The organism is Pseudomonas sp. SJZ078 (assembly GCF_007828255.1).
In the GTDB taxonomy this organism is placed as follows: Bacteria; Pseudomonadota; Gammaproteobacteria; order Pseudomonadales; family Pseudomonadaceae; genus Aquipseudomonas.
Window position 1 is genome coordinate 1 of record NZ_VIUG01000007.1, and the last position, 55789, is coordinate 55789.

At 62.0% G+C, this 55789-nt stretch carries 55 protein-coding genes and 1 pseudogene (1 of these 56 cut by a window edge); 24 read left to right on the forward strand and 32 right to left on the reverse strand.

Features of this window, described 5'->3' with window-relative positions:
- Window positions 1-128: 128 nt before the first annotated feature.
- The 5 genes from ilvD to FBY02_RS08750 all read right to left on the reverse strand — a co-directional run bounded on the left by ilvD (window position 129) and on the right by FBY02_RS08750 (window position 7064).
- The gene (gene ilvD, locus FBY02_RS08730) at window positions 129-1970 is read right to left on the reverse strand and encodes a dihydroxy-acid dehydratase (RefSeq protein ID WP_144926103.1); all 1842 of its coding nucleotides are present in this window, start codon (window positions 1968-1970) and stop codon (window positions 129-131) included.
- Between the two features lie 258 nt (window positions 1971-2228).
- Complete coding sequence (locus FBY02_RS08735) at window positions 2229-3431, reverse strand: MFS transporter (RefSeq protein ID WP_144926106.1); 1203 nt, start codon at window positions 3429-3431, stop codon at window positions 2229-2231.
- On the reverse strand, window positions 3424-4377 hold the full coding sequence (locus FBY02_RS08740; RefSeq protein ID WP_144926109.1) for a diiron oxygenase: 954 nt from the start codon (window positions 4375-4377) through the stop codon (window positions 3424-3426). The genes FBY02_RS08735 and FBY02_RS08740 overlap by 8 nt, the downstream gene beginning before the upstream one ends.
- On the reverse strand, window positions 4374-5456 hold the full coding sequence (locus FBY02_RS08745; RefSeq protein ID WP_144926112.1) for a SagB family peptide dehydrogenase: 1083 nt from the start codon (window positions 5454-5456) through the stop codon (window positions 4374-4376). Before FBY02_RS08745 ends, FBY02_RS08740 begins: the two co-directional genes overlap by 4 nt.
- 411 nt (window positions 5457-5867) lie before the next feature.
- Window positions 5868-7064, reverse strand: a complete 1197-nt coding sequence (locus FBY02_RS08750; protein WP_144926115.1) for a class I SAM-dependent rRNA methyltransferase — start codon at window positions 7062-7064, stop codon at window positions 5868-5870.
- Window positions 7065-7291: 227 nt separating this feature from the next.
- On the opposite strand from FBY02_RS08750, the gene FBY02_RS08755 reads away from it, so the two are divergent.
- The 3 genes from FBY02_RS08755 to FBY02_RS08765 are packed head-to-tail and all read left to right on the forward strand — an operon-like array spanning window position 7292 to window position 9380.
- Entirely contained in the window at window positions 7292-8161 is an 870-nt protein-coding gene (locus FBY02_RS08755; RefSeq protein WP_144926118.1) for an HDOD domain-containing protein, read from the forward strand.
- A gap of 29 nt (window positions 8162-8190) precedes the next feature.
- On the forward strand, window positions 8191-9003 hold the full coding sequence (gene mutM, locus FBY02_RS08760; protein ID WP_144926121.1) for a bifunctional DNA-formamidopyrimidine glycosylase/DNA-(apurinic or apyrimidinic site) lyase: 813 nt from the start codon (window positions 8191-8193) through the stop codon (window positions 9001-9003).
- A gap of 56 nt (window positions 9004-9059) precedes the next feature.
- The gene (locus FBY02_RS08765; protein ID WP_047702469.1) at window positions 9060-9380 is read left to right on the forward strand and encodes a hypothetical protein; all 321 of its coding nucleotides are present in this window, start codon (window positions 9060-9062) and stop codon (window positions 9378-9380) included.
- Window positions 9381-9540: 160 nt separating this feature from the next.
- Here FBY02_RS08765 and FBY02_RS08770 read toward each other — a convergent pair whose 3' ends face one another.
- From FBY02_RS08770 to FBY02_RS08790, 5 genes are all read right to left on the reverse strand, one after another.
- On the reverse strand, window positions 9541-9792 hold the full coding sequence (locus FBY02_RS08770; RefSeq protein WP_144926124.1) for a YfhL family 4Fe-4S dicluster ferredoxin: 252 nt from the start codon (window positions 9790-9792) through the stop codon (window positions 9541-9543).
- 136 nt (window positions 9793-9928) lie between these two features.
- Window positions 9929-10408 carry a pantetheine-phosphate adenylyltransferase gene (coaD, locus tag FBY02_RS08775; RefSeq protein ID WP_040071510.1) on the reverse strand — a complete coding sequence of 160 codons (480 nt, stop codon included), beginning with the start codon at window positions 10406-10408 and terminating at the stop codon, window positions 9929-9931.
- A 115-nt stretch (window positions 10409-10523) separates the two neighbouring features.
- A complete protein-coding gene (locus tag FBY02_RS08780) occupies window positions 10524-12119 on the reverse strand; it encodes a GMC family oxidoreductase (RefSeq protein WP_144926127.1) in 1596 nt (531 codons plus the stop codon).
- 69 nt (window positions 12120-12188) lie between these two features.
- Window positions 12189-12734, reverse strand: a complete 546-nt coding sequence (locus FBY02_RS08785; RefSeq protein ID WP_144926130.1) for a twin-arginine translocation pathway signal protein — start codon at window positions 12732-12734, stop codon at window positions 12189-12191.
- Window positions 12735-12762: 28 nt separating this feature from the next.
- A complete protein-coding gene (locus FBY02_RS08790; RefSeq protein WP_144926133.1) occupies window positions 12763-14193 on the reverse strand; it encodes a coniferyl aldehyde dehydrogenase in 1431 nt (476 codons plus the stop codon).
- A gap of 147 nt (window positions 14194-14340) precedes the next feature.
- Between FBY02_RS08790 and FBY02_RS08795 the strand changes: the two genes are divergently transcribed.
- Together FBY02_RS08795 and FBY02_RS08800 are read left to right on the forward strand one after the other, a co-directional pair.
- Entirely contained in the window at window positions 14341-15012 is a 672-nt protein-coding gene (locus FBY02_RS08795; protein ID WP_144926136.1) for a TetR/AcrR family transcriptional regulator, read from the forward strand.
- Window positions 15013-15061: 49 nt separating this feature from the next.
- A complete protein-coding gene (locus tag FBY02_RS08800; RefSeq protein WP_144926139.1) occupies window positions 15062-15916 on the forward strand; it encodes a sulfurtransferase in 855 nt (284 codons plus the stop codon).
- A gap of 114 nt (window positions 15917-16030) precedes the next feature.
- Here the strand turns inward: FBY02_RS08800 and FBY02_RS08805 are convergent, their stop codons facing one another.
- Genes FBY02_RS08805 through FBY02_RS08820 form a run of 4 tightly spaced genes read right to left on the reverse strand, consistent with a single transcriptional unit; the run spans window position 16031 to window position 20509 of the window.
- Window positions 16031-17029 (reverse strand): hydrolase, encoded by a 999-nt coding sequence (locus FBY02_RS08805; protein WP_144926142.1) that lies wholly within the window; start codon window positions 17027-17029, stop codon window positions 16031-16033.
- 30 nt (window positions 17030-17059) lie between these two features.
- Window positions 17060-17671, reverse strand: a complete 612-nt coding sequence (gene rsmD, locus FBY02_RS08810; protein WP_144926145.1) for a 16S rRNA (guanine(966)-N(2))-methyltransferase RsmD — start codon at window positions 17669-17671, stop codon at window positions 17060-17062.
- Window positions 17671-19161, reverse strand: coding sequence for a pitrilysin family protein (locus FBY02_RS08815; protein WP_144926148.1), 1491 nt, complete (start codon window positions 19159-19161; stop codon window positions 17671-17673). Before FBY02_RS08815 ends, rsmD begins: the two co-directional genes overlap by 1 nt.
- Entirely contained in the window at window positions 19154-20509 is a 1356-nt protein-coding gene (locus tag FBY02_RS08820) for a pitrilysin family protein (RefSeq protein ID WP_144926152.1), read from the reverse strand. The genes FBY02_RS08815 and FBY02_RS08820 overlap by 8 nt, the downstream gene beginning before the upstream one ends.
- A gap of 344 nt (window positions 20510-20853) precedes the next feature.
- On the opposite strand from FBY02_RS08820, the gene ftsY reads away from it, so the two are divergent.
- The 4 genes from ftsY to rpoH all read left to right on the forward strand — a co-directional run bounded on the left by ftsY (window position 20854) and on the right by rpoH (window position 24894).
- Window positions 20854-22239: a signal recognition particle-docking protein FtsY gene (ftsY, locus tag FBY02_RS08825; RefSeq protein ID WP_144926155.1), complete on the forward strand. Its 1386-nt coding sequence runs from the start codon at window positions 20854-20856 to the stop codon at window positions 22237-22239.
- Window positions 22236-22907 (forward strand): cell division ATP-binding protein FtsE, encoded by a 672-nt coding sequence (ftsE, locus tag FBY02_RS08830; protein WP_024778908.1) that lies wholly within the window; start codon window positions 22236-22238, stop codon window positions 22905-22907. Before ftsY ends, ftsE begins: the two co-directional genes overlap by 4 nt.
- Window positions 22904-23926, forward strand: a complete 1023-nt coding sequence (gene ftsX / locus FBY02_RS08835; protein ID WP_144926159.1) for a permease-like cell division protein FtsX — start codon at window positions 22904-22906, stop codon at window positions 23924-23926. The genes ftsE and ftsX overlap by 4 nt, the downstream gene beginning before the upstream one ends.
- A gap of 113 nt (window positions 23927-24039) precedes the next feature.
- Window positions 24040-24894, forward strand: coding sequence for an RNA polymerase sigma factor RpoH (gene rpoH / locus FBY02_RS08840; protein WP_024778906.1), 855 nt, complete (start codon window positions 24040-24042; stop codon window positions 24892-24894).
- A 312-nt stretch (window positions 24895-25206) separates the two neighbouring features.
- On the opposite strand, the gene mtgA is transcribed toward rpoH, so the two are convergent.
- The gene (gene mtgA / locus FBY02_RS08845) at window positions 25207-25929 is read right to left on the reverse strand and encodes a monofunctional biosynthetic peptidoglycan transglycosylase (protein ID WP_144926162.1); all 723 of its coding nucleotides are present in this window, start codon (window positions 25927-25929) and stop codon (window positions 25207-25209) included.
- Window positions 25930-26002: 73 nt separating this feature from the next.
- Between mtgA and FBY02_RS08850 the strand changes: the two genes are divergently transcribed.
- From FBY02_RS08850 to trmB, 4 genes are all read left to right on the forward strand, one after another.
- Window positions 26003-26383 carry a DUF423 domain-containing protein gene (locus FBY02_RS08850; RefSeq protein WP_144926165.1) on the forward strand — a complete coding sequence of 127 codons (381 nt, stop codon included), beginning with the start codon at window positions 26003-26005 and terminating at the stop codon, window positions 26381-26383.
- 84 nt (window positions 26384-26467) lie between these two features.
- Window positions 26468-26668: a sulfur carrier protein ThiS gene (thiS, locus tag FBY02_RS08855; protein WP_024778903.1), complete on the forward strand. Its 201-nt coding sequence runs from the start codon at window positions 26468-26470 to the stop codon at window positions 26666-26668.
- Window positions 26669-26877: 209 nt separating this feature from the next.
- Window positions 26878-27672 carry a thiazole synthase gene (locus tag FBY02_RS08860; RefSeq protein ID WP_003177480.1) on the forward strand — a complete coding sequence of 265 codons (795 nt, stop codon included), beginning with the start codon at window positions 26878-26880 and terminating at the stop codon, window positions 27670-27672.
- Between the two features lie 9 nt (window positions 27673-27681).
- The gene (gene trmB / locus FBY02_RS08865; protein ID WP_144926168.1) at window positions 27682-28407 is read left to right on the forward strand and encodes a tRNA (guanosine(46)-N7)-methyltransferase TrmB; all 726 of its coding nucleotides are present in this window, start codon (window positions 27682-27684) and stop codon (window positions 28405-28407) included.
- A gap of 145 nt (window positions 28408-28552) precedes the next feature.
- On the opposite strand, the gene FBY02_RS08870 is transcribed toward trmB, so the two are convergent.
- The 9 genes from FBY02_RS08870 to FBY02_RS08910 all read right to left on the reverse strand — a co-directional run bounded on the left by FBY02_RS08870 (window position 28553) and on the right by FBY02_RS08910 (window position 35201).
- A complete protein-coding gene (locus FBY02_RS08870) occupies window positions 28553-28876 on the reverse strand; it encodes a DUF3392 domain-containing protein (RefSeq protein ID WP_024778900.1) in 324 nt (107 codons plus the stop codon).
- Window positions 28877-28894: 18 nt separating this feature from the next.
- The gene (hemW, locus tag FBY02_RS08875) at window positions 28895-30094 is read right to left on the reverse strand and encodes a radical SAM family heme chaperone HemW (protein WP_144926171.1); all 1200 of its coding nucleotides are present in this window, start codon (window positions 30092-30094) and stop codon (window positions 28895-28897) included.
- A complete protein-coding gene (gene rdgB / locus FBY02_RS08880; RefSeq protein WP_144926174.1) occupies window positions 30091-30687 on the reverse strand; it encodes an RdgB/HAM1 family non-canonical purine NTP pyrophosphatase in 597 nt (198 codons plus the stop codon). The genes hemW and rdgB overlap by 4 nt, the downstream gene beginning before the upstream one ends.
- Entirely contained in the window at window positions 30684-31118 is a 435-nt protein-coding gene (locus FBY02_RS08885) for a DUF4426 domain-containing protein (protein WP_144926177.1), read from the reverse strand. The genes rdgB and FBY02_RS08885 overlap by 4 nt, the downstream gene beginning before the upstream one ends.
- Before the next feature lie 24 nt (window positions 31119-31142).
- Window positions 31143-31763, reverse strand: a complete 621-nt coding sequence (gene metW, locus FBY02_RS08890; protein WP_144926180.1) for a methionine biosynthesis protein MetW — start codon at window positions 31761-31763, stop codon at window positions 31143-31145.
- A 7-nt stretch (window positions 31764-31770) separates the two neighbouring features.
- Window positions 31771-32910: a homoserine O-acetyltransferase gene (locus tag FBY02_RS08895; protein ID WP_144926182.1), complete on the reverse strand. Its 1140-nt coding sequence runs from the start codon at window positions 32908-32910 to the stop codon at window positions 31771-31773.
- A gap of 142 nt (window positions 32911-33052) precedes the next feature.
- Complete coding sequence (locus FBY02_RS08900) at window positions 33053-33643, reverse strand: YggT family protein (protein ID WP_041023978.1); 591 nt, start codon at window positions 33641-33643, stop codon at window positions 33053-33055.
- Between the two features lie 10 nt (window positions 33644-33653).
- The gene (gene proC / locus FBY02_RS08905) at window positions 33654-34472 is read right to left on the reverse strand and encodes a pyrroline-5-carboxylate reductase (protein ID WP_144926184.1); all 819 of its coding nucleotides are present in this window, start codon (window positions 34470-34472) and stop codon (window positions 33654-33656) included.
- A gap of 36 nt (window positions 34473-34508) precedes the next feature.
- The gene (locus FBY02_RS08910; RefSeq protein ID WP_144926187.1) at window positions 34509-35201 is read right to left on the reverse strand and encodes a YggS family pyridoxal phosphate-dependent enzyme; all 693 of its coding nucleotides are present in this window, start codon (window positions 35199-35201) and stop codon (window positions 34509-34511) included.
- 55 nt (window positions 35202-35256) lie between these two features.
- On the opposite strand from FBY02_RS08910, the gene FBY02_RS08915 reads away from it, so the two are divergent.
- The gene (locus tag FBY02_RS08915; RefSeq protein WP_139640879.1) at window positions 35257-36291 is read left to right on the forward strand and encodes a type IV pilus twitching motility protein PilT; all 1035 of its coding nucleotides are present in this window, start codon (window positions 35257-35259) and stop codon (window positions 36289-36291) included.
- A gap of 120 nt (window positions 36292-36411) precedes the next feature.
- On the opposite strand, the gene FBY02_RS08920 is transcribed toward FBY02_RS08915, so the two are convergent.
- Window positions 36412-37023 (reverse strand): C40 family peptidase, encoded by a 612-nt coding sequence (locus FBY02_RS08920; RefSeq protein WP_144926190.1) that lies wholly within the window; start codon window positions 37021-37023, stop codon window positions 36412-36414.
- 250 nt (window positions 37024-37273) lie between these two features.
- Here FBY02_RS08920 and FBY02_RS08925 point away from each other — a divergent pair, with 250 nt between their 5' ends.
- Window positions 37274-37702 (forward strand): TM2 domain-containing protein, encoded by a 429-nt coding sequence (locus FBY02_RS08925; protein WP_144926192.1) that lies wholly within the window; start codon window positions 37274-37276, stop codon window positions 37700-37702.
- Window positions 37703-37824: 122 nt separating this feature from the next.
- Here FBY02_RS08925 and FBY02_RS08930 read toward each other — a convergent pair whose 3' ends face one another.
- The 7 genes from FBY02_RS08930 to gshB form a co-directional block, all read right to left on the reverse strand.
- Window positions 37825-39096, reverse strand: coding sequence for a dihydroorotase (locus FBY02_RS08930; RefSeq protein ID WP_144926195.1), 1272 nt, complete (start codon window positions 39094-39096; stop codon window positions 37825-37827).
- Window positions 39093-40097, reverse strand: coding sequence for an aspartate carbamoyltransferase catalytic subunit (locus FBY02_RS08935; RefSeq protein WP_003177495.1), 1005 nt, complete (start codon window positions 40095-40097; stop codon window positions 39093-39095). Before FBY02_RS08935 ends, FBY02_RS08930 begins: the two co-directional genes overlap by 4 nt.
- Before the next feature lie 24 nt (window positions 40098-40121).
- On the reverse strand, window positions 40122-40628 hold the full coding sequence (gene pyrR / locus FBY02_RS08940) for a bifunctional pyr operon transcriptional regulator/uracil phosphoribosyltransferase PyrR (RefSeq protein ID WP_047702441.1): 507 nt from the start codon (window positions 40626-40628) through the stop codon (window positions 40122-40124).
- 80 nt (window positions 40629-40708) lie between these two features.
- Window positions 40709-41146 carry a Holliday junction resolvase RuvX gene (gene ruvX / locus FBY02_RS08945; RefSeq protein ID WP_041023970.1) on the reverse strand — a complete coding sequence of 146 codons (438 nt, stop codon included), beginning with the start codon at window positions 41144-41146 and terminating at the stop codon, window positions 40709-40711.
- Window positions 41146-41715, reverse strand: a complete 570-nt coding sequence (locus tag FBY02_RS08950; protein WP_024778884.1) for a YqgE/AlgH family protein — start codon at window positions 41713-41715, stop codon at window positions 41146-41148. Before FBY02_RS08950 ends, ruvX begins: the two co-directional genes overlap by 1 nt.
- A gap of 179 nt (window positions 41716-41894) precedes the next feature.
- On the reverse strand, window positions 41895-42791 hold the full coding sequence (locus FBY02_RS08955; protein ID WP_144926198.1) for an energy transducer TonB: 897 nt from the start codon (window positions 42789-42791) through the stop codon (window positions 41895-41897).
- Between the two features lie 94 nt (window positions 42792-42885).
- Window positions 42886-43857, reverse strand: a complete 972-nt coding sequence (gene gshB, locus FBY02_RS08960) for a glutathione synthase (RefSeq protein ID WP_144926201.1) — start codon at window positions 43855-43857, stop codon at window positions 42886-42888.
- Window positions 43858-44081: 224 nt separating this feature from the next.
- On the opposite strand from gshB, the gene FBY02_RS08965 reads away from it, so the two are divergent.
- The 9 genes and pseudogenes from FBY02_RS08965 to mdcA form a co-directional block, all read left to right on the forward strand.
- The gene (locus FBY02_RS08965; protein WP_144926204.1) at window positions 44082-44510 is read left to right on the forward strand and encodes a PleD family two-component system response regulator; all 429 of its coding nucleotides are present in this window, start codon (window positions 44082-44084) and stop codon (window positions 44508-44510) included.
- A gap of 47 nt (window positions 44511-44557) precedes the next feature.
- Window positions 44558-44923, forward strand: coding sequence for a twitching motility response regulator PilH (pilH, locus tag FBY02_RS08970; RefSeq protein WP_144926207.1), 366 nt, complete (start codon window positions 44558-44560; stop codon window positions 44921-44923).
- A 10-nt stretch (window positions 44924-44933) separates the two neighbouring features.
- Window positions 44934-45473 (forward strand): chemotaxis protein CheW, encoded by a 540-nt coding sequence (locus tag FBY02_RS08975; RefSeq protein ID WP_144926210.1) that lies wholly within the window; start codon window positions 44934-44936, stop codon window positions 45471-45473.
- Between the two features lie 77 nt (window positions 45474-45550).
- Entirely contained in the window at window positions 45551-47611 is a 2061-nt protein-coding gene (locus FBY02_RS08980) for a methyl-accepting chemotaxis protein (RefSeq protein WP_144926213.1), read from the forward strand.
- 106 nt (window positions 47612-47717) lie between these two features.
- A complete protein-coding gene (locus FBY02_RS08985) occupies window positions 47718-53648 on the forward strand; it encodes an Hpt domain-containing protein (protein WP_144926216.1) in 5931 nt (1976 codons plus the stop codon).
- Window positions 53641-54114: a chemotaxis protein CheW gene (locus tag FBY02_RS08990; protein ID WP_144926219.1), complete on the forward strand. Its 474-nt coding sequence runs from the start codon at window positions 53641-53643 to the stop codon at window positions 54112-54114. Before FBY02_RS08985 ends, FBY02_RS08990 begins: the two co-directional genes overlap by 8 nt.
- A gap of 15 nt (window positions 54115-54129) precedes the next feature.
- A complete protein-coding gene (locus FBY02_RS08995; protein ID WP_144926222.1) occupies window positions 54130-54720 on the forward strand; it encodes a transcriptional regulator in 591 nt (196 codons plus the stop codon).
- Window positions 54714-54963, forward strand: a pseudogene (locus FBY02_RS09000) (hypothetical protein); the annotation flags it as partial. The gene FBY02_RS08995 and the pseudogene FBY02_RS09000, both read left to right, overlap by 7 nt.
- A 398-nt stretch (window positions 54964-55361) precedes the next feature.
- Window positions 55362-55789, forward strand: the beginning of a protein-coding gene (gene mdcA, locus FBY02_RS09015) for a malonate decarboxylase subunit alpha (protein WP_144926225.1). The gene runs 1243 nt beyond the window's last position; only the first 428 of its 1671 coding nucleotides appear in the window; its start codon is at window positions 55362-55364; the stop codon falls past the right edge of the window.

Below are 55789 nucleotides of genomic sequence, written 5' to 3' on the forward strand. Positions count from 1 at the left end.
TGAATGGGCATAAAAAATCCGATACCAGAGGACTGGTATCGGATTTTCTAGAAAGCCCGGCTTGGACTCAAATGCTTAAGTGAACAGCATTACGCATTTGCGGGGCTTTTTATTGCGGTGCTGGAAGCTTACAGCCCGTCCAGCATCGCTTTGTTACGCACCGCGCCCTTGTCGGCACTGGTAGCGAGCAACGCATAGGCCTTGAGGGCGGTGGTCACTTTACGTGGACGCACTTCCGCCGGCTTCCAACCTTTCTTGTCCTGTTCGACGCGGCGCGCGGCCAGTTCTTCGTCGCTGATCAACAGGTTGATCGAGCGGTTCGGAATGTCGATCAGCACTTTGTCGCCGTCGCGCACCAGGCCGATGGCACCGCCAGAGGCGGCTTCAGGCGAAGCGTGGCCGATGGACAGGCCCGAGGTGCCACCGGAGAAACGGCCGTCGGTCAGCAGGGCGCAGGCTTTGCCCAGGCCCTTGGACTTGAGATAGGAGGTCGGGTAGAGCATTTCCTGCATGCCCGGGCCACCTTTCGGGCCTTCGTAGCGGATGATCACGATATCGCCGGCTTTCACTTCGTCGGCTAGGATCCCGCGCACGGCGCTGTCCTGGCTTTCGAAGATCTTGGCGTTGCCTTCGAACACATGGATCGACTCGTCGACGCCGGCGGTTTTCACCACGCAGCCGTCCAGAGCGATGTTGCCGTAGAGCACCGCCAGGCCGCCTTCCTTGGAGTAAGCGTGCTCGACGCTGCGGATGCAGCCGTTTTCACGATCGTCGTCCAGGGTTTCCCAGCGAGTCGACTGGCTGAACGCGGTTTGCGTCGGAATGCCCGCCGGACCGGCCTTGAAGAAGTGGTGCACGGCTTCGTCGGTGGTCTGGGTGATGTCCCATTTGGCGATGGCGTCGGCCATGGTCCTGCTGTGCACGGTCGGCAGGTCGGTGTGCAACAGGCCGCCACGGGCCAGGGATCCGAGGATACTGATGATCCCGCCGGCACGGTGCACATCTTCCATGTGGTACTTCTGGATGTTCGGTGCAACCTTGCACAACTGTGGCACGTTACGGGACAGGCGGTCGATGTCGCGCAGGTCGAAATCGATCTCGGCTTCCTGGGCGGCGGCCAGCAGGTGCAGGATGGTATTGGTGGAACCGCCCATGGCGATGTCCAGGGTCATGGCGTTTTCGAACGCCTTGAAGTTGGCGATGTTGCGCGGCAACACTGACTCGTCGTTCTCGCCATAGTAGCGTTTGCACAGTTCGACGATGGTGCGGCCGGCCTGCAGGAACAGCTGTTCGCGATCGCTGTGGGTGGCCAGGGTCGAACCGTTGCCCGGCAGAGCCAGGCCCAGGGCTTCGGTCAGGCAGTTCATCGAGTTGGCGGTGAACATGCCGGAGCACGAACCGCAGGTCGGGCAAGCGCTGCGCTCATACTCGGCGACCTTCTCATCGGAGGCGCTGGAGTCGGCAGCGATGACCATGGCGTCCACCAGGTCCAGGCCGTGGCTGGCAAGCTTGGTCTTGCCGGCTTCCATCGGGCCGCCGGACACGAAGATCACCGGGATGTTGAGGCGCAGGGCCGCCATGAGCATGCCGGGGGTGATCTTGTCGCAGTTGGAAATGCACACGATGGCGTCGGCGCAATGGGCGTTGACCATGTATTCGACGGAGTCGGCGATGATCTCCCGGCTCGGCAGCGAATAAAGCATGCCGTCGTGACCCATGGCGATACCGTCATCTACGGCAATGGTGTTGAATTCCTTGGCCACACCGCCGGCGCGTTCGATCTCGCGGGCAACCAGTTGTCCCAGGTCCTTGAGGTGTACGTGACCGGGTACGAACTGGGTGAAGGAGTTGGCAACGGCGATGATCGGCTTCTTGAAGTCGTCATCCTTCATCCCCGTGGCGCGCCACAATGCGCGGGCGCCGGCCATGTTGCGGCCGTGGGTGGATGTTTTCGAGCGGTAATCAGGCATGGAGCACTCCGGGCGGCTAATCAGATATCAAGGGGAAAGTGAGCTTCTGTATGACGTCTGGAGCACTCGGGGTTGGCCGTGTGTCCGGAAGTGGCCGATGACTGTGCAGGATCGCTGCGCGCCTCAGCATGAGCTCATAAACCCGCCGGGGATGAATGGCGATGAATGTCGCGATTCTACACCGCTGGCGCCAGGATGAAATGACGCAAAGCGCTGATCGGATGCCAATGTCGCGCTCGGGATGACGACCGGCGGCGCTCAACCGGTCAAAAGCCCCTGGCGACGGTGCCGGATCAGGCCATTGAGCGCCAATCCCAGGAGACTGAGCAGCACCAGGCACGCCGCCAGGGTGGTTTGCAGATCAAGCGGGGTGAGGCTGATCGCGGCACTGGTCAGCCCGCCGACAATGAAGATCAGCACGCTGCCGGCCGAAGCTGACGTACCGGCTTGCTCAGGGAACAGGTTCATGGCCCGTGTATGGGCCGCCGCCCGGGCGATGGTGGTTCCGGCGGTGCAGACGATCATGGGCAGCAAGACGGTGGAGACCGACAATCCGAAATAGCTGGATAGCCCGAACATCAGGACGCCCGCCAGCAGGATCAGGCTCAGGCCGGTGACGATCTGCGTCTGTGAGTCGATCCGGTTGCTCAGCACCGTCGCCAGCGCGCCGCCGCCGATGTAGGCCAGTCCGTAACCCAGTAGTGCCAGGGAAAAAGCCTCGGGCGAGAGCTGTAGCTGGTCGATGAACACCAGCGGCGAAATGACGATGAATGAAAAGTGGCAGGAAAAGGCCAGTGCCGAGGTCAGCCAGTAGGCCATGAAGCAGAAGTCGCTGCATACCGTGCGATAGGCGCCGATGAAGTCCAGGCGCCTGGGGTTGCTGCCCGCCATGGCGTTGCTCAATAAAACCCGGGCGCTTGCGAATACACCGATTGCCAGGGCAATGAACACCAGGAAGCTGCCGCGCCACCCCATCCAGTGCTGCAGTCCGGTACCGGCCAGGGGCGAAACGGAAATGAAAATGCCACCGCAGGTGACCAGAAAGATGCGCAGCCGCTGCTGTTCCAGACCGGTGAACAGATCCTGGATCAATGCCTGGGACAGCACGAAACAACCGCACCCCAGCGCTTGGACGACGCGGAAGAACAGGAATGCTCCGTAGTCGTCGGTGAGTACGCAGCCCATGGCCCCGACGGCTGAAACGGTGATCCCGATCAACAGCAGGTTCTTTCGTCCCATGGTGTCGGAGAGCGGACCGACCAGCAGTTGCGAAAGGGCGATACCTATCGCGAACAGGCTGACCGACAGGGCGATGTCGGACGAGGAGCGTCCGAAATGTTCGGACAGTGCCGGGAACGAGGGCAGCACGACGTCGATCGGGAACACGCCGAGCAAGGTCATCGTCAGCAACAGGCCGACGGTGGCAGGTTTGCGGCCCGGAAGGTTTTTGGGTTCATCCATCGATAAACCCCGCCTGGGCGAAAAGCCGCCGGTGGTGTTCGTGGTCGAAGAATCCTGCCTTGCGCATGGCCGCGAAGGTCGACACCGCACCCGAGCGTACGCGTCGGCCATGGGCGTCTGGCTGCAGAAGGTCGCCAGTGATCTGGAGGGCCGACCGCTCGTTGAAACCGACGCTGGCCAGGCTGCGCATCAGCCAGGGCAGGTCCGGTTCGAAATAGAGGCCGACGATCCGCAGCAGCATGTTCGCCGCGAGGTTGCGTTGCGTGGGATCCAGGGCGCTCCACAGGTACTGGAACACTTCGCTGAAGTAGCGACTATGGCGTGCCTCGTCCTCGAGATGGCTTCTGAGCATCCGGTATACGGTGCACACCAAAGTGTCGCGGGTAATGGCCAGTAACTCCCTGGCGATGATCGTCTCGGAGACGAACCCCAGCAGGAACCACGCCAAAGGCCGATCCCCGGGGGCGACAGTATCGATCAGGCCCAGCAGGAGCTGGATGCGCTTGGGTGGTTGTCGGTCGCTGATGCCGTAGAGGGCTGCGACCTGTTCGGCCACGTCATTGGAAAAAAGTGCGTGGTAGCCCTCGTCTGTATAGAGCTGCAGGGCCGCGGTTTTCATTGGCTGGGGGATCGGCAAGGCCAGTTCGCCATGGACGATGGTTTCCACGGCGCGATTGACGACCCGATGTTCGAGCAGCGTGGTGTAGTCGAGGAAATGCACCAGGTGGTTGGCCGCAAGACGCTGGGCAATGGAGCGGCCCGCTTCGTGAATCAACGGATGTTCGATATAGGGAATGAAGGCTGGCGGAAACCAGTCTCGACTGCGGAGCTGTTGCTCCAGGTTCTCCGGCAGACGATAGCCACCTTTGCCGACGCGCACGGTGGCTTTGTGTTCCCAGTCACCCAACGTGTAGTGAGGCGTCCGGCTGTAGGCTGGTCCGGTCATGACGGAATCTCCAGCCCTTCGATCAACGCCATCAGCTCCTTGCAGTGCACCTGCCCGTCGCCGTGACCGCAGCCGACAAAAAACAACGGTTGTTCGCAAGCGCCTTCAAGGCCGAGCAAGTGTTCGACTTCACGGTCGGCCAATGCGCCGGTCAGCCAGGTGTCGAGGCCTAGCGCTGTCGCAACCATCAGGAAGGTCTGGGACACGTGACCGGTTTCGACGAAAGCCATCCGGTAGGCGCGAGAGTGTGGGTATTTCCACCAGAGCTTGTCGAAGCGCGAGGTGAGGAACAGCCCGAACGGCAGGGGATTGATGAAGTGTTGACCGCACAACAGGTTGCCCAGAGGTTCGGCGGGCAGGGACTGGATCGGACTCAGGGCATGTGCGTCCGGATGATAGGCGTAGATGCCGGGCGCCAGGCCCGTCACGTTGCGTACATACAGGTAACCCTCACAGGCATTCAGGCCACCCCCCGAAGGGCTGCTGCGCCTGGCCTCCAGTGCATCGGGGCAGGTGGCCTCCCGGGCGCCCCGGCGTTCGTTCAGGTAACCCAGGGTCAGGTACAGGAGCGTGCCGACCTGTTCGATCGAGATGGCTTGCTCGTTGAATGAGCGGGAAGTGTTTCGACCCACCAGGGTCTGGGACAACGAAACGTCCGGCATGTCGATCAGCGTACAGGGAGCCAGGACGATCCGGTCGGCAGGATACGCTCTTGTCCGGGCGAGAGGTGCTGGTGAAGACAGCACATCATTGCAATGTTGCAGGTACTCGGTCGCCCATTCATTCACATCCTTGGGAACTTGTGCACAAGGAATATTCTTTGTACCGATGTGGAATATCCTGGATAACTCATCCCAGTGCCACTCAATGGGGGATTTCGGTTCTTCGATGAGTATGTCCGCTTTCAGGAGGTCGGCATCGATAGAATTATTGATGTCGAATTGCATTGGGTTGGCTATAAGTTGCGCCAGTCGTGTCGAATAATGCAGGTCGAGTTCGAATTGGGTATGGCGCTCATAGTTCCATATAATTTGGTGCGGCGGGCGCGCAAGAACGAAAATGCACGGATTTATATGCATGCAGAAGGATTCCGCTGAGAAAAACGTTCGGATGGGGCTGAGGCGCCGGCACTCCTCAGCCCATCGTTTACTTCAAGCGTTTACTGCCTTAACGGTTCTTTGGAACAATCAGGCCCGCCAGATTTGCGATTTTGTCAGCTTCCAGATTGATTGCTTTCATGATGCAGCTCCTTTGCGTTGAATAAGTGTTGTGTTTTTAATATTTGCCACTTGTGAAGTGACTGTTCAATCATAGTTTTTAATGAGTACTTGGCAAGAGGAGATTGAGTAGGAAAGCTCCAGTAATAATGTGGGAGGGGTCTTACAAAGAATTGCAGGCGTCAGCGTTAACTTCAATGCAGGGTAACTTTTCAGACGCAAAAAAATCGCAGCCGAAGCTGCGATTGGGGTGGCTGCATACCGCCGCGAGACTTAGCTGTTGGGCAACAGCCGGCAGGTGATGCTCTTGATGTAGCGAGTCTCGGGGATGGCCGGGTGAACCGGATGATCCGGGCCCTGGCCGCCGCGTTCAAGCAATTGAATGTTGCGGTCCAGGTGACGGGCGCTGGTCAGCAGGATGTTCTGCAGGTCGTCTTCCGGCAAGTGCATAGAGCACGAAGCGCTGACCAGAATGCCGTCCTTGGTGAGCAGGCGCATGGCTTGTTCATTGAGGCGGCGATAGGCACCTTCGCCATTCTTGAGGTCTTTCTTGCGCTTGATGAAGGCTGGCGGGTCGGCCACGATCACGTCGAAACGCTCTTCGCTGGCCTTGAGTTCCTTCAGGGCTTCGAAGACGTCGCCTTCAATGCAGGTCAGCTTTTCGGCAAAGCCATTCAGCGCCGCGTTGCGTTCGACACCGTCGAGGGCGAATCCCGAGGCGTCGACGCAGAAGACTTCGCTGGCGCCGAACGCCGCGGCTTGCACGCCCCAGCCGCCGATGTAGCTGAACAGGTCAAGTACGCGCTTGCACTTGGCGTAAGGCGCCAGGCGTGCGCGGTTCATGCGGTGGTCGTAGAACCAGCCGGTCTTCTGGCCTTCCATGACCGGTGCTTCGAATTTCACGCCGTTCTCTTCCAGGGCAACCCATTCCGGCACCAGGCCGAACACGGTTTCGACGTAGCGCTGCAGACCTTCGGCATCGCGAGCGGCAGAGTCGTTCTTGAATAGAATGCCGCTGGGCTTGAGCACCTGGGTCAGGGCGGCGATCACGTCATCCTTGTGGGCTTCCATGGTGGCGGAAGCGATCTGCACCACCAGGATGTCGCCGAAGCGGTCGACCACCAGGCCCGGCAACAGGTCGGAATCGCCATAGACCAGGCGATAGAACGGCTTGTCGAACAGCCGCTCGCGCAAAGACAACGCCACGTTGAGACGATGCACCAGCAGGGATTTGTCCAATGGTAATTTCGCGTCACGGGACAGCAGGCGGGCGCAGATCAGGTTGTTGGGGCTCATCGCGACGATGCCCAGAGGTTTGCCACCAGCGGCTTCGAGGATCGCCTGGTCGCCGGCCTTGAAACCATGCAGCGGCGTGGCCGCCACGTCGATTTCGTTACTGTAGACCCACAGGTGGCCGGCGCGCAGGCGACGGTCGGCGTTGGCTTTGAGGCGCAGGCTGGGCAGGGACATGACGTCGCTCCGAAAAAAAGAGCGGGAGTATACCGTGTTGGGGGGATTGGCGGGCCTGGAGGTCGATAGGTGGCAACCGGATCGCCGGCACGAAAAACAGCTCAAGCTCAATGGAGGCGCTGCCGACTCAGGCCTGAGCCTCATGAAAGTTTCTCCGATCTACCCAGGTGGTGTGTCGGATCCGTTTTTCAGAGTTAGAATCCTTGCCTGTCCCAGAGAGTGTGCCCATGTCCAAAGAGCTTTCCACCGAACAGATCCAACAGTCCCTGCAAGGCATCAGTGTCCCGCCCCAGCCGCAGATCATGGTGGATCTGCAGATGGAACAGTACATGCCCGATCCGGACCTCGATACCATCGCCAAGCTGATTTCCCAGGACCCGGGGCTTTCGGGGGCTTTGCTGAAAATCGTCAATTCGCCGTATTACGGCTTGCGCAACAAGATCACGTCGATCCAGCGCGCAGTGAACCTGTTGGGCAGCCGTTCGATCATCAACCTGATCAACGCGCAGTCGATCAAGGGTGAGTTGCACGACGATGCCATCGTCACCCTGAACCGCTTCTGGGATACGGCTCAGGACGTGGCGATGACCTGCCTGACCCTGGCCAAGCGGGTCGGCCTGGAGAATGGCGATGAGGCCTATGCCCTGGGGTTGTTCCACGATTGCGGCGTGCCGCTGATGCTCAAGCAGTTTCCCAGCTACATGGCCGTGCTCGAGGAGGCTTACGCCAGTGCGAGTGCCGAATGCCGGGTGGTGGATACGGAGAACCGCGTATTCAATACCAACCATGCCGTAGTCGGTTATTACACCTCCAAATCCTGGCGCCTGCCCGATCATGTCAGCCAGGCCATCGCCAATCACCACAATGCCCTGGCGGTTTTCAGCGATGATTCTTCACGCAACAACAGCTCGCTGAAGAACTTGCTGGCGATCCTGAAGATGTCCGAGAACATTTGTGCGTCCCACCGGGTGCTGGGCAATCAGGCGGAAGACCATGAATGGGATTGTGTCGGTCCCCTGGTGCTCGATTACATCGGTTTGTCCGAATACGACTTCCAGACCCAGAAACAGGAAATTCGCGACCTCGCCACTCGTTGAGTGCCCAGCTCGCCTGACTCGAGAGTCCCATGCCAGAACTGCCGGAAGTCGAAACCACCCGTCGCGGAATCGCGCCACACCTTGAAGGGCAGCGGGTCAGCCGTGTGATCGTGCGCGACCGCCGCCTGCGCTGGCCGATTCCGGAAGATCTCGATGTGCGGCTTTCGGGCCAACGCATCGTGCAGGTGGAGCGGCGGGCCAAATACCTGTTGATCAATGCCGAGGTCGGCACCCTGATCAGCCACTTGGGCATGTCCGGCAATCTGCGGCTGGTGGAGGTGGGCATGCCTGCCGCCAGGCACGAGCATGTGGACATCGAGCTGGAGTCCGGCCTGGCGTTGCGCTATACCGACCCGCGACGCTTTGGCGCAATGCTCTGGAGTCTCGACCCGCTCAACCATGAATTGCTGGTCCGCCTCGGCCCGGAGCCGTTGACCGATCTGTTTGACGGTGAGCGTCTGTTCCAGCTCTCCCGTGGGCGCTCCATGGCGGTCAAACCGTTCATCATGGACAACGCGGTGGTCGTAGGGGTGGGCAATATCTATGCGACCGAAGCACTGTTTGCCGCCGGCGTCGACCCGCGTCGGGCCGCTGGAGGCATTTCCCGGGCCCGCTACCTGAAACTGGCCATCGAAATCAAACGCATCCTTACCCATGCCATCGAGCGCGGCGGTACCACGTTGCGGGATTTCATTGGCGGCGATGGCCAGCCCGGGTATTTCCAGCAGGAACTGTTCGTGTACGGCCGGGGCGGGGCGCTGTGCAAGGTCTGTGGCACGGGCTTGCGGGAAATTCGCTTGGTCCAGCGTGCGAGCGTCTGGTGTCCGCGTTGCCAAAGCTGATTCGCCCTACGGTCTATAGTCAGTAGTCAAACTGATCAGCCGAAGGATCGACCCCCATGAGACTGCTCCGACCTGTTGTTCTGACGCTGCTGCTGACCCTGGGTTTGCCCGTCCTGGCGAATAGCGGCAGTGGCGATCCGCGCTACACCATCCAGAATCCGCCCGCCTTCGCGATGATCGGCGATTTGTTGATCGCCCGACCGCTGCTGCTCGCCGCCACCGTGATCGGTGCGGGGGCGTTCGTGGTGTCGTTGCCCTTTACCGCGTTGGGTGGCGGGGTCGGCGATGCGGGGAAGGCGCTGGTGGTGGATCCGGCGAAGGCCACCTTCGTGCGGTGCCTGGGGTGTGTTGGGGAGGGGTTTGAGCAGCAGGAATGAAGACTGTTGGTTTGGGGTATGGCTGGCGGCCTCTTCGCGAGCAAGCCCGCTCCCACAGATAATTTGCTCCGTTCACCGAATCAGCGTCTGGAGCAGATTCCCCTGTGGGAGCGGGCGTGCTCGCGAAGAAGCCCGCAAAAGCGCTACAAAACCTTCTGGCTCAACCCTTGCCAGTGATTTTGCGATATTTCGCCATCAACTGTTCTTCGGTTTCCGGATGGGCTTCGTCCAGCGGAATGCAATCCACCGGGCAGACTTGCTGGCACTGGGGCTCGTCGTAATGGCCGACGCACTGGGTGCACAGGTTCGGATCGATGACGTAGATCTCTTCGCCTTGTGAAATGGCCTCGTTCGGGCATTCGGGTTCGCAGACGTCGCAATTGATGCAGTCGTCGGTGATGATCAGGGACATGCAGGCTCCTGCCGGGGCGTTGGGCCCGGGCATCTGAAAACGAATATGCGCAATTGTGCCGCATTGGCGAGCGCAGTGCACGCGGGTGCGATGGACTGCGCTCGCGTTGCCGCGAAGTGGATCGCAGCCAGCCGGACTACTTCTTGAAGCGCAGGGTCAGCGCATCGGCCACGGCCGGGTGGACGAACTTGGTGATGTCGCCGCCCAAGGCCGCAATTTCGCGTACCAGGGTCGATGAGATGAACGAATAGCGCTCCGACGGCGTCAGGAAAAGACTTTCGACGTCCGGGGCCAACTGGCGGTTCATGTTGGCCAGCTGGAACTCGTATTCGAAGTCCGAAACCGCCCGCAGGCCGCGCAGGAACACATTGGCGTTCTGTTCCTTGGCAAAGTGCGCCAACAGCGTCGAGAAACCGACCACTTCTACGTTGGGCAGGTGCTTGGTGACTTCACGGGCCAACTCCACCCGTTGTTCCAGCGGGAACAGTGGGTTTTTCTTCGGGCTGGCGGCAACGGCAATGATCACATGATCGAACAGGCGCGCGGCGCGTTCGACCAGATCGCCATGGCCCTTGGTAATAGGGTCGAAGGTACCTGGGTACAACACTCGGTTCATCGCGTCGTCCTGGCGGGAGTCCGTTGGGGAGTCGGATGGTATCGCAGCCTTCTCGGTCGGCCAAGTCGGCTGTGGGATAAGAAAGTACTATAGACGCTGCGAATGATCTGGATATTCATGGATTTCCCAGACGTTCGGCCAGGGATGTCGCCAGTTTTGCCGTCAACCCATACACCGACAATTGCGGGTTGGCGCCGATGCTGGTGGGGAACAGCGAGCCGTCGTGGATCGAAAGGTTACTGAGCTGATGATGGCGACCGAGGCTATCGGCGACGGCGGTTTGCGGCGTTTCGCCCATCGCGCAACCGCCCATCACATGGGCGCTGCCCAGGCGTGTGCGATACAAGGCAAGGTCCAGCCCGTCGATCAGGTTTCGGGCTTCGGCCAGTGTAGTCACGTAGCGGGCATCACCATGCAGTGGCATGACCGCCTTGGCGCCGCCGGCGAACTGAATCTCGGCCATGCTATGGAACGCACGGCGCAAGCCGTCCCAGGCGTAGGGTGAAACGCGATAGTCGAGCACCGGCGTGCCATCGCTGCGCAACTCGACGCTGCCGCCGGGGCTGTCCGGATGAAAACCGTCGCGCAGCAAGGCCAGCATGGCATGGGTATGGGGCAGTTGCGCCATGCGCTCGGCGCTCTGTGTGCCGAAACCGCCCAGCAACGTGGCGGCGAGGGCGGGATGCAAGGGGGGTACTTCGAGTTTGTAGGACATTCTGCCGGTAGCGCCGTCCTGCCATTGGAAGTGATCCGAATAGATCGATTGTGGTGCGCCGTAGAACGGGTTGATGACCTCTTCGAACTGCCCGGCCGATATGTTCACCAGATGCAGGAATGTCCGTTTGCCCAGGCGTTCATGAGGGTCTGGTGCATCGGAGCGCAGTAACAGTGCCGGACTGTTGATGCCGCCGCCGGCCAGTACGTAGTGGCGCGCCTTGACGGTAATGCGCCGTCCGGTGGGTGCCACGCAGCGCTCGTCCATGGCCAGGCATTGCAGGTCGACGACCGTATCGTTCTTGAGAGTCAGGCGCTCGGCCCGCGCCAGGTAAAGCAACGCGCCGCCCTTGTCGAGCAGGCTCGGAATGGTGGTGACCAGCATCGACTGCTTGGCGTTGGTCGGGCAGCCCATGCCGCAATAGCCCAGGTTCCAGCAGCCACGCACGTTACGCGGGATGACGTGCCAGCTATAGCCCAATCGTTCACAGCCTTTGCGGATGACGTCGTTGTTGGCATTCGGTGGAATCAGCCACGGTGCCACGCCCAGGCGTTGTTCCATCCGCTCGAACCAGGGCGCCATCTGGGCAGGACTGTGCCCTCTGACGTTGTGCTCGGCCGCCCAGTGATTCAGGGTCTGGTCCGGTGTGCGAAAGCTCGAGGTCCAGTTGATCAAGGTCGTGCCACCCACGGCCCGGCCCTGGAGGATGGTAATGGCGCCATCCTTGCTCATGCGCCCCAGGCCTTCCTGGTACAGGCTGGTGTAGGCCTGGTCCTCAAGCAGCTTGAAGTCGCTGCTGGTCTTGAGCGGGCCTTCCTCGATCAGTAATACGTTGTAGCCGGCCGCGCTGAGGATCTCCGCCGTGGTACCGCCGCCCGCGCCGCTGCCGATGATTGCCACGTCTGCTTCCAGGGTCAGGTCCTGGGGCAGTCGAGCGCCGTTGTAGGTGGTCCAGCCGCGGGCGAGGCCCTCGCGGAAGGGGTCGGGTACGGGCATGTTCGGGCTCTCTTGTTGTGATGGATGGGCGATGGGCCTCTTGTGGGAGCGGGCCCCTCATCGGCCTCTTCAAACTGTGGGTGGCCCTGGATACCCGCAGTGTGTCCAAGCCTCGACCCGGCTGTACCAGGCCATCATCACCATTTGCAGCAATGAACTGTGGCCTTGGCGTAGCAGGTCCAGCGAGCTGTTCTCCCAGCGATCGAGAAACTGGCGGATGTCATCGGCGCTGGCGGTTTCCCACGAGCCCCAGACACCGGTCAGCGGCCCGCGAGTAATACCCAGCGTGAGTACATCGAACAGTTGTCGGGTGAGCTTGAGCATGGGTGGGGACAGGTGGGCCAGGCCGGTATCCAGGCTTTCAAGGGTGGCGTCAGCGGCGGCGGTGCGTTGTTCAACGGTCACGGCGCCCTCCAGCATCACTGGAATGACTGCGCGCAAGAACGGCAGGTCGCTGTCCCGCAGGGCGGCAAGGCCCTTGGCCGGTAGGCTTGGCGAGCAACCGCTCAGGCTGGCCCCCAGCCCCACTGTGCTCAGGAGGGCGCTGGCGCCGAGGCTGAATTTCAGTAGGCCACGTCGTGACAGCGCGGGTGTATCGGTCAGGCTTGGGTTCATTATTGTTATTACCCGATCAGGCACCTGGTTAACGGACAAACAACTTCTGAATCAGCTTCTGGAGTGGCTTGCCATAGGGCGGATAAATCAGTCTGGCAGCATTGAAGCGCTGTTTGCTCAGCACGCCCTTGGCTTTGCTGAAAGTCAGGAAACCTTCGTGCCCGTGGTAATGCCCCATTCCCGAGGGACCGATGCCACCGAATGGCAAGTCATCCTGAGCGACGTGGAGCAAGGTGTCGTTCAGGCAGACGCCGCCGGAGTGGGTTTCGTGGAGTACGCGATTCTGTTCGGCCTTGTTGTAGCCGAAATAGTAGAGTGCCAACGGACGAGGCCGTTGATTGATGTAGGCAAACGCCTGGTCCAGGTCGTCATAGGGCACGACGGGCAGCAGCGGGCCGAAGATCTCATCCTGCATGACAGTCATGTCGTCGCTGACGTTAAGTAGCAGGCTGTGGGGCATGCGGCGTCCCTGGCCTTGGTCGAACAACTCGATCAGTAATCCACCCTTACTGGTAGCGTCGCTGATGTAGCCGTTGAGCCGTGCCAGGTGTCGTTCGTTGATGATCGCGGTGTAGTCCGGGTTGTCAGCCAGGGTCGGATAAAGCCTGCGAACCGCCTCGCGATAGGCATCGACGAATTCGCCGATGCGTTTTTGCGGCACCAACACGTAATCAGGTGCGACACAGGTTTGTCCGGCATTCAGCATCTTGCCGAAGGCAATGCGCTCGGCGGCATCATTCAGGGGCACATCGGTGGAGACGATGGCGGGCGACTTTCCACCCAGTTCCAGGGTGACGGGGGTCAGGTTCTCGGCGGCGGCCCGCATGACATGCCTGCCGACGCTGGTAGCGCCGGTAAACAACAGGTGGTCGAACGGTAGCCTGGAAAAGGCTACGCCGACATCTGCCTCACCGAGCACCACGCATACCAGATCCTGAGGAAAGATCCGCGCCAGCAATTGCTTGAGCAACAGCCCAGTGGCCGGTGTGGCTTCGCTGAGCTTGAGCATCACCCGATTGCCCGCCGACAAGGCCCCGACCAACGGCCCGATGGCCAGGAACAGAGGATAGTTCCACGGCACGATGACTCCGACCACGCCCAGCGGCTGGTAGATCACCTTCGCCGACGCCGGCTGGAAGGCCATGCCTACCTTGCGCCGGGAGGGTTTCATCCAGCCCTTGAGGTGTCGGCTGACGTAATGGATGCCGTGCAGGCTCGGCATCAGCTCGGCCAACAGCGTTTCGTCGGCGCTGCGGTGGCTGAAATCCTCGCTGATGGCATCGATCAGGGCTTGTCGTTCATTGCTCAGCATTTCCCGGAGAGACTTGAGCCATTGACGGCGCTGCTCTACCGGCGGCATTGGATGAGCGGCATAGGCCTGGCGTTGTGCCTCGAAGTGTGACTGCAGCTCATTCAATTGCTGTTGGGAATCACGCAGATAAGCAATGTCGGCAGGCATCGTCAGGCACCAGTTCTTATTAGTGTGGGTGTTTTCTAGAGCTTATGCTCTAGAAAGTCAAATGACATCCTTGCCGGCTTTGGGTTTGTCCTCCGGGCGATAGGTCGTAAGATGCCGCAATGCTTTCGTCGAATTAAAGCCCAAGCCATGGCCATACGAATGAAAACCAGCGAGCGCATCGTGCAAAACAGCCTCGAACTGTTCAACCAGCAGGGCGAGCGCAGTGTCAGCACCAACCACATTGCTGCCCACATGGACATGTCTCCGGGCAACCTCTACTACCACTTCCCTAACAAGCAGGCGATCATCGCCGTGCTGTTCAGTGAGTACGAAAACCTGGTGGACAGCTTCCTGCGCCCGCCCCAGGGCCGGGCGGCCACGGTGGAGGACAAGCGCTTCTATCTCAAGGAGCTGTTGTCGGCGATGTGGAGCTATCGCTTCCTGCACCGGGACCTGGAGCATCTGCTCGACAGCGATCCGGACCTTGCGGCCCGCTATCGCCGGTTTTCCCAGCGTTGCCTGATCCACGGGACCGCCATCTATGAGGGCTTCGTCGCGGCCGGCATCCTGAAGATGGACCGGGTGCAGATCGAGTCCCTGACCCTTAATGCCTGGATCATCCTGACGTCCTGGGTGCGTTTTCTTTGCACCACGCGGGAAAACTCCAGTCATTTGAGTGAACAGGCCATCAAGCGCGGGGTATACCAGGTGTTGGTGCTGGAGGCCGGTTTCGTGACCGATCAGGCTCGCGAAGCGGTGGATGCACTGTTCAAAGAATATTACGTCCCTCTGCCTCAGACGCTGGAGGAAGGGCAGTAGGAATCGGATCTGAACCCACAGGCCACCCATTTCGCCACAGGAGCTCGCCATGCCCATCGCTCAACTCATCAGCCCTCAAGCCCTCGAGCAGAGGAAGGCACAGCCCGGGCTGGTGATCCTCGATTGCCGTTTTGCCCTCGATGACCCGGATTATGGCCAGCGCAGCTACGCCGAGGGGCATATCGCCGGTGCATCGTTCGCCGATCTTGAGCGTGACCTGAGTGGCCCGGTGATCAAGGGGGTGACCGGACGTCACCCGCTGCCCGAGCCCGGAGCGTTGATAGAGCGCTTGCGTGCCTGGGGCATCAATAACGACAGCGACATCGTGCTATACGACGATGGTCCCGGTGCCTATTCGGCCCGGGCCTGGTGGTTGCTGGCCTGGTTGGGTAAGCGCGAGGGCGTGTATCTTCTCGATGGCGGGCTCAAGGCCTGGCATGCCGAGGGTTTGCCCCTGAGCCTCGATCCGCCGGCGGGCGGCCGCGGGATGTTCAGCGGGTCGCCGGATGAGGCCTTGCTACTCGACGCCCAGGCGCTGCAACAATGCCTCGGTCAACCGGACATGACGCTTCTGGATGCCCGCGCGTTGCCGCGCTTCAAGGGCGAAGTCGAGCCGATCGACCCGGTGGCCGGACATATCCCGGGAGCGCAATGCGCGGCATTTACCGATAACCTTGGTTCTGATGGGCGGTTTCTGCCGGCAGATCGGCTCAAGAAGCGCTTCGCCGAGAAACTGGGCGATCGTTCGCCGACTGAGCTGGTGGCCTATTGCGGCTCCGGCGTGACTGCGTGCCATAACCTATTTGCCTTGTGCCTGGCGGGGTATCCGTTGGGGAGGTTGTATGCCGGGTCGTGGAGTGAATGGATCAATGATCCGCAGCGTGGGGTGGCGAAGGGCGAGTAATGGGGTGGGAGCGAGCCTGCTCGCGATGACGGCGGGTCAGCAACATTGAAGTGACTGACAGTCCACTATCGCGAGCTGGCTCGCTCCCACAGGGGGAATGATGTTGGCGGCGGTTCATCCGTGACCCAGGCTTGCCAGCCATTGGGGAATACGTCGCTCCAGGTAGTATCCGGGCGAGCGTAAGGTGCCTTCGACGAATCCCACGTGCCCACCCTGGGCATGCAGTTCAAGTTGGGTGCAGGCGGACAGCTCGTGGGGTTCGGGCAGGCTGTGGGGGAACACGAAGGGGTCGTCGGCGGCCTGGATGACCAGGGTCGGGGTGTTGATTTCGCTCATGTAATAGCGGCTGGATGCGCGGCGGTAATAGTCCGAGGCATCGGAAAAACCGTGCAGCGGCGCCGTCACCCGGCCGTCGAAATCCCAGAAGGTGCGCATGTTCTCCAGCGGGCCCAGCGCCGCCAGGGTGGCCAGGCCTTCGTGGCGTCCGTCGTGCTTGAACCGGCGTTGCTTGTTGCGCACGTAAGCCACCAGTTCCCGCATGAAATGCGCCTGATAGAACCTGGAAAACCCTTGTCCGATGCGGTCGGCACACTGGTCGAGCCGAAATGGCACCGAAACGGCCACGGCGCCGAGCAATTGGCTGGCGCTGCCGGTTTCTCCCAAGTGCTTGAGCAATACATTGCCACCTAACGAATAACCCACCGCAAACAATGGCGCCAGGGGGCGTCGCGTCCGCAGGTGAGTGATGGTGGCGGCCAGGTCTTCGCTGACGCCGGAGTGGTAGCTGCGGGGCAGCAGGTTCGGTTCGCCTGAGCAGCCGCGCCAGTTCAGCGCGACGCTGGCCCAACCCTGATGCCCAAGGGCTTGTTGCAAACCAGCCACGTAAGGTGAGTTGGAGGAACCAGTCAGCCCGTGAAGCACCAGCACCAGTGGCGCCTTGACGCTGTGTGGGCCGTGCCAGTCGAGATCGAGGAAGTCACCGTCGTCCAGCCACAGGCGCTCGCGTTGGCGAACGATGTGCGTGGTCTTGCGCCATAACGGGCCCCACAGGGTTTGCAGGTGGGGGTTGCCAAGGCCCCTGGCGGGGACGAAGCGTTCAGATGCAGCGGCCATTATTATTGTTCTCGATGCTGCGGCCAGCCGTCAGTCGACGGCTTCTGCCATGCGTTGCCACAATGCGTAGTACACCCGTCCGGATTTCTGCTCGCGATGCAAGCGCCAATTGCCCGGCAAGCCGAGGATCGATGGAGCGGTTTCACTTTCAGTGTAGACCCAGGCATCCTCGGCCAGCCACTGGCGTTCCTCGAGCAGCGCGCAGACCGTCGGCAACAGGTTCTGGTTGAACGGTGGGTCGAGAAACACCAGGTCGAAAGGGCTGGCCGGTTGACTGTCCAGATAGCGCAAGGCGTCGGCGGTCTGCACCTGGCCGACCGTGCAACGCAGGGTGCCCAGGTGTTCTTTCAGGCTGGAGACCGCCAGGCTGTTGGCGTCCAGTGCCTGGCCCATGGCGGCGCCACGGGACAGCGCTTCGAGAAACAGCGCGCCGCTGCCGGCAAACGGGTCGAGCACCCGGGCGCCGGCCACGTAGGGGGCGAGCCAGTTGAACAGGGTCTCACGCACCCGATCCGGTGTCGGGCGCAAGCCCGGGGCGTCGGGGAAGCTCAGGCGCCGGCTGCGCCATTCGCCGCCAATGATACGCAGCTGGTTGATGCCGTTGTGAGTGGGTTTCTTGCTGGAATTCGGTGGACGGGCCATTAGTGCTCCGGAACCCCGAGCGGTTGCTCGGCAGGTTTGTCAGTGGGGGCCGGCAACGGCTTTTGCGGCACGGTCGGGCCGGCCGTGACGATGACCATCTTGTCTATGCTCAGGTGTTTGTTCAGGGCGGCCTTGACCTGATCTACCGTCAACGCCTGGGACTGACGCATGAAGTCCTCCAGGTAGCTCAGCGGCAGGTCGTAGAAGCCCATGGCTCCGAGTTGGCCGACAATGTCGGCGTTGCTCGCGGTCGACAGGGGGAAACTGCCGGCCAGCTCACGCTTGGCGTCATCGAGTTCTTTCTGGGTCGGACCGTTCTGCAGGTACTCGGCGAACACATCCTGCACCAGCTTGAGAGTGCCTTCGCTCATTTCGGCGCGGGTCTGCAGATTGATCATGAACGGGCCACGGGCCTGCATCGGCGTGAAGCCGGAGTACACGCCGTAGGTCAGGCCGCGCTTTTCCCGCACTTCGGTCATCAAGCGCGTGCCGAAACCACCGCCGCCGAGGATCTGGTTGCCCAGGGACACGGCCGCAAAGTCCGGGTCATCCCTGTCGATGCCCAGTTGTGCGAGCATCAGGTTGGTCTGTTTGGACGGAAACTCGATGTGGCTGACGCTCGCCTTCGGTTCGACGGGCGAGGGTGTTTTTGCCAGGGCCGGACCTTTGGGCAGTGCGGCGGACATCTGGTTGGCAATCGCCTCGGCCTCGGCGCGAGACAGGTCTCCCACCATCGCAATCACCGCGTTGCCGGCGGCGTAGGCCTTGGCGTGAAAGGCCCGGGCCTGGGCCAAGGTAATCGGCGGAATGCTTTGCGCGGTGCCATCACTGGAATGGGCGTAAGGATGCTCACCGTACAGGCGCTTCATCAGTTCCAGGCCCGCCAGTTTGCCGGGGTTCTGTTTCTGGTACTCGAAGCCGGCGAGCATCTGGTTCTTGATGCGGGCGAAGGAGTCGGCGGGGAAGGTCGGCTTGCCGACCACTTCGGCGAACAGCTTCAATGCCGGCTCACGCTTGTCCACCGCGCTGAGGCTGCGCAGGGAGGCCACGGCCATGTCCCGGTAGGCACCGTTGCCGAAGTCCGCGCCGAGGCTTTCGAACCCTTCTGCGATGGCACTGACATCCTTGCCGGCCACGCCTTCGTTAAGCATGGCGTTGGTCAACTGCGCCAGGCCGGGAACGTTGCCGTCCTGGCTGCTGCCGGCGGCGAAGGTCAAGCGTAAGTCGAACATCGGCAGTTCCCGAGCTTCGACGAACAGTACCTTGGCGCCGTCGGCGGTTTTCCAGGTTTGCACGTCGAGTTGACGGTGGCCGGGCGCCTTGCCGTCCAATTCCGCCAGCGATTGCAACTTGTTGCCGGACTTGGCGTTATCCAGGGCCTGGCTGGCAGTCACGTCAGTGGCAGGGGACAGGTAGAAGGCCAGGGCTGCGACCAGGGCGATGAGCACCAGGCCGATCAGCAGCGGGCGTGATGATTTGCGCTCACTCATGAGCTTTCTCCTCGGGCAGGACGTGCGCAACGCTCAGGCGCGAGCGGGTGAAATACAGCTGGGCTGCCTTCTGGATGTCTTGCGGGGTCACGCTTTGCAATTCGGCGAGTTCGGTGTCCATCAGCCTCCAGGATAACCCGACGGTCTCCAACTGGCCGATAGCGGTGGCCTGGCTGGTGATCGAGTCGCGCTCGTAGACCAGGCCGGCGATTACCTGGGCACGGACGCGCTCCAGCTCCTCGGCAGTCGGGGCGGTGGTTTTCAATTGCTCCAGCAAGCGCCAAAGGCCGGCTTCGGCCTGGGCCATGGTCTTGTTCTTCTGGGTATTGGGCGCCGCCGACAGGGTGAACAGTGTGTCGCCGCGGGTGTAGGCGTCGTAGCTCGATGAGCCGCCGGACACCAGCTCTTCGCCGCGCTCCAGCTGGGTCGGAATCCGGCCGCTGTAGCCGCCATCCAGCAGGGCCGAGATCAGCCGCAGGGCGTTGACCGAGCGCTTATCGGTCGCGGTGGCGATGCTCGGCACGTTGAAGGCCAGCATCAGGCTGGGCAGTTGGGTCTGCACATGCAGGGTGATCTGGCGCTCGCCGGGTTCGGCCAATTCCAGGGGGATTTTCGCCGTCGGCACGGCACGCCGGGCAATCGGGCCGAAATAACGCTGGGCGAGGGTCTTGACCTCGTCCGGTGTCACGTCGCCGACCACCACCAGGGTGGCATTGTTCGGCGCGTACCAGGATTCGTACCAGTGGCGCAGTTCCTGGACGGTCATGCGGTCCAGGTCGGCCATCCAGCCGATGGTTGGCGTGTGATAGCCGCTGGCCGGATAAGCCATGGCCTTGAAGCGCTCGAAGGCCTTGGACATCGGCTTGTCGTCGGTGCGCATTCGGCGCTCTTCCTTGATGACTTCGATCTCGCGACTGAACTCTTCAGGCGGCAGGCGCAGGCTGGCCATGCGGTCGGCTTCCAGCTCGAAGGCCACGCCCAGGCGATCCCGGGCCAGTACCTGGTAATAAGCCGTGAAGTCATCGCTGGTGAAGGCGTTTTCCTCGGCACCCAGGTCCCGCAGGATCAGCGATGCTTCGCCGGGGCCGACTTTTTCGCTGCCCTTGAACATCATGTGTTCCAAGGCGTGGGACAAACCGGTCTGGCCCGGTGTTTCATAACTGGAGCCGACCTTGTACCAGACCTGGGAAACCACCACCGGGGCACGATGATCTTCGCGCACCACGACCTTCAGGCCGTTATCGAGGGTGAATTCATTGGTGGGTTGTGGATCGGCAGCCAGGGCTGAAAGGGGCAGACAAACTGTGCTGAACAGCAGGCCTGCAACGCGGCGGGCAAGAGCATTCATTCGTGTTTAAACCTGTTGGGCTGCCCGCTAGGTCTTAGCGTCGGCGGGCGAGAGGGTGCTAGGATACTGATCCGTTTTACTGGCGGCCACGCCTATCGGGCCTTTTATCGGCCCGGGGTTGTCCGGGTTATGCGCAGAAGCGTCGGTTTTTTCCGTGGATCCCTGCGTTTTCGCCGACGATGCCTTGCCAGTCCTTCGAAAAAATCGACGATGAGGTGTCCTTGGGACATTTCGACAATCTGTTGCGCGTGAACAAGCTGGATGAAACGCAGTCTGTTCAGCATCGAATATTCATCACCGAGGCGCCCTCGTGGCGCGTCGCTACCGTGAGATAGCCGTCCTCCATGTTTGGTTCCAACGACGACAAGAAGACCCCAGCTGAAGCTGGCGAAAAAAAAGGCCTGTTCGGATGGCTGCGCAAGAAGCCGCAGGAAACCGTCGTCGAACAGCCGCAACCGCTGCCCGAGCCTGCCGCTGAATCTGCGGCAGAGACGGTGGCCGAAGACGCTGCACCGATCGTTCTGCCACTGGCCGAACCGGTGCTGCAACCGGCCGAGCCTGAGCCCGCGGCACCGGCGGTCGAGCTGCCGTTGACGCCTCCCGTCGGGCAGAGCCCCTGGCCGACCCTGCCGGTGGCGGAAGAGCCGGTGGCATTGGTCGAGGACGCACTGGCTCCCCATGTCACGCCGCCGATCCCAGCCCCGCCACAACCGGTTGCGGAGCCTGTCGTCGAGGCGCCGCCAGTCGTGGTTGATACACCGCCTGTCGTCGAGCCCGCACCTTCCTCCGAACCCGGCAAGGTCGGTTTTTTCGCCCGCCTCAAGCAAGGCCTGTCCAAGACCAGCGCCAGCATTGGCGAGGGCATGGCCAGCCTGTTCCTGGGCAAGAAAGTCATCGACGACGAATTGCTGGATGACCTCGAGACCCGCCTGCTGACCGCCGATGTCGGCGTCGAGGCAACGTCGGTGATCATCCAGAGCCTGACCCAGAAGGTCGCGCGCAAACAGTTGACCGATGCCGACGCGCTGTACAAATCCCTGCAAGCCGAACTGGGCAACCTGCTCAAGCCGGTGGAGCAGCCGCTGGTGATCGCTTCGCAAAACAAGCCGTTCGTGATCCTGGTGGTCGGCGTCAATGGCGCCGGCAAGACCACCACCATCGGCAAGCTGGCGAAGAAACTGCAACTTGAAGGCAAGAAGGTCATGCTGGCCGCCGGCGATACTTTCCGCGCCGCTGCCGTGGAGCAGTTGCAAGTATGGGGCGAGCGCAACAAGATCCCGGTGATCGCTCAGCACACCGGCGCCGATTCCGCTTCGGTGATCTTCGACGCCGTGCAAGCCGCCAAGGCCCGTGGCATTGACGTGCTGATCGCCGATACGGCCGGTCGCCTGCACACCAAAGACAACCTGATGGAAGAGTTGAAGAAGGTTCGCCGGGTAATCGGCAAGCTCGATGCCGACGCGCCCCACGAAGTGCTGCTGGTGCTGGACGCCGGTACCGGCCAGAACGCCATCAACCAGGCCAAGCAATTCAACCAGACCGTCGAACTGACCGGGCTGGCGCTGACCAAGCTCGATGGTACCGCCAAGGGCGGGGTGATCTTCGCCCTGGCCAAGCAGTTCGGCCTACCCATCCGCTACATCGGCGTGGGCGAAGGCATCGACGACCTGCGTACCTTCGAGGCCGAGCCCTTTGTCCAGGCACTGTTTGCCGAGCGGGAGCATTCATGATTCGTTTCGAACAGGTCGGTAAGCGCTATCCGAACGGTCACGTCGGCCTGCATGAGCTGAGCTTTCGGGTGCGTCGGGGTGAGTTTCTGTTTGTCACCGGCCATTCCGGCGCCGGTAAAAGCACATTGCTGCGCCTGCTGCTGGCGATGGAGCGGCCCACCACCGGCAAGTTGCTGCTGGCCGGCCAGGACTTGAGCACCATCAGTAATGCCCAGATTCCCTACCTGCGGCGGCAGATCGGCGTGGTGTTCCAGAATCATCAGTTGCTGTTCGATCGCACCGTGTTCAACAACGTGGCGTTGCCCTTGCAGATCCTTGGCTTGTCCAAGGCCGAGATCAACAAGCGAGTGGATTCGGCCCTGGAGCGGGTGGCCCTGTCGGACAAGACCGACCTGTACCCGGGCGACCTGTCCACCGGCCAGCAACAGCGCGTCGGCATCGCCCGCGCCATCGTTCACCGTCCGGCCTTGCTGCTGGCGGACGAACCCACCGGTAACCTCGACCCGCGTCTGGCGGCGGAAATCATGGGCGTATTCGAAGACATCAACCGTTTGGGCACCAGCGTGCTGATCGCCAGTCACGACCTGGCCCTGATCGCACGCATGCGCCACCGCATGCTCACGCTGCAGCGCGGTCGTCTGATCGGTGACGGGGAGGCTGGCGTATGAGCGCAACCCGCAGCCCGAAAGTGGCCGAGCGTGTGGCCCCCAAGGCCTCCGACCCGCAACCGCAAAAGAAAAAACGCGACGAGGACGACGGCCCGGACTTCAGCACGCTGCTGCATGCCTGGATCGAAAGCCATCGCGCCAGCCTGCTCGACAGCCTGCGGCGCCTGGGCAAGCAGCCGATCGGCAGTTTCTTCACCTGCATGGTCATGGCGGTCGCCCTGAGCCTGCCGATGGGGCTGTCATTACTGCTGAATAACGTGGAGCGCCTGGGAGGTTCCTGGCAGCGCGCGGCGCAGATTTCCCTGTACCTGCAATTGGAGGCGACGCCGGGCGAAGGCCAGGCATTGCGCGAGCAGATCAAAGCCATGCCGGGCGTGGCCGATGCCGAATACATCGGCCGCGATCAGGCGCTCGAAGAGTTCCAGCAGCAGTCCGGCTTGGGCGAGGCGCTCAAGGAGCTGCCGGAAAACCCATTGCCGGGCGTGGTGTTGGTGACGCCGAAGGAAGTCGACAAGCCGACTCTTGAAGCATTAAGACAAAGACTTTCCGAATTGCCAAAGGTACAACAGGCGCAACTTGATCTAGTCTGGGTCGAGCGTCTTGCGGCGATCCTCAAGCTCGGCGACCGGTTTGTCTTCGGTCTGACGGTGCTGCTGGTGTCTGCATTACTTTTGGTGATAGGCAATACCATTCGTCTTCATATTGAAAACCGCCGCACCGAGATAGAAGTGATTAAACTCGTCGGCGGTACGGACAGTTATGTGCGCAGGCCCTTCCTTTATATGGGCGCGTTGTATGGCTTCGGTGCCGGGATCCTGTCCTGGGGTGTATTGGCGTTCGGCCTGGACTGGCTGAACGATGCGGTAGTGGGGCTGGCCGGTTTGTACGGCAGTGATTTCGCGCTGGCCGGAGTGCCAGTCGCCGACGGTCTGTCGCTCTTGCTTGGCGCGGTGCTGTTGGGTTATATCGGTGCATGGATTGCGGTCGCACGCCACTTGCGTGAGCTTGCGCCAAAATAGAGTCATTTTGCGCGTATTGACCTTTCAGTTTTTGTGGGAACTTGTCCTATGGTTCCCGGTCAATTTTCGCAGTGCTGAACTGCACGAGTTATGTGAGTCGGAGGTTTTTTCGTATGACCACTTCTTTGCAACCTGCGTATGCTCTGGTCCCGGGTGCGAACCTGGAGGCCTATGTGCACACGGTGAACAGCATCCCGTTGCTGACACCGGAGCAGGAGCGTGAACTGGCCGAGAGTCTCTATTATGAGCAGGATCTTGAGGCGGCTCGGCAAATGGTGCTCGCCCACCTGCGTTTTGTCGTACATATCGCCCGCAGCTATTCCGGCTACGGGCTGGCCCAGGCCGACCTGATTCAGGAAGGCAACGTTGGCCTGATGAAGGCGGTCAAGCGCTTCAACCCGGAAATGGGTGTGCGCCTGGTATCGTTCGCGGTGCACTGGATCAAGGCGGAAATCCACGAGTTCATTCTGCGCAACTGGCGCATCGTGAAGGTGGCGACCACCAAGGCCCAGCGCAAGCTGTTCTTCAACCTGCGCAGCCAGAAGAAGCGTCTGGCCTGGCTGAACAACGAAGAAGTCCATCGGGTAGCCGAAAGCCTCGGTGTGGAGCCTCGCGAAGTCCGCGAAATGGAAAGTCGTCTGACCGGCCAGGACATGGCCTTCGACCCGGCCGCCGAAGCGGACGACGACAGCGCCTTCCAATCGCCGGCCAACTACCTGGAAGACCACCGGTATGACCCGGCGCGCCAGCTGGAAGACGCCGACTGGAGCGACAATTCCAACACCAACCTGCATGAAGCCCTGGAAGTGCTGGACGAGCGCAGTCGCGACATCCTCTACCAGCGCTGGCTGGCAGAGGAAAAGGCCACGCTGCACGACCTGGCGCAGAAGTACAACGTGTCGGCGGAGCGGATTCGCCAGCTTGAGAAAAGCGCGATGAACAAGCTCAAGCTGTCGATTGCGGCTTAACCGGTGTAACGGCAATAAAAAACGCCCCGATCAGCGATGATCGGGGCGTTTTTGTTTGTGCCCGATATTGGAAACGATGCAGCCCCCTGTGGGAGCGGGCTTGCTCGCGAAGGCGGTGTGCCAGTGGGCATCAATGTGTCTGATACAGCGCTTTCGCGAGCAAGCCCGCTCCCACAGGGATAGGCGGTGTACAGCATTCTGTGGATATCCGAGACTTCTCTGTGGGAGCGAGCCTGCTCGCGAAGGCGGTATGTCAGTTAGCATCAATGTGTCTGATACACCGCTATCGCGAGTAGGCTCCCACAGGGGGTATTACTGGGCCCAGGGCGCCCGCCGCGAGTCATTGAGTCCCAGCAGATAACTGTCGCCCCCCAATTGATTCATCTGCTGGCGTATCCAGCTTGCCCGGCGCAGTACGTACGGGCTTGGCCGGCTGGCGCTCCATTTCCTCGGGTTGGGCAGTACCGCCGCCAGCAGGCTTGCCTGCTGGCGGGACAAGGCGTCGGCGCCCACGCGGAAGTGGTGTCGTGCTGCGGCTTCGGCGCCGAACACGCCGTTATCCCATTCCACACTGTTGAGGTACACCTCAAGAATCCGTTGCTTGGGCCAAAGCACTTCGATCAGCGCGGTGAACCAGGCTTCGAAGCCCTTGCGCAGCCAGCTGCGGCCCGACCACAGGAACAGATTCTTCGAGACTTGCTGGCTGAGGGTGCTGGCGCCGCGAATCGAACCGCCGCGGCCGTTATGGGCGAATGCGGCCTGGATCGCGCCGATGTCGAAGCCCCAGTGCTCGGGGAATTTCTGGTCTTCGCCAGCAATCACCGCAACCTTGAGGCTATCGGAGATCCGATCCCAGGGTTGCCAGGTGCGTTGCAGGTCGATCGGTTCGCCGTCGACCCAGGATTCAACCTTGCGCTCAATCATCAGCGCCGTGAATGGCGGCGGCACCACACGCAATAGCAGCACTAGGACAACGCTGCCGACGGCGAACCAGAGCAGGGCTTTGAGGAATCGTCGAAACAATGTACGCAGCATAGAGATGGCTTGGCCGAACCCGTCGAGCGGGCCATTATACAGACCCTGTCCACCGAGTCTGACTGGAGTTCTCATGCTGCGTAGCTTTCTGATGCTGGCTGCCTTTTTCGGCTTCACCGGCGTGGCACTCGGAGCCTTTGCCGCTCACGGCCTGAAAAACCGCCTGAGCGCCGATTACCTGGCGATTTTCCACACCGGTGTCACCTACCAACTGGTGCACACCCTGGCCTTGCTCGGCGTTGCGCTGCTGGCCACGCACATCCCCGGCCGCATCGTCACCTGGGCCGGGATTTCGTTTGTGCTCGGCATCCTGTTGTTCTCCGGCAGCCTCTACCTGTTGACCCTCACGGGTATCAGCAAGCTTGGCATCATCACCCCGTTCGGTGGCGTAGCGTTCCTGATCGGCTGGCTCTGCCTGGGCCTCGCCGCCTGGCGCCTGCAACTTGCCGCTTGAAGCTTGTAGCTGACCAAGGGACTTGGGTCACCCAGGCTGATCGGGCTAGAATGCCAGCCCCTAAAAATGATGGCGGCATCCGGCATGCGCATTCAGTTGAACGGCGAACCCTTTGAATTGCCCGACGGTGAAACCGTTGCGGCCCTGCTGACCCGTCTGGATCTCACCGGGCGTCGCGTCGCGGTGGAACTCAATCTGGATATCGTCCCGCGCAGCCAGCATGCCGATACCGCCCTCAATGAGGGTGACCAGGTTGAAGTCGTGCACGCCATCGGCGGCGGCTAGTGGCCTGTACGGTTAATTCGAGTACTCAAACTCGAGTGTCAGGGCTTGTCAGGCAAGGCGCCATGACGAGTCGTAGCCCCGCTACGGCGAGGAGTGGCAACGCAGCCTGGCAAGTTCTGGCGCCGAAGTTGAGTGCACGAATTAGCCACACAGGCCACTAACGGTTTCGCAGCATTTCGCAAGAACCTCACCCCAACAGAGGATTTCCCATGAGCATCGTTCGTAGCGACAAGCCCTTCGTCCTGGCCGGTCGTACCTACCAGTCGCGCTTGCTGGTAGGTACCGGCAAGTACCGCGACATGGAAGAAACCCGCCTGGCCATCGAGGCTTCGGGCGCCGAGATCGTCACCGTCGCGGTGCGCCGGACCAACATCGGCCAGAACCCGGGCGAACCGAACCTGCTGGATATCCTGCCGCCGGATCGCTACACCATCCTGCCGAATACCGCCGGTTGCTTCGACGCCATCGAGGCCGTGCGCACCTGTCGCCTGGCCCGTGAGCTGCTCGATGGCCACAACCTGGTGAAGCTGGAAGTGCTGGCGGACCAGAAAACCCTGTTTCCCAACGTGATCGAAACCCTCAAGGCCGCTGAAACCCTGGTCAAGGAAGGTTTCGACGTCATGGTATATACCAGCGACGATCCGATCATCGCCCGGCAACTGGCGGAAATCGGCTGCATCGCGGTCATGCCGCTGGCCGGCCTGATCGGTACGGGCCTGGGGATCTGTAACCCGTACAACCTACAGATCATTCTTGAAGAAGCCAAAATCCCGGTACTGGTGGATGCCGGCGTCGGTACCGCCTCCGACGCCACCATTGCCATGGAGCTGGGCTGCGAAGCGGTGCTGATGAACTCCGCCATCGCCCACGCCCAGCAGCCGATCCTGATGGCCGAAGCGATGAAACACGCCATTGTCGCCGGGCGCCTGGCCTACCTCGCCGGGCGCATGCCGAAAAAACTTTACGCCAGCGCCTCCTCGCCGCTGGATGGTCTGATCAAGTAAGAGCCATTGATGATTGAATCGAACGACACGCCTGTCCAGCCGGACGAAGGCGAAGAGCGCCAGCATCGCCGCATCAAGAGTTTCGTGATGCGCGCCGGGCGCATGACCGAAGGCCAGCAGCGCGGCCTGGAGCAGGGCGCCCCTCTGTTCGTCCTGCCCTTGGCCGATGCGCCGGTGGACTTCGACCAGGTATTTGGCCGCTCGGCCCCGCGCTCTCTGGAAATCGGTTTCGGCATGGGTCATTCGCTGCTGGAAATGGCCGCGGCTGCGCCGGAGCAGGATTTCATCGGCGTGGAAGTGCACCGTCCCGGCGTCGGCGCGTTGCTCAATGGCGTCCTGACCCAAGGGCTGACCAACCTGCGGGTCTACGATTGCGACGCCATCGAAGTGCTCAACCGATGCGTGGCCGACAACAGCCTGGACCGGCTGATGCTGTTCTTCCCGGACCCATGGCACAAGAGTCGTCATCACAAGCGCCGTATCGTCCAGGCTTCGTTCGCCGAGCTGGTGCGCAGCAAGTTGAAGGTCGGCGGTGTGCTGCATATGGCCACCGATTGGGAGCCCTATGCCGAATACATGCTGGAAGTGATGAACGTCGCCCCTGGCTATCGCAACCTCGCCGAAGACAGCAAATACGTACCACGCCCGGCCGAACGGCCGATCACCAAGTTCGAGCGCCGTGGCGAACGGCTGGGGCATGGGGTTTGGGATTTGAAGTTCGAGAAGTTGGCGTAAGTACCAGTAGATCCTGTTGAAATGGGATCCCCTGTGGGAGCGAGCCTGCTCGCGATGACGGCCTGACAGTCAACATTGATGTTGGATGTTAAGGCCTCATCGCGAGCAGGCTCGCTCCCACAGTTGTTTCAGGGCGCTGCGAAGGTCAGCGCCGATCCGCCACCACGCCAATCAACACCAACACCACCAACAGCACCGGTGCCAGGCTGTAATTGTTGAACTGGCTCAGCCCGCGCACCACCCAGGGCGTGGCGTAGATCAGCGCCGCGCCGCTGCCGATCATGCACAGCAAGGCGATCAGCGGGACGCGCAACGCGCCGGCGATACTGCCCAGGCGTTGTTCGACCCAGGCCTTGATGTCTGCGCCGAACAGCACCAGCAGGCAGCCGACCAGTGCCAGGGAGATTTCTGACAGGTTACTGCGGCTCCAGCGGGACACGGTGGCGAGCAGGTCGAGTACCAGATCCATTCGATTTCCTTGTGTTGATCAGCTCAGAAATTTCTGCAGCAAGTCATTGAGAAACAGCTGGCCGCGCTCGGTGGCCGCCAGACGTGACGGTTCGACCTGCAACAACCCGCTTTGTTCGGCTTCGCGGCGACCTTCGGCCAGGCTTTGCAGGGGCAGGCCGGTGCGTTCCGGGTATAGCCGCGCTTGCACCCCGTCGGTCAGGCGCAGGGCGTTCATCAGGAATTCGAAGGGCAGTTCGTCGTTGGCCAGGGTTTTCTCGCCGGCCAGGAAGCGCTTGGCCGGGTTGAGGTAGTCCTTGGGCAGGCGGGTCTTCCAGGTGCGCACGATGCGCCCGTCTGGATGGCTGAGCTTGCCATGGGCACCGGCACCGATGCCGATGAAGTCGCCGAAGCTCCAGTAATTGAGGTTATGCTGCGCCGCTCGACCCGGTTGGGCGTAGGCCGATACTTCGTATTGGGCGTAACCATGTTCGGCCAGCAGCGCTTGTCCGGCTTCCTGGATGTCCCACAACGTATCGTCTTCCGGCAACGTTGGCGGCTGGTTCCAGAACACCGTGTTGGGCTCCAGCGTCAGCTGATACCAGGAGAGATGGGTCGGCTTCAAGGCGATGGCCTGGCGCAGGTCGCTCAAGGCGTCCTCAAGGGACTGGTCAGGCAGGCCATGCATCAGGTCCAGGTTGAAATTATCGAACCCGGCCTGGCGCGCCATGCCGGCGGCGCGCACCGCTTCGTCACCGTTATGGATCCGGCCCAGGGCTTGGAGCTTGGCCTGCTGGAAGCTCTGGATACCAATGGACAGGCGATTGATGCCCAAGGCCCGGTAAGCCACGAATTTCTCTTGCTCGAAGGTACCCGGGTTGGCTTCCAGGGTGATTTCGATGTCGTCTGCGAAGGCTATCCGCGCCTCGACGCCCTGGAGCAGCCGGCCCAAGGCCTGGGCACTGAACAGGCTGGGGGTACCGCCGCCGAAGAAAATCGAACTCAGTTTACGACCATATACGCTGTGCAGATCCTGGTCGAGATCGGCCAGCAAGGCGTCGACGTACTCTTCTTCTGGCAACTGAGGGCTGGCGGTGTGGGAGTTGAAGTCGCAATACGGGCATTTGCGTACGCACCACGGAATGTGGACATACAACGCCAGGGGCGGCAACACTGGCAGCGGTGCCCGAGGCGTGTGTGCGCCGCCATGAATCAGCGGCGCGGGAGAGTCATTGTTCATTGCAGGCCCAGGCGCTGACGCAGCAGGGCCATGGCGCGGGCGCGGTGGCTCAGTTGGTTCTTTTCCACCGGGCCCAGCTCGGCGCTGGAACAGTTGCGCTCCGGCACCCAGAACAGCGGGTCGTAGCCGAAGCCGTGCTCGCCGCTGGCCTCGGTGAGAATACGCCCATGCCACAGGCCTTCACAGAGGATCGGCAGTGGATCGTCGGCGTGGCGCACCAAGGCCAGCACACAGACAAACTGCGCGCGGCGCTCGGCTTCGGGCACGTCCTTGAGGGCGTCGAGCAGCTTGGCGTTGTTCGCCGCGTCACCCTTGCCGTCGGCATAACGAGCCGAGTAGATACCCGGAGCGCCGCCGAGGAAATCCACCGCCAGTCCCGAGTCGTCCGCCAGCGCCGGCAGGCCGGAGATGCGTGCGGCGTTGCGGGCCTTGAGGATCGCGTTCTCGACGAACGACAGGCCGGTTTCTTCCGGTTCCACCTGGCTGAATTCGCCAATCGAGCGCAACTGCACCGACCCGCCGAGCATGGCCTGGAGTTCCTTGAGTTTGCCGGCGTTATGGCTGGCGAGTACGAGTTGGGTGAGGTTCATCATTCGCCGGGGAACAGTTCCTGGTTGAAATTGAAGGTATTGATCTTGTCGCCGGTCTGCACCTTGATCTCGAAGGTGCGGACTTCCCGCTGGTTCACCGGATACTGGGCGATGTAATAGATCGCACCTTGCTCGGTCACCTGCTTGAACTTCAGCGGGACGCTGCTGCTGGTGAGGTCTTTGACCGAGCCGCTGACCTGGGCCGACAAAGGCTTGCCACTCTTGAGCACCGAGATGTTGATGATGCCCTGGTTCTTGCTGCGGATCAGCTCGGCAGCCTTGGCGATATCCGGCGTCAGGAAGGTCGAGTTGAATGTGTTGTAGTGCACCGTGACGTCACCGAACACTTCCTTGCGGTCCGGCCTGATGGCATCGGCTGCCATGACGCCGATGCTCAGGCAGGCGGTAATGAGAAACAACGCTAGACGTTTCATGTCGTGCTCCTGATTAGGCAGGGATTACACCGCGACCTGGTGGTCAGCGAGAGCTGGGCTGCTGACCCGATAAATGCCTATCTCACCTAACAGATTAGGCCATAGCTTGCTGGCCCACCCGTGGCGGTGCTGCTGGTCCACCGCCAGGCGATCGATGACCTTGGCCTGGCGTTCGCGGCACAACGCTTCGAAGTCCGCGAAGGTGCAGAAGTGGATGTTCGGTGTGTTGTACCAGGTGTAGGGCAGGAACTCCGATACCGGCATGCGACCTTTGCTCGCCAGGTACCAGCGGCAGCGCCAGTGCCCGAAGTTGGGGAAGGTAATGATGCACTGGCGCCCGACCCGGAGCATTTCGTCGAGGATCCTGTCAGGGTAGTGCACCGCTTGCAGGGCCTGGGTCATGACCACGATGTCGAAGCTGTTGCTGGCGAAGTTGCCCAAGCCCTTGTCCAGGTCCTGTTCGATGACGTTGATGCCCTTGGCGACGCACTCGGCGATGTTGTCCGGGTCGTTTTCCAGGCCGTAGCCGGTGACTTGCTTGTGGTCCCGCAGCCAGGTCAGCAGTTCGCCGTTGCCGCAGCCCAGGTCGAGCACGCGGCTGCCGGCGGGGATCCATTCCTGGATGATGTCCAGATCGGCTCTCATGGCGTCCTCACAGCGTAATACGGTTCATGTAGTTGCCGAACGCCTGCAGGTAGCGCGGGATCGGAATCAGAAAGGCGTCGTGGCCCTGGGGCGCGTCGATTTCCAGGTAGCAGACGTCCTTGCGCGCGGCCATCAGCGCGTCCACCAGCTCCCGCGAGCGCGCCGGGGAGAAGCGCCAGTCGGTGGTGAACGACATCACGCAGAACTTGGCGGTGGCGCCAGCGAAGGTTTTCGCCAGGTCATCGTCGAAGCTTGCCGCCGGATCGAAATAGTCCAGGGCCTTGGTCATCAGCAGGTAGGTGTTGGCGTCGAAGCGCCCGGAGAACTCCTCGCCCTGGTAACGCAGGTAGCTTTCCACCTGGAACTCGACGCTGTGGAAGTCATAGTTGAGCTTTTCGCTCTTGAGGCCACGGCCGAATTTCTCGCCCATGGAGTCGTCGGACAGGTAGGTGATATGCCCGACCATCCGCGCCAGCATCAGCCCGCGCTTAGGGATCACGCCGTGCTCCTGGAACGAACCACCGTGGAATTCCGGGTCGGTGAGGATCGCCTGGCGCGCCACTTCGTTGAAGGCGATGTTCTGCGCCGACAGCTTGGGGGCCGAGGCGATTGCCAGGCAGTGGCGCACGCGGTCCGGGTAGGTGATGGTCCATTGCAGGGCCTGCATGCCCCCCAGGCTGCCGCCGATCACGGCGGCCCACTGGGCGATCCCGAGACGGTCGGCCAGGCGGGCCTGGCTGTGGACCCAGTCTTCCACGGTCAGCACCGGGAAATCGGCGCCGAAGGGCTTGCCGGTATCCGGGTTGAGGCTGCTGGGGCCGGTGGAGCCGTTGCAGCCGCCGAGGTTGTTCAGGCTGACCACGAAGAACCGGTTGGTGTCGATCGGCTTGCCGGGGCCAATGCAACTGTCCCACCAGCCGGGCTTGCGGTCGTCGATGCTGTGGTAGCCGGCGGCATGGTGATGCCCCGACAAGGCGTGGCAGATGAGCACGGCATTGCTCGCCGTGGCGTTGAGCGTGCCATAGGTTTCGTAGATCAGGTCATAGGCTGGCAACGAACGACCGCAGGCCAGGGCCAGGGGCTCGCTGAAATGCGCCATTTGCGGCGTCACCAGACCAACGGAATCGGGGGGAAAGGCAGCTGGCATCGACCCTGCTCTCGTTGAAATGAGGCGTAAGTCTAAAGACCGCTGGGGTTAGCGGCAAGCAAAGGCGCGGGGGGATTTCTTGCAAGGGTATTTATCTGTGGCGAGGGGATTTATCCCCTCGCCACAAGGTATGTACGCCTCGTCAGATCAGGACGCGCAGGATATCCGGCATCATGGTCATGGCCGCCAGGTTGTTGATCACCAGCATGTCGAGCAGCTTGAGCACCATGAACGCCAGGATCGGCGAGATATCCAGGCCGCCGAGGTTCGGCACGATGCGACGGAACGGAGCCAGGGCCGGTTCGCAGATCTGGTTCACCAGTTCGGCGCCCGGATTGTGGCTGCCCGGGGCGACCCAGGACAGAATCACACTGATGATCAGGGCGAAGAAGAAAATCTTCAGGAACAGCGCGGTCACGCCGATGATCGACCAGATCAGCAGTTGCAGCGGGTTGCCGGTGGTGCCGTAGGTCAGCAGCAGGGTCAGGGCCATCAGGGCCATTTGCACGAGGATCGCCAGTACCAGCGACGACATGTCCAGGCCGAACAGGCTCGGGATGATCCGGCGCAGGGGCTTGAGCAGCGGCTGGGTGGCCTTGACGACGAACTGGCACAGCGGGTTGTAGAAGTTGGCGCGCACCAGTTGTAGCACGAAACGCATCAGCACGATCAGCAGGTACAGGCTGCCAAGGGTTTGCAGCACGTAGACCGCAGCGGTGTTCAATCCAATCATGAATGGCTCCTTATTGGCCCAGTTGTTCGGCCATTTCGGCCGAGCGGTGCGCGGCGGCGCCGAGTGCTTTTTCCACCAGGGCTTCGAAACCCCCGGCCTGGAACGATTTGATGGCCGCTTCGGTGGTGCCGGCCGGCGAGGTCACGCGGCGGCGCAACTCAGCCGCATCGACGTCGCTGGAGGTGGCCATGTGGGCAGCGCCTAGGGCGGTCTGCAAGGTCAGCTTCGCGGCAATCTCGCGGGGCAGGCCCAGTTTTTCGCCGGCGGCGGTCATGGCTTCGATCAGCAGAAAAAAGTACGCCGGGCCTGAACCGGAAACGGCGGTGACCGCGTCCAGTTGCTGCTCGGTCTCCAACCACAGCGCCAGGCCGACGGCCGACAGCAGCTCCTCAGCCTGCTGGCGTTGTCCGGCGCTGACCTGTTGGGTGGCGAACAGGCCGCTGACGCCCTGGCGTAACAGCGCCGGGGTGTTGGGCATGCAACGCACGATGGGCTGCTCGCCGAGCCACTTGTTCATGCTGGCGCAGGTGATGCCAGCGGCAATCGACACCACCAGTTGATGGGGCTTGAGGCTTGGGCGAAGGGCTTCGCACACGGCTTTCATCGCTTGCGGCTTGACCGCCAGCACGACGACGTCGGCGCCATCGATGGCTTGTGCGTTGTCGGCAAAGGTTTCGATGCCGTGCTCGCCGCTCACCCGGGTACGGGTATCGACCCCCGGATCGCTGGCGCGGATCTGCGCAGCGTCCAGACCCTTGGCCCGCAGGCCACCGATCAGGCTGGCGGCCATGTTGCCGGCGCCGATAAAGGCAATACGCGTGTTGCTCATGACAGGTCCTTGATTGAAGAGTTGAGTCGGCATGGCTTACGGCTGGTTCCCGCTGTAGTCGCGAGCACCAAACAGGGCGGTACCGATCCTGACCCAGGTGGCCCCCTGGGCAATGGCGGATTCGAGGTCGTGGCTCATGCCCATGGACAGGGTATCCAGCGGCAGGGCCAGGCTGGCTTGCAAGCGTTGGACGGCTGCGAAGGCTGCGTCCTGAGCGGCGCGTTCTTCGGTCGGCTCGGGGATTGCCATGAGTCCGCGTAGCGTCAGGCGTGGCAACGCGCCGATTGCCTCGGCCAGGGCCGGCAGATCTTCCGGGGTACAACCGGATTTGCTGGCTTCCCCACTGACGTTGACTTGAATGCAGATGTTCAGCGGCAGCAAGCCGTCCGGACGCTGTTCGGACAGGCGTTGGGCAATTTTCAAACGGTCCACGGAGTGCACCCAGTCGAAATGTTCAGCGATAGCGCGGGTCTTGTTCGATTGAATGGGGCCGATGAAGTGCCAGATCAAGGGCAGGTCGGTCAGTTCGGCCTGCTTGCCCAGCGCTTCCTGCAGGTAGTTCTCACCGAAGTCCCGCAGGCCCGCGGCATAGGCTTCACGCAGGGCCTGGGCGGGCTTGGTCTTGCTCACTGCCAGCAGTTGCACGCTGTCTACGGCGCGGTGGGCGGCTTGCTCCGCAGCGCGGATGCGCGATCTAACCTGAGCGATGTTGTCTGCTATCGTGGACATAAAGAAGCGCCAGCGGTCTGAGGTTCGCGGCATTCTACTGGAATTGAGGAGCGCTATGGATATCACTGAACTGCTGGCGTTCAGCGCCAAACAGGGGGCGTCGGACCTGCACCTGTCCGCCGGGCTGCCGCCGATGATCCGGGTTGATGGCGATGTGCGGCGGATCAACCTGCCAGCACTGGACCACAAGCAGGTTCATGAATTGATCTACGACATCATGAATGACCGGCAACGGGTAGATTACGAAAAGTTTCTGGAAACCGATTTTTCCTTCGATGTACCTGGGGTAGCACGGTTCCGGGTCAACGCGTTCAATCAGAATCGCGGCGCGGGGGCGGTGTTCCGGACCATTCCGTCGAAAGTCCTGACCATGGAAGAGCTGGGCATGGGTGAGGTGTTTCGCAAAGTGACCGAGGCCCCCCGCGGGTTGGTGCTGGTGACTGGGCCGACCGGCTCAGGCAAGTCCACCACCCTGGCGGCGATGATCGACTACCTCAACACCCATAAGCACCATCACATCCTTACCATCGAGGACCCCATCGAGTTTGTCCACGAACCGCGCAAATGCCTGATCAACCAGCGCGAAGTGCACCGCGACACCCAGGGTTTTTCCACGGCCTTGCGTTCGGCCCTTCGGGAGGATCCGGACGTGATTCTGGTGGGGGAGATGCGTGACCTGGAAACCATCCGCCTGGCGCTGACCGCCGCCGAAACCGGGCACCTGGTCTTCGGCACCCTGCACACCACCTCGGCGGCCAAGACCATCGACCGGGTGGTGGACGTGTTCCCGGGAGACGAGAAGTCCATGGTGCGCTCGATGTTGTCGGAATCATTGCAGGCGGTGATTTCCCAGACGTTGATCAAGAAGATCGGCGGCGGCCGGGTCGCCGCTCACGAAATCATGCTGGGTACATCGGCGATTCGTAACCTGATCCGTGAAGACAAGGTGGCGCAGATGTACTCGGCGATCCAGACCGGAGGCTCGCTGGGGATGCAGACGCTGGACATGTGCTTGAAGGATCTGGTGACCAAAGGCTTGATCAGCCGTGAACATGCACGGGAGCGGGCGCGTACGCCGGATAATTTCTGAGGGGTTTTCCGATCGTTCCCACGCTCTGCGTGGGAACGCAGCCGGGGACGCTCCGCGTCCCTGAGAGCCGAACGCAGAGCGTCCGCTGAGGCATTCCCACGCAGAGCGTGGGAACGATCATCAGCGCTGGACGACCCGCATCCCACCCGGCTCTTTCGGCAACACCCGCTTGGCAACCACGTAGTGGGTGTCCCAGTACGGCTTGTTCAGAGTGTCGATAGTCACCGACTTGCCGCGACGTGGCGCATGGATGAAACGGTCGTTGCCCAGGTAGATGGCCACGTGGTTGACCCGGCGGCTCTTGAGCTTGAAGAAAATCAGGTCGCCGGGCTTGAGGTCCTTGCGCTCGACTTTCTCACCGTGACCGGCTGCCATGGCATTTGAAGTGCGTGGCAGGTCGAAAGTGCTGTCGTTGAAAGCGTATTTCACCAGACCACTGCAATCGAAGCCTTTACTTGGACTGCTTCCGCCCCAACGATAAGGTGTGCCCAGTACATTCACGGCACGGCTCAATACGTTGCTGCTCGCTTTGGTCGCCATGGGGGGCACCAGCTTGCTGCTGCCAGTGGTCGTGTACTGGACGCTTGGCTTGTTCTTGCTCGAAGGAGCAGAAACATGGGATTTCGGGGTGTAGCCGTTGACGTTGGGAAGACGTTGCTCACGATTGGTGGCGTGGGCGGCCAGGGGCAATAATAGGCAAATGGTTAGCCATGTCTTGAAAAATGGACGCATTAGGCAGGGCTCTTGAAGGTTAGCGCGCAACTTTATAACAGCTTTTTTGCTGATTCCGAGTCCGTTTGTCGATTCGAAATCCTTCGCCCCACCCCTTAAATTGCGACACTTTGGCCCGATTGTCCGACACAGGCCCCGGTTTACGGGGGCTTTACCGAGTTCAGGGTGTCGCATGCCGCTTGTCGGCAAGACACACAAAAGTCACAAAAGGTCCGAACAAATTTAACTATCGAGGCAAAAGAGGTCATTCATGAACAGCTATCAGCTGGACGCCCCACACGATACCCACAGCAAAATCATCGGGTATCTGCTGTGGATTTTCGGTTTCACCGGGGCGCATCGTTTCTACTATGGCAAGCCGGTCACCGGCACGATCTGGTTCTTCACCTTCGGCCTGTTGGGCATCGGCTGGTTGATCGACCTGTTCCTGATCCCTGCCATGGACCGCGAAGCGGACCTGCGCTTCACCCCAGGCCCCATCGAATACACCGTGGCGTGGATCCTGTTGACGTTTCTCGGGGTGTTCGGCGTGCACCGGATGTATCAGGGCAAATGGCTCAGCGGGATCATTTACCTGCTGACCGGCGGGGTGTTCTTCCTGGGGGTGCTGTATGACTTCTGGACGCTGAACGACCAGGTTTCGATTCGCAATGCGCAGAAGCGTGGGGCGTTTCGGTAAGACCGGGTTGCTCCCATCGCGAGCAGGCTCGCTCCCACAGGGATCTTCAGCACGCACAGATTGTGTGAGTACCTGAAATCCAATGTGGGAGCGAGTCTGCCCGCGATGGGCGCAACGCAGTGTCAGGCCTGGTGAGTAACCCGCCCATCCATCAAGGTATAGCGCACCACACTCGGCAAGCTGTGGCCCAGGAACGGGCAGTTGTCGCCTTTGGAGCGCCAGGCTTCCCCGGCCACGGTGGAGGCTGCCGGGTCAAACAGCACCAGGTCCGCTGCCGCACCCACCGCCAGTTTACCGGCCGGCAGTTGCAGCGCCTGGGCTGGGCCGGCGCTGAGGCGCGCCAGCAGCGTCGGCAGGTCGAGCAGGCCGTCTTCCACCAGGGTCATTGCCAGCGGCAGCAGCAGTTCGACGCTGCTGATGCCCGGTTCGGTCGCGCCAAAAGGTGCCAGTTTGGCATCGCGCTCGTGGGGTTGATGATGGCTGGAGATGGCCGAGATCACCCCGGACTTCACCGCCTCGCGCAAGCCATCCCGGTCGGCGCGGGTGCGCAGCGGTGGCTGGACGTGGTAGACGCTGTTGAAATCGATCAGGGCTTCGTCGGTCAGGATCAGTTGATACAGCGCCACATCGGCGGTCACCGGCAAGCCGCGGGCCTGGGCCTGGGCAATCAGCGCCGCGCCGCGGGCACTGGTCAGCTGGCTGAAGTGCGCACGCACACCGCTTTGCTCCACCAGCAACAGGTCACGGGCCAGGGCCACGGTCTCGGCGGTCTCCGGTATGCCCGGTAGGCCGAGGAAGCTGGCGGTCGGACCTTCATGGGCGAGGCCGCCTTCGGCCAGGTCGTGATCCTGGGAGTTGAATATCACGGTCAGACCGAAAGTGGCTGCGTATTCCAAGGCGCGGCACAGGGTGCGGGTGTTACGAAAACTGTTCAGACCGTTGCCAAACGCCACGCAGCCGGCATCGCGCAACGCAATCAGCTCCGCCAGTTGTTCACCGTCGAGGCCTTTGCTTAACGCACCAATCGGAAAGACCTTGGTATTGCCGGCTTCGCGGGCGCGGTCGAGGATCAGTTCGGCCACGGCCGAGGTGTCCAGCACCGGTTTGGTCTGTGGCGGGCAGCACAGGCTGGTCACGCCACCGGCGGCGGCGGCCCGGGTTTCGCTGACGATGCTGCCCTTGCGGCTGTAGCCGGGCTCGCGCAGGGCGACGTTCAGGTCGACCAGGCCGGGGGCGGCCACCAGGCCTTGGGCGTCGAGGGTCTCGACCGCCACGAAACCGGCCGGGGCGGCACCCAGGGCAACGATTTTGCAGGCATCGATATGAATGTCAGTCACTTGATCCAGGCCGCTGGCTGGATCGATCACGCGTGCGCCGAGAATGCTGAGCTTCACTGGGCGTTCTCCTGGTCGAATTGGCGCTGGGCCGTTTGCCCGCTCATGGCCATGGACAGCACGGCCATGCGGATGGCGATGCCGTAGGTCACCTGGTTGAGGATCACCGAGTGCGGTCCGTCGGCCACCGCCGACTCGATCTCCACGCCGCGGTTGATCGGCCCCGGGTGCATGACGATGGCATCCGGCTTGGCCCCGGCCAGACGGGCGGTGGTGAGGCCGAACAGGCGGTAGAACTCGCCTTCGCTGGGCAGCAGGCCGCCGGTCATGCGTTCACGCTGCAGGCGCAGCATGATCACCACGTCCACATCCTTGAGGCCTTCGGTCATGTCGGTGTAGACCTTCACGCCGTATTGCTCGACGCCGATGGGCAGCAGGGTTTTCGGCGCGATCACGCGGATGTCCGGGCAACCGAGGGTCTTGAGGGCGAGCATGTTCGAGCGGGCGACCCGCGAATGCAGGATGTCGCCGACAATCGCCACCGAAAGGTTCTCGAAGCTGCCCTTGTGCCGGCGGATGGTCAGCATGTCCAGCATGCCCTGGGTCGGGTGGGCGTGACGGCCGTCGCCGCCGTTGATGATCGCCACCTGCGGGCAGACGTGTTCGGCAATGAAGTGTGCCGCGCCGGAGTCGCCGTGGCGCACGACGAACATATCCGCCGCCATGGCTTCGAGGTTGCGCAGGGTATCCAGCAGGGTTTCGCCCTTGCTCGCCGAGGACGTCGACACGTTGAGGGTGATCACGTCCGCCGACAGCCGCTGGGCCGCCAGTTCGAAGGTGGTGCGGGTGCGGGTGGAGTTTTCGAAGAACACGTTGCACACGGTCTTGCCGCGCAGCAACGGGACTTTCTTCACCGCCCGGGCGCCGACTTCAAGGAACGAGTCGGCGGTGTCGAGGATTTCCGTCAGCAGCTCGCGGCGCAGGCCGTCGAGGGACAGGAAGTGCCGCAGCTGGCCCTGATCGTTGAGCTGCAGCGGGCGCTTGGTTTCGAGAGGCGTCATCGCGATGGACTCTTACAAGGGCAGTTAAAGGGCAAGGTCTTGCAGTTCGAGTTGCAGCGGTGCGGGGCCGGAGAGTTTGACCCGCTGGTGCGCGGCCAGTGCCAGCGTCGCGCCGACCACGTTCGGCCGGATCGGCAGCTCGGCGGCGTCCAGGTCCAGCAGACACACCAGGGTCACGCTGGCCGGGCGGCCGTAATCGAACAACTCGTTCATGGCGGCGCGGATGGTCCGGCCGCTCATCAGCACGTCGTCGATCAAGACCAGGTGCTGGCCCTCGATCTCGAACGGCAACGCCGAAGGGCGTACTTGTGGGTGCAGGCCGTTCTGGCTGAAGTCGTCGCGGTAGAAGGACACGTCCAGGGTGCCCAGCGGTGCTTGGCTGCCGAGTTCCTCGAGCAGGGCCTGGGCGACCCAGACGCCGCCGGTGCGAATACCGATGTAGCGCGGTTCGCGGATGCCGCGTTGTTCCAGGTGTGCCGTGAGACGGATCGCCATCTGGCTGATCAGGTCGGCAGGATTGGGCAGGCTCATGCTGGCTCCTTCAGGTTCCCGGGCCGGCGGTGAGGCCCGGTCTATCGCTAAAAGAAAGCGCCTTGGCGGCGCTTTCAAAATCAGGTGTCGAACAGGGCGCTGTTGGCATCGAGCCAGCCCTGCAGCAGCAGGGCGGCGGCAATGGCGTCCACCGGGTTGTCGCGGTAACTGCCTTTCTGCCCGCCACGCTCGAGGCGCTCGCCCTTGGCTTCGAACGTAGTCAGGCGTTCGTCGTGGGTATAGAAGGGCAGGTTGTAGCGACCATTGAGTCGCCGGGCGAATTTTTCAGCGCGCACGCACATGTCGCTGGGCGTACCGTCCATGTTCAGCGGCAGGCCGACCACCACGGCGTCGGGTTTCCACTCCTTGATCAGCGCTTCGACCTGGTTCCAGTCCGGCACGCCATTCTGCGCCTTGAGGGTACACAGCTCGCGGGCCTGGCCGGTAACGACCTGGCCGACCGCAACGCCGATCTGTTTGGTGCCGTAGTCGAAGCCCAGCAGCAGGCGCAGGGCCATCAGGCGTGTCCTGCCTGACTGGTGAGCAGGCTGAGGTTGATCCCCAGGCGGTTGGCCGCCGCTTCCAGGCGCAGTTCACTGCTGGTGTTGAACAGGATGTCGGCGTCGAACGGGCAGGTCAGCCAGGCGTTGTCGGCCAGCTCGGCCTCCAGCTGCCCGGCTTCCCAACCAGCGTAGCCGAGGGCGATCAGGCTTTTCTCCGGCCCGACACCGTCAGCGATGGCAAACAACACGTCCTGGGAGGTCGACAGCGATACGCCGTTGAGGTCCACGGTGGCCTGGTAGCTGGGACCCGACGGATGGAGGACGAAGCCACGGTCGGTCTGCACCGGCCCGCCGATGAAAATCGGCACGTGCTGGCACAGGATCGGCGGCTCCACCTCAGGTCGCAGCTGCTCGAGAATATCCGCCAGGTTCAGTTCCTGCGGGCGATTGATCACCAGCCCCATGGCGCCATTGGCCGTGTGCTCGACAATGTAGGTCAAGGTGTGGGCGAAGTTCGGATCGGCCATATGCGGCATGGCGATCAGGAAATGATGTTTGAGGTAGGTGGGGCTGACGTTTTTCATAGGCGATAGTGTGGCGGCGCAGGGGCGAACTGACAAGCTGGGGATGTGCAGGAAATACCCGAGATAGGTGTAGAACCCTTGTGGGAGCGAGCCTGCTCGCGATAGCTATTGATCATCCAATATAAATGTCGACTGGCAGACCGCTATCGCGAGCAGGCTCGCTCCCACAGGAATTGGTGTCAGTTGCTGGACAACCGATCTCCCCGGGAGAATTTCCAGGTGCGGATGATCTCCAGTCGGTCGATGTCGGACAAATCCCCGGTAAACGGCGCGAACGGCGCCGCCAGGCGCACGATGCGTTGGGCCGCCTGGTCCAGCAGCGGCTGGCCGGAGGACTCCAGCACCAGCACTTCATACAGGGAGCCGTCACGGTTGATCGAGACCATCAGCCGCAGGTTGCCGTAGATCTGCTTGCGCCGCGCTTCTTCGGGGTAATTGAGGTTGCCGATGCGCTCGACCTTCTTGCGCCACTCATCCTTGTACCAGGCGCCCTTGTCACGCATGGTCGAAGCGGCGCTCAGGCGGTGGATGCGCGGACGCTTGGCATAGAGCTGCTGTTCCTGGGCCAGTTCGGCTTCCAGGCTGGCGATGTCGCTGGACAACTGGGAGCTGTCAAAGGTCGGCGCCGGAGCCTTGGGCTTGGGGTCGGGCTTGACCTCTTCCTTGACCGGTGCCTTCTTCGGCTTCGGTGCCACAGTGGTCACCGCCGCCTTGGGGGCCGTTTCCTGGACCTCGGGCTTGGCGGCCGGAGGAGGGGTGGCCTTCTGGACCTGGTTATCCTGGAACGGCGCGATCTCGGTGGTCTTGGGAACCGCCTTCTTTTCCAGGGTGCCGCTACCCTGCTGGTTTTCCTGGGCGAGGAAATCCGCCTGCTTCGGCTTGGTTTCGCTCTTGAAGGTGGCCAGGGTGATTTCCAGGGTCTGGCTGATCTGCTTGGGCTCGACCGTGGCGAACCCGACGCCCAGCAGCAGGGCCAGGTGGATCAGCGCCGCCAGGAACAGGGTAAAGCCCAGACGATCAGCCGGGCGCACGCCACGATGGGCGAGCTCTAGGGGCAGATCGGACGGGAGGGTCATGGCAGCAAAAACCAACATTGCTTTTTTTCAGGGCCCGGCATGATAGCGCAATGTTGGTTTTTAGCTGCAAGCTGCAAGCGACAAGCTGTACGCATTAATCTTGCCGTTTGGAGCTTCTAGCTTGCAGCTGCTTCTCTATGGCATCCATCAGCATCCCGCCGATGTCGGTGCCGAAGGCATTATCGATCTCGCGGATGCAGGTCGGGCTGGTGACGTTGATTTCCGTCAGGTGCTCGCCGATCACATCCAGGCCCACGAACAGCAGACCTTTTTCCCGCAGGGCCGGGCCCACCTGGGCCGCGATCCAACGATCCTTCTCGGTCAGTGGACGGGCTTCGCCACGGCCGCCGGCGGCCAGGTTGCCGCGGGTTTCGCCCGCTGCCGGAATGCGCGCCAGGCAATAGTCCACCGGCTCGCCGTCGATCATCAGGATGCGCTTGTCGCCATCGACGATGGCCGGCAGGTAGCCCTGGATCATGATCTGCTGCTTGCCGTGCAGGGTCAGGGTTTCCAGGATCACGGAGAGGTTCGGGTGGCCGGCGGTGTGGCGGAAGATCGAAGAACCGCCCATGCCGTCCAGGGGCTTGAGGATCACGTCGCCATGATGATCGGCAAACTCGCGCAGGACATCCGGGCGGCGGCTGACGATGGTCGGTGGGGTGCATTGCGGGAACAGCGTGGCGAACAGCTTCTCGTTGCAGTCGCGCAGGCTCTGGGGTTTGTTGACCACCAGCACGCCAGCGGTTTCGGCCTGTTCCAGCAGGTAGGTGGAATACACGAATTCCATATCGAAGGGCGGATCCTTGCGCATCAGGATCACGTCCAGGTCGCTCAGCAGCGCATCGTTCTCGTCGCCCAGTTCAAACCATTTTTCCGGGTTGGCGAAGACTTTCAACGGTTTCATGCGCGCCCGGGCCTGGCCTTCGGCCTGGTAGAGGTCGCGCTGTTCCATGTAGAACAATTCCCAGCCGCGCTTTTGAGCGGCCAGCAGCATGGCCAGCGAGCTATCCTTTTTGTAGGAAATGCTGGCAATAGGGTCCATGACAATGCCGACGCGTACGCTCATGGCTTGGTTCCTCGAAATCTGATGGGGCACAAATGGCGTGAAAAAGTGGCGTCAGAGTGGCGCCCGGCGGATTCGCGGTCAAGGAAAAACCACCGTGCCGTCCGGCCGATAGCCCGGCGCTGGAGACTGTGCTAAAAAGGCTGCCATGTGGCGCGCGGGCCTTGAACATCAAGGGCTTGCGCCGTCGGTCGCATTTACGCGTTTAAAACCGGTTCGCAGTGGCAATGGCAGAGCATCTTACGCAGCAGCAACCCAGCGTCTTGAAGGTCATGGTCATCGACGATTCGAAGACCATTCGCCGTACCGCCGAAACCTTGCTGCGCAATGTGGGTTGCGAGGTGATCACGGCGGTCGATGGCTTCGATGCCCTGGCCAAAATCACCGACCATCACCCGGGCATCATCTTTGTCGACATCATGATGCCGCGTCTGGACGGCTACCAGACCTGCGCCCTGATCAAGAACAACAGCGCCTTCAAGGCCACGCCAGTGATCCTGCTGTCGTCCCGGGACGGGCTGTTCGACAAGGCCAAGGGACGTATCGTCGGTTCCGATCAGTTTTTGACCAAGCCTTTCAGCAAGGAAGAACTGCTGGGCGCGATACAAGCTCATGTCCCGGGCTTTGCCGCCGTCCAGCCACACCAGGCACATTAAATGACGCCCGGCCGCAGGGCCTGGGGTCGACAAGAATGGGGAACACCATGGCACGAATTCTGATCGTCGATGATTCGCCGACTGAAATGTACAAGCTGACCGGCATGTTGGAAAAACACGGTCACCAGGTTCTCAAGGCCGAGAACGGCGCCGACGGCGTGGCCCTGGCCCGCCAGGAAAAGCCCGACGCGGTGCTGATGGACATCGTCATGCCCGGCCTCAACGGGTTCCAGGCCACACGCCAACTGACCAAGGATCTGGAGACCGGCCACATCCCGGTCATCATCATCACCACCAAGGACCAGGAAACCGACAAGGTCTGGGGCAAGCGTCAAGGCGCCAAGGACTACCTGACCAAGCCGGTCGACGAAGAAACCCTGATCAAGACCCTGAACAACGTCCTGGCGGGTTGACGGCGCGGCCATGAGCCCATCCCTGACTGCGTTCGAGCTGCTGCAGCAGATCGATCGACGCTGCCGGTCGCTGGCGGCGGACCTGCCGTCCCAACCGACCCACCGGCACGCCTGGAGCGGTATCGGCTTTCGCCTGGGCGAACGCTGGTTCGTGGCGCCCATGGATGAGGTCAGCGAAGTGTTGCACGAGCCGCGCCATACGCATCTGCCCGGGGTCAAGCCGTGGGTTCGTGGCGTGGCCAACCTGCGGGGCCGACTGTTGCCGCTGATGGACCTGTGCGGTTTTTTCGGTCATGAACTGTCGACGGCGCGCAAGCAGCGGCGGGTGCTGGTGGTGGATCATGGCGAAGTGTTCGCCGGGTTGCTGGTGGATGAAGTCCTCGGGTTGCAGCATTTCACCCAGGACAGCCTGGAGCCGATGCAGGCGGGCGAGCGCGACTGCCCGGAAGCCGCTTTCGTCAAGGGCCGGTTTCGTGGCGAGCGGCAGTGGCAGGTGTTCAGCCCTTTTGCGCTGACGCAGTCGACGGGATTCATGGATGTGGCAAGTTGACTGTGGGAGCGAGCGTGCTCGCTCCCTCAGGGGTAACAGCGGTGGGTCAGGGTCTTGGGCAGTACAGGCGAAAATCGATGATCAAAGCAAACACAGGCAAGCCACTGGAAGCGTCGCGCAGTCGTTCGCAGATCATCGTGCTGTTCGTCGCGCTGATTGTCTTCATCATGTTGTTGTTCGCCAATTTCGCGTACCTCAACACCCAGTCCACCTACGATAAACAGTACATCGGTCATGCCGGTGAGTTGCGGGTGCTGTCCCAGCGCATTGCCAAGAACGCCACCGAGGCTGCCGCCGGCAAGGCTGCGGCGTTCAAATTGCTGAGCGATGCACGCAACGATTTTGCCCAGCGCTGGGGCTACCTCAAGCAGGGCGACCCGGTGACCGGCCTGCCGCCGGCGCCTTCGACCCTGCGGCCGCAGCTGCGCGCCGTGCAACTGGACTGGGAGCGCCTGCTCAAGAACACCGACGCCATCCTGTCCAGCGAGCAGACCGTGCTGTCGCTGCATCAGGTGGCGGCGACACTGGCCGAAACCGTGCCGCAGTTGCAGGTCGAATACGAAAAAGTCGTCGAGATCCTGCTGCAGCGGGGGGCGCCTGCGGCCCAGGTGGCCATGGCCCAGCGCCAGTCGTTGTTGGCCGAGCGCATACTGGGTGCGGTGAACACCGTGCTGGCGGGGGATGAGAACGCCAGCCAGGCCGCCGATACCTTTGGCCGCGATGCCGCGCGTTTCGGCCAGGTGCTCAACGGCATGTTGCAGGGCGATCCGGCGTTGAAGATCTCCCAGGTCCAGGATCGCGATGCCCGGGCACGCCTGAGCGAAATCAGTGAGCTGTTCGAGTTCGTCTCGGGCTCGGTGGACGAAATCCTCGAAACCTCGCCGGAACTGTTCAAGGTCCGCGAATCGGCCGGCAACATCTTCAACCTGTCGCAGACCCTGCTGGACGAAGCCTCGCACCTGACCACGGCACTGGAGAACCTGGCCGGTGGCCGTTCCGTCCACGCCATTGGCGGTTACGTGCTGGGGCTGCTGGCGCTGATGTCGATCATTCTGATCGGTCTGGTAATGGTGCGTGAAACCAACCGCCAACTGCACGAAACCGCGGAGAAGAACGAGCGCAACCAAAACGCGATCATGCGTCTGCTGGACGAAATCGCCGATCTGGCCGACGGCGACCTGACCGTCACCGCTTCGGTCACCGAGGACTTCACCGGCACCATCGCCGACTCGATCAATTATTCGGTGGATCAGTTGCGCGACCTGGTCGCCACCATCAACCTCACTGCCGGCCAGGTCGCCGCTGCGGTGCAGGAAACCCAGGCCACCGCCATGCACCTGGCCCAGGCATCGGAGCATCAGGCCCAGCAGATCAGCGAAGCTTCGACTTCAATCAATGAAATGGCCCAGTCCATCGACCAGGTATCGGCCAACGCCGCCGAGTCGTCGGCGGTGGCCGAGCGTTCCGTGGAAATTGCCAACAAGGGCAACGAGGTGGTGCACAACACCATTCATGGCATGGACAACATTCGCGAGCAGATCCAGGACACCGCCAAGCGCATCAAGCGCCTGGGCGAGTCATCCCAGGAAATCGGCGACATCGTCAGCCTGATCGACGACATTGCCGACCAGACCAACATATTGGCCCTCAACGCTGCGATCCAGGCGTCCATGGCCGGGGATGCCGGGCGCGGCTTCGCGGTGGTGGCCGACGAAGTGCAGCGACTGGCGGAGCGCTCTTCGGCCGCGACCCGGCAGATCGAAACGTTGGTGCGGGCGATCCAGGCCGACACCAACGAAGCGGTGATCTCCATGGAGCAGACCACCAGCGAAGTGGTGCGCGGCGCCCGGCTGGCCCAGGATGCCGGCGTGGCCCTGGAAGAGATCGAGGGCGTGTCGAAGACCCTGGCGGCGCTGATCCAGAGCATTTCCAACGCGGCGCAGCAGCAGACCACTTCGGCGGGGCAGATTTCCCTGACGATGAACGTGATCCAGCAGATCACCACGCAGACCTCGTCCGGCTCTACCGCCACCGCCGAGAGCATCGGCAACCTGGCGAAAATGGCCAGCCAGTTGCGTCGGTCGGTGTCGGGTTTTACCTTGCCGGCGGGGCCTGCTGTTGATGAAGACAAGGCTTGAACAGCCGGATTTGCCTGGCGATGAGGATTATTTGTGGCGAGGGGATAAATCCCCTCGCCACAGGGTTACCCAACCCCTTGGCATATGACTGTTGATTGGAGTGGTTATGGGTGATCGGCACGACTACGTAGCCCTGGAATGGGTCAAGGGCGAGATTGCCGAAACGCTGAAGCAGGCCCATCTGGCCCTCAACCGGCTGGTGGATGACCCGCAGGCGGTGGATGCCCTTGAACAATGCCTGGCCTGCATTCACCAGGTGCATGGTGGCTTGCAGATGGTCGAGTTCTATGGCGCGGCGTTGTTGGCCGAAGAAATGGAGCACCTGTGCGTCGCCCTGCAGAACAACCGTATTGCCCACCGCGACGAAGCCATCAGTCTGTTGAGCCAGGCCTCGGGACAACTGCCGATGTACCTGGATCGCATCCAGGGGGCCCGCCGCGACCTGCCACTCGTGGTCTTGCCGCTGATCAACGACCTGCGCAGTGCCCGAGGCGAAAGCCTGTTATCGGAAACCAGCCTGTTCAGCCCGGAGTTGCCCGATATCGCGCCCCTCGGCGATGCGGCTCTGAAGCGGCTCGAGCCGGCGGACCTGCCCGGCACTTTGCGCAAATTGCGTCAGACCTTGCAAGTGGCTCTGGTGGGCCTGTTGCGCGAGCAGGATGACGCCACCCATCTCGGTTACCTGGCCAAGGTCTTCCATCGTCTGGAAGGACTGTGCGCCGGGGCGCCGCTCAATGCCCTGTGGCAGGTGGCGTCGGCGCTGGTAGAAGGCATGCGTGACGGGCGCATCGCCAACAGCCCGGCCTTGCGCAGTCTGTTCAAGGAAGCCGACAAGGAACTCAAGCGCCTGCTCGACCAGGGCATGCCCGGCATCAATCAACCGGCACCGCCGCACCTGCTCAAGAGCTTGTTGTTCTATATTGCCAAGGCCGAACATCCCAGCGGGCAGATGCAGATCATGAAAGAACGCTACTCACTGGACGACGCGCTGCCTGACAGCGCCATGCTCGACGAAGAACGTGCGCGCCTGGCCGGGCCCGACCGCGATGCCATGCGCTCGGTGCTCACCGCACTCTGCGAGGAGCTGGTGCGGGTCAAGGAGCGGCTGGACCTGTTCGTGCGCAGCGACCGCCAGCACGCCTCGGAGCTGGACAGCCTGCTGGCGCCCCTGCGGCAGATTGCAGATACCCTGGCGGTGCTCGGTTTCGGCCAGCCGCGCAAGGTCATCATCGATCAACTGGCGGTGGTGCTGAGCCTCTCCCAAGGCCAGCGCGAGCCCGACGACGCTACCCTCATGGACGTTGCCGGTGCCTTGCTCTATGTCGAGGCCAACCTCGCCGGCATGGTCGGCACCGTCGAGCCTGAAAGTCGCGAGGACAGCCAACTGCCCACCACCGACCTGACCCAGATCCACCAGATCGTCATCAAAGAGGCCCACACCTGTCTCCAACAGGCCAAGGACATGATCGTCGACTACATCGACGCCGACTGGAACAGCGAGCAATTACAGACCCTGCCGACCCTGTTGACCCAGGTCCGCGGTGCATTGGCGATGATCCCCCTGACTCGCGCTGCCGGCCTGGTGGAGGCTTGCAACGGATTCATCCGTGACCACTTGCTGCTGGGCCAGGCCCGACCGGATTGGGAAGAGCTCGACCACCTGGCCGACGTGATCACCGGCCTTGAATACTACCTGGAGCGCTTGAGCGAAGACCCGGAAACACCGGACGAGCCGCTGTTGGATGGGGTCGAGGGGAGCCTGGCCGCGCTCGGCTATCTTCCGGACGAAGCCCGGGTGCCGTTGCTCGATGACGTGCTGAGTCCCAACGAAGCCCAGGTCATGCAGGACTTGCAGGAACTGAATGATCCACAGACCGTGCAGTCCCTTGCCGACATGCTGGCCAGCCCGGTCTCGGCGGTCAATCCGCCAGCCAGGAACACGCCGGGCAGTCTGCTGCCGCCTCCGGTGGATGAGCATCCGGTGGACGAAGAGTTGCGCGAGGTCTTCCTCGAAGAAACCGGCGAAGTGCTGGAGGTGCTGCACGAGTACCTGCCGCGCTGGGCCGCTCAACCCGCTGACCAGGTCGCCCTGGTCGAAGTACGCCGGGCCTTCCACACGCTCAAGGGCAGCGGCCGCATGGTCCGGGCGCTGGTGCTGGGTGAACTGGCCTGGGCGGTGGAGAACCTGCTCAACCGGGTGCTGGAGCGCAGTGTCGAGCCGAGTGCTACGGTCCTGCAACTGGTGGACGACACGGTTCGGCTGCTGCCCGCGCTGGTCGCTGATTTTGCCGCCCATCTCCAGCGTCAGCGTGACGATGTCGACCGCTTGGCCGCACGCGCGCACGCCCTGGCCAAGGGCAGCGATGAGCTCGATGAAGACCAGGGGGACGTGGCTGCCCTCGACCCGCTGCTGTTGAAGATCTTCGACAAGGAAGCCCAGGGGCATCTCGCCGGCCTCAACCGTTTTCTCGACCAGGCCGCCGAACACCTGCCCTTGCAGGCCAGCGATGAATTGCAGCGCGCCCTGCACACCCTCAAGGGCAGCGCATCGATGGCCGGCGTGTTGCCAATTGCCGAGCTGGCCGGGGCGATGGACCGACTTGCCCGAGAATACAGGGTGCACCTGATTGCCCTCGACCTGGATGAAGTCGAGTGCCTGCTGGAGGCCGAAGGCCTGCTGCGCCTGGGGCTGCGCCAGCTGCACAGCGATCCGCTGGCGCCCATCCCCGGGGCTGCGGACCTGATCCAACGTACCCAGGCCCTGTTGGCCGAGCGCTTGCAGGCGGTCAGCGGTACCTCGGACAATGGCGCGCGGAACAAGCGCGACCCGCAACTGATCAACGATTTTCTCGCCCAGGGCATGGATATCCTGCTGGACGCCGAAAACCTGCTGCAACGCTGGCAGCAGCACCCCGGCCAGGGCCAGGAATTAAGCGCGTTGCTGGATGAGTTGACGACCCTCGGCGAAGGGGCGCACCTGGCCGATCTGCAGCCAGTGGATGAGCTCTGCGAAGCCTTGCTCGATCTCTATGGCGCCGTGGAAGAAAGCAGCCTGGCGGTCAGCGACGAATTTTTCCAGCAGGCGCAACAAGCCCACGAAGCGCTGATCGACATGCTCGATGAGTTGGCGGCCGGTCAGCACGTGCATCCACGGCCCGAGCGGGTAAAGGCCCTGCACGCGTTGCTCGAGGGCGGTCTCGACCCGTCGGCCACCGGCCTGATCCGCAGCGATGGCAGCCGTACCTTGAGCATCCGCGAGCTGGGTCATGCAACCGCCGAACTCGAACGCGACGTACCCGCTGACACGTCGATGGGCGACGACATCACCTCGATCTTCCTCGAAGAGGCCCAGGACATCCTGGAGAGCGCGGCCCAGGCCCTGCACCGCTGGCTGGCGGACCCGGACAACAGCGCGCCGCTGTCCTCGTTGCAACGGGACCTGCACACCCTCAAGGGCGGCGCACGGATGGCCGATATCCGGCCGATCAGCGATCTGGCCCAGGAATTGGAAAATCTCTACGAAGGCCTGGTGGATCGCCGCTACAGCCACAGCGATGAGCTGGCTCACCTGCTCAACAGCAGCCACGAGCGCCTCGACCTGTTGCTCGGACAATTGCAGCAGGGCCAGACCTTGGGCGATCCGGTTTCGTTGATCGACGCCATCCGCCGGTTCCGTCAGGACAAGCCGAACGCCATCGAAGGCGCCGGGTCGATCCCGGGCGATGCCGCTGGCCATGATCCCGAGCTGCTGGAAATCTTCCTGGAAGAAGGTTTCGACATCCTCGACAGCTCCGGCGCGGCTTTGCTGCGTTGGCAGGCTGAACCGTCGAATCGCCAGGCGGTGGAAACCCTGCTGCGGGACCTGCACACCCTCAAGGGCGGTGCGCGGATGGTGGAGATCGGGCCCATAGGTGACCTGGCCCATGAGCTGGAAAACCTCTACGAAGGTTTGTCCGCAGGCCTGTTGCAACCGACGCCGGCGCTGTTCGACCTGCTGCAGAGCAGTCATGACCGCCTGGCCCACATGCTCGATGCCGTACGGGCCGGCCTGGCGTGCCCGCCGGCGGACCGGCTGATTGCGCAGATCCAGGCGGTCAACCACCCGCAGGACAGCACTACGCCGGCTCCGTCGCCCGCCGTGGCCCCGGTCATGCCCGCGGCGGCCACGACGCCCGTGGCCGTCAAGCCCGAGCCAGGTGCATCGGGCGACGGTGCGGACATGGTCAAGGTGTCCGCCGAACTGCTGGACGACCTGGTGAACCTGGCCGGGGAAACCTCGATCTTCCGTGGCCGAATCGAACAGCAAGTCAACGACGCACAGGTGGCCCTGAACGAGATGGAAACCACCATCGAGCGCATGCGCGACCAGTTGCGACGGCTGGACACCGAAACCCAGGGGCGGATCCTCAGTCGCCAGCAAGTGGAAGCCGAGCGCCTGGGCTACGAAGAATTCGACCCGCTGGAGATGGACCGGCATTCCCAATTACAGCAGTTGTCCAGGGCGCTGTTCGAGTCCGCCTCGGACTTGCTCGATCTCAAGGAAACCCTGGACCGCAGCAACCATGATGCCGAGACCCTGCTGCAGCAACAGCGGCGCATCAATACCCGGCTCCAGGAAGGCCTGATGCGCACGCGCATGGTGCCGTTCGAGCGCATGGTGCCGCGGCTCCAGCGCATCGTCCGGCAAGTGGCCCAGGAGCTGGGCAAGGATGTGGAGTTTGTCGTCGATAACGCCGAAGGCGAGATGGATCGCAACGTGCTGGAGCGCATGGCCGCGCCGTTGGAACACATGCTGCGCAATGCCGTCGATCATGGCCTGGAACCGGCCGACGTGCGCATTGCCGCAGGCAAACCGGCCCGTGGACGTATCAGCCTCGACCTGTCCCGGGAAGGTGGCGACATCGTCTTCGACATCCGCGACGACGGCGCCGGCGTGCCGCTGGACGCGGTGCGGCGCAAGGCGATCAAGCGCGGGTTGCTGGCACCGGACAGTGACATCAGCGACCGCGACGTGTTGCAGTTCATCCTGCAGCCGGGGTTCTCCACCGCCGAGAAAATCACCCAGATTTCCGGGCGCGGCGTCGGCATGGACGTGGTCCACGAAGAAGTGCGGCAACTGGGCGGCAGCATGGTCATCGACTCGACCCCGGGGCAGGGTGTGCATTTCCGCATCCGCCTGCCCTTTACCGTGTCGGTCAACCGGGCCTTGATGGTGCAATGTCACGAAGACCAGTACGCGATCCCCTTGAATACCATCGAAAGCATCGTGCGGGTGCTGCCCGCCGAGCTGGAGGCTTATTACCAGCTCGATCCACCGACCTACAGCTACGCCGGGCAGCGGTATGAGTTGTGCTACCTGGGCGAGCTGCTGAAAACCGCGCCCCGGCCGAAACTGCTGGGCCAGAGCCAGCCCTTGCCGCTGTTGCTGGTGCAGTGCAACGAACGGCATGTTGCGGTGCAGGTGGATGCCACCGTCGGAACCCGGGAGATCGTGGTCAAAAGCCTCGGCCCACAATTCTCGGCGGTGCAGGGCCTGTCTGGCGCAACCATCCTCGGTGACGGCCGGGTGGTGCTGATTCTCGACCTGTTGGCGCCGCTGCGCGCCATGCCCAGCCAGGTCCCACGTCGGCCGGTACTGACCGAAGGCGAGGGCGAGCATCAACGGCCGTTACTGGTGCTGGTGGTGGACGACTCGGTGACGGTCCGCAAGGTCACTAGCCGCCTGTTGGAGCGCCATGGCATGCACGTCCTGACCGCCAAGGACGGCGTGGATGCCATGGCGCTGCTGAGCGAACATACCCCGGACCTGATGCTGCTGGACATCGAAATGCCCCGCATGGACGGCTTCGAAGTGGCGACGCAAGTGCGCAACGACCCGCGCCTGGCGCACCTGCCGATCATCATGATCACCTCCCGCACCGGCCAGAAACACCGCGACCGGGCCATGGCCATCGGCGTCAACGACTACCTGGGCAAGCCCTATCAGGAGTCCGTGCTGCTCGAGAGCATCGCCCACTGGAGCAAGACCGATGCATGACCACCGTACCCGTTACCTGACCGGGCTGCTGTTACCCCTGGCCGACCGGCATCTGGTGCTGCCCAACGTGGCCGTGGCCGAGCTGATCGACTATCAGCGCGGCACCTTCGATATGGACACTCCGCCGTGGTTCCTGGGCTGGGTCAGCTGGCGTGAACGGCAGATCCCGTTGTTGAGCTTCGAGTCGGCCTGCGACCAGAAAACCGTGATCGGCGAGCGCGCCCGCATCGCCGTGCTCAATGCCCTGGGCGGTCGCGCGGAACTGAAATTCATCGCCCTGCTGGTGCAGGGCATTCCGCGCTCCTACAAGCTTGATAGCCAATTGAGCTACGTCGACGTGCCGCTGTGCGGGCTGGAGCAGGCGGCGGTGCAGGTGGGGGAGCATGTGGCGAAGGTGCCGGATTTACTGGCGTTGGAGGAGTTGGTAATCGCCGCCGGACTCATTAGCCCCTCCGCAAGGCCTTAAGACTTGATAAGTCCCATGGATCATCTCTCTCTCAGCGATGCATTGTTTACCGTAACCCAGCAACGGATCCTGAGTTTGTTGTTCGGGAAACCGGAACAGAGTTTCTACACCAATGAGATTGCTCGCAGGGCTCAAGTGGGCAAAGGCAGTCTGATGCGCGAGCTGGAGCGCTTGCAGAATTCGGGTGTTTTGACGATGACTCGTCAAGGTAACCAAACCCACTATCAAGCCAATACACGCTGCCCTATTTACGCTGAACTGCTGGGCATCGTTCGCAAGACCATCGGTCTGGCCGAGCCAATTCGCCAGGCATTGGAACCTTTTTCCAGACAGCTGAGATGGGCGTTCGTCTACGGCTCTATCGCCAAGGATCAGGCAAACGCATCCAGTGACATAGATCTCATGCTGATCGGCGATGGGCTGCACTACAGTGAGGTGATGGAGCGGCTTATGCCCCTGGAAGAGCAACTGGGCCGTCCTCTTAACCCTACGCTCTACACGCCTCAGGACTGGGCCGCAAAATTCGCAGCTGGCAACAGCTTCGTGACGCGAGTAGCGCAACAGGACAAGATCAGCTTGCTGGGTGAAGACCCTTTGGTGCTCTGACGCTCACGGCACTGCGCTTGAGCGGTTATCGTTCGGACAAGCGTTATCTGGTTTTTCAATGCCTGATTCACACGGCAGATGCCAGCAAGCTTCAGGTCCGCATATTTGCGCTTTGCCATGAGCGGCGCAATCTTGCCGAATACGAAGGCTATATGGATGAAGATCATGGGCTTCTCGCTCAACTGATTTGAGAATGCTGTGGAACTTCTGGAGCGGGTCCGGCGACTGATGGACATCTGCTGATCCTGACGCAAGCCGCAGAATCTGAGTCCACCACAACCCTGTGGGAGCGAGCCTGCTCGCGATAGCGGAGGCCCATTCAGAGCATATGCAGACTGACCCACCGCCATCGCGAGCAGGCTCGCTCCCACAAGGGATTGACGGTGGACGTTACTTTTGTGAACACCACAGAACTTGTGGGAGCCGGGCTTGCCCGCGAAGGCGGTTGTCCATTCTGCACCGATGCAGGCTGAACCGCCGCTTTCGCGAGCAAGCCCGCTCCCACAGAGCTCGCGCCATGCGGAATACAGATTCCTTTCAACCATTACTCCAAGCGTAACGATCCGCCGTCCAGCTTGATTGATGTCCTCTCCTCATCACTCCTAAGGTAACCCCCACGACAGCGAACCCGTGGAGTGGTCATGACAACAACAATATCCCCCGACTCGCGCTGGACGCGGCGGCGCGGCGAAAAGCAGCGGCGTCTCGAACAGGTGAAGGGCATGGTCGATGGCGTGGTATTGCCCACCGACCGGATCGTCGAGGCATTGCAGGTCTTGATAGAGCCCGGCGACCGAGTGGTGCTGGAAGGCAACAACCAGAAGCAGGCGGATTTCCTCTCGCGTTCCCTGGCCAAGGCCGATCCTTCGAAGCTGCACGATCTGCACATGATCATGCCCAGCGTCGGCCGCTCCGAGCACCTGGACCTGTTCGAACGCGGTATTGCCCGTAAACTCGATTTCTCCTTCGCCGGCACCCAGAGCCTGCGCATCAGCCAGTTGCTGGAAGATGGCCTGCTGGAAGTCGGCGCGATCCACACCTACATCGAACTCTACGCCCGGCTGGTGGT

Bases quoted from the DNA above. Each gene is read 5' to 3' on its own strand.
- FBY02_RS08990 (WP_144926219.1), top strand. From the start codon at position 53,641: ATGCATGACCACCGTACCCGTTACCTGACCGGGCTGCTGTTACCCCTG.
- FBY02_RS08980 (WP_144926213.1), top strand. From the start codon at position 45,551: ATGATCAAAGCAAACACAGGCAAGCCACTGGAAGCGTCGCGCAGTCGT.
- FBY02_RS08985 (WP_144926216.1), top strand. From the start codon at position 47,718: ATGGGTGATCGGCACGACTACGTAGCCCTGGAATGGGTCAAGGGCGAG.
- FBY02_RS08895 (WP_144926182.1), bottom strand. From the start codon at position 32,910: ATGCCAGCTGCCTTTCCCCCCGATTCCGTTGGTCTGGTGACGCCGCAA.
- FBY02_RS08785 (WP_144926130.1), bottom strand. From the start codon at position 12,734: ATGAACCCAAGCCTGACCGATACACCCGCGCTGTCACGACGTGGCCTA.
- FBY02_RS08860 (WP_003177480.1), top strand. From the start codon at position 26,878: ATGAGCATCGTTCGTAGCGACAAGCCCTTCGTCCTGGCCGGTCGTACC.
- hemW (WP_144926171.1), bottom strand. From the start codon at position 30,094: ATGAACAATGACTCTCCCGCGCCGCTGATTCATGGCGGCGCACACACG.
- rdgB (WP_144926174.1), bottom strand. From the start codon at position 30,687: ATGATGAACCTCACCCAACTCGTACTCGCCAGCCATAACGCCGGCAAA.
- FBY02_RS08870 (WP_024778900.1), bottom strand. From the start codon at position 28,876: ATGGATCTGGTACTCGACCTGCTCGCCACCGTGTCCCGCTGGAGCCGC.
- ftsY (WP_144926155.1), top strand. From the start codon at position 20,854: ATGTTTGGTTCCAACGACGACAAGAAGACCCCAGCTGAAGCTGGCGAA.
- FBY02_RS08915 (WP_139640879.1), top strand. From the start codon at position 35,257: ATGGATATCACTGAACTGCTGGCGTTCAGCGCCAAACAGGGGGCGTCG.
- proC (WP_144926184.1), bottom strand. From the start codon at position 34,472: ATGAGCAACACGCGTATTGCCTTTATCGGCGCCGGCAACATGGCCGCC.
- FBY02_RS08800 (WP_144926139.1), top strand. From the start codon at position 15,062: ATGCCCATCGCTCAACTCATCAGCCCTCAAGCCCTCGAGCAGAGGAAG.
- trmB (WP_144926168.1), top strand. From the start codon at position 27,682: ATGATTGAATCGAACGACACGCCTGTCCAGCCGGACGAAGGCGAAGAG.
- mutM (WP_144926121.1), top strand. From the start codon at position 8,191: ATGCCAGAACTGCCGGAAGTCGAAACCACCCGTCGCGGAATCGCGCCA.
- FBY02_RS08815 (WP_144926148.1), bottom strand. From the start codon at position 19,161: ATGAGTGAGCGCAAATCATCACGCCCGCTGCTGATCGGCCTGGTGCTC.
- pilH (WP_144926207.1), top strand. From the start codon at position 44,558: ATGGCACGAATTCTGATCGTCGATGATTCGCCGACTGAAATGTACAAG.
- rpoH (WP_024778906.1), top strand. From the start codon at position 24,040: ATGACCACTTCTTTGCAACCTGCGTATGCTCTGGTCCCGGGTGCGAAC.
- rsmD (WP_144926145.1), bottom strand. From the start codon at position 17,671: ATGGCCCGTCCACCGAATTCCAGCAAGAAACCCACTCACAACGGCATC.
- FBY02_RS08755 (WP_144926118.1), top strand. From the start codon at position 7,292: ATGTCCAAAGAGCTTTCCACCGAACAGATCCAACAGTCCCTGCAAGGC.
- FBY02_RS08920 (WP_144926190.1), bottom strand. From the start codon at position 37,023: ATGCGTCCATTTTTCAAGACATGGCTAACCATTTGCCTATTATTGCCC.
- FBY02_RS08965 (WP_144926204.1), top strand. From the start codon at position 44,082: ATGGCAGAGCATCTTACGCAGCAGCAACCCAGCGTCTTGAAGGTCATG.
- metW (WP_144926180.1), bottom strand. From the start codon at position 31,763: ATGAGAGCCGATCTGGACATCATCCAGGAATGGATCCCCGCCGGCAGC.
- FBY02_RS08950 (WP_024778884.1), bottom strand. From the start codon at position 41,715: ATGAAAAACGTCAGCCCCACCTACCTCAAACATCATTTCCTGATCGCC.
- ruvX (WP_041023970.1), bottom strand. From the start codon at position 41,146: ATGGCCCTGCGCCTGCTGCTGGGCTTCGACTACGGCACCAAACAGATC.
- FBY02_RS08885 (WP_144926177.1), bottom strand. From the start codon at position 31,118: ATGAAACGTCTAGCGTTGTTTCTCATTACCGCCTGCCTGAGCATCGGC.
- ftsX (WP_144926159.1), top strand. From the start codon at position 22,904: ATGAGCGCAACCCGCAGCCCGAAAGTGGCCGAGCGTGTGGCCCCCAAG.
- coaD (WP_040071510.1), bottom strand. From the start codon at position 10,408: ATGAACCGAGTGTTGTACCCAGGTACCTTCGACCCTATTACCAAGGGC.
- FBY02_RS08995 (WP_144926222.1), top strand. From the start codon at position 54,130: ATGGATCATCTCTCTCTCAGCGATGCATTGTTTACCGTAACCCAGCAA.
- mtgA (WP_144926162.1), bottom strand. From the start codon at position 25,929: ATGCTGCGTACATTGTTTCGACGATTCCTCAAAGCCCTGCTCTGGTTC.
- FBY02_RS08805 (WP_144926142.1), bottom strand. From the start codon at position 17,029: ATGGCCGCTGCATCTGAACGCTTCGTCCCCGCCAGGGGCCTTGGCAAC.
- FBY02_RS08900 (WP_041023978.1), bottom strand. From the start codon at position 33,643: ATGATTGGATTGAACACCGCTGCGGTCTACGTGCTGCAAACCCTTGGC.
- thiS (WP_024778903.1), top strand. From the start codon at position 26,468: ATGCGCATTCAGTTGAACGGCGAACCCTTTGAATTGCCCGACGGTGAA.
- ftsE (WP_024778908.1), top strand. From the start codon at position 22,236: ATGATTCGTTTCGAACAGGTCGGTAAGCGCTATCCGAACGGTCACGTC.
- FBY02_RS08780 (WP_144926127.1), bottom strand. From the start codon at position 12,119: ATGCCCGTACCCGACCCCTTCCGCGAGGGCCTCGCCCGCGGCTGGACC.
- gshB (WP_144926201.1), bottom strand. From the start codon at position 43,857: ATGAGCGTACGCGTCGGCATTGTCATGGACCCTATTGCCAGCATTTCC.
- FBY02_RS08955 (WP_144926198.1), bottom strand. From the start codon at position 42,791: ATGACCCTCCCGTCCGATCTGCCCCTAGAGCTCGCCCATCGTGGCGTG.
- FBY02_RS08975 (WP_144926210.1), top strand. From the start codon at position 44,934: ATGAGCCCATCCCTGACTGCGTTCGAGCTGCTGCAGCAGATCGATCGA.
- FBY02_RS08910 (WP_144926187.1), bottom strand. From the start codon at position 35,201: ATGTCCACGATAGCAGACAACATCGCTCAGGTTAGATCGCGCATCCGC.
- FBY02_RS08735 (WP_144926106.1), bottom strand. From the start codon at position 3,431: ATGGATGAACCCAAAAACCTTCCGGGCCGCAAACCTGCCACCGTCGGC.
- ilvD (WP_144926103.1), bottom strand. From the start codon at position 1,970: ATGCCTGATTACCGCTCGAAAACATCCACCCACGGCCGCAACATGGCC.
- FBY02_RS08745 (WP_144926112.1), bottom strand. From the start codon at position 5,456: ATGCATATAAATCCGTGCATTTTCGTTCTTGCGCGCCCGCCGCACCAA.
- FBY02_RS08925 (WP_144926192.1), top strand. From the start codon at position 37,274: ATGAACAGCTATCAGCTGGACGCCCCACACGATACCCACAGCAAAATC.
- FBY02_RS08770 (WP_144926124.1), bottom strand. From the start codon at position 9,792: ATGTCCCTGATCATCACCGACGACTGCATCAATTGCGACGTCTGCGAA.
- FBY02_RS08765 (WP_047702469.1), top strand. From the start codon at position 9,060: ATGAGACTGCTCCGACCTGTTGTTCTGACGCTGCTGCTGACCCTGGGT.
- FBY02_RS08750 (WP_144926115.1), bottom strand. From the start codon at position 7,064: ATGTCCCTGCCCAGCCTGCGCCTCAAAGCCAACGCCGACCGTCGCCTG.
- FBY02_RS08935 (WP_003177495.1), bottom strand. From the start codon at position 40,097: ATGACGCCTCTCGAAACCAAGCGCCCGCTGCAGCTCAACGATCAGGGC.
- pyrR (WP_047702441.1), bottom strand. From the start codon at position 40,628: ATGAGCCTGCCCAATCCTGCCGACCTGATCAGCCAGATGGCGATCCGT.
- FBY02_RS08740 (WP_144926109.1), bottom strand. From the start codon at position 4,377: ATGACCGGACCAGCCTACAGCCGGACGCCTCACTACACGTTGGGTGAC.
- FBY02_RS08795 (WP_144926136.1), top strand. From the start codon at position 14,341: ATGGCCATACGAATGAAAACCAGCGAGCGCATCGTGCAAAACAGCCTC.
- FBY02_RS08790 (WP_144926133.1), bottom strand. From the start codon at position 14,193: ATGCCTGCCGACATTGCTTATCTGCGTGATTCCCAACAGCAATTGAAT.
- FBY02_RS08820 (WP_144926152.1), bottom strand. From the start codon at position 20,509: ATGAATGCTCTTGCCCGCCGCGTTGCAGGCCTGCTGTTCAGCACAGTT.
- FBY02_RS08850 (WP_144926165.1), top strand. From the start codon at position 26,003: ATGCTGCGTAGCTTTCTGATGCTGGCTGCCTTTTTCGGCTTCACCGGC.